Origin of the sequence: Azoarcus sp. L1K30 (assembly GCF_018122735.1) — a bacterium.
Lineage (GTDB): Bacteria > Pseudomonadota > Gammaproteobacteria > Burkholderiales > Rhodocyclaceae > Parazoarcus.
The window spans coordinates 4116665-4173087 of sequence record NZ_JAGRRD010000001.1; the positions used below are offsets into that span (position 1 = coordinate 4116665).

Here is a 56423-nt window from a genome sequence, read left to right on the forward strand (position 1 = left end):
TTCCTCAACTACGTAGAAGGCGGTTTCGGTCATGTGCTGGCGGGGCTCGACCATGTGCTCTTCATCCTGTTGCTGGTCCTCGGGGCATCGAGCGTGGCGCAGTTCGCGCGTACCTCGCTGGCGTTCACGCTGGGCCACTCGATTACGCTGTGTGCGGGGGCCCTGGGTGGGCTCGGCGCGTTCGCATGGTTCGCACCCGGCGTCGAGGTGGCGATCGCGGCATCCATCGTCTACGCCGGCTGGCGGGTATTGAGCGCGCGCGACCAGCCCTTGCTCGCGCCAGCGGTGTTCTGCGTCGGGCTCGTCCACGGCTTCGGGTTTTCGTTTGCGCTGACCGACGCCGCATCGAGCCTGGCCGGCAATCTCGTGGGCCTGGTGGTCGGCTTCAATCTCGGTATCGAACTGGGCCAGATCGCGCTGTCGCTCCTTGCCGCACCCTTGCTCTACCTGCTGCGCCGCTACTGGAGAAGCCCGCGGCTGGCCAATGGCCGGGTGCTGGCGCTGCCATGCACCGCGATCGCCTCGTTCTGGGTGGTCGAACGTGGTATCGCTCTGGCGCAGGCCTTGCCCTGAGCATCAGGGAGCATCAGCGCAGGCCCGGGCTGCCGGGCAGCGCAAGGGCGGCGGCGGGGGGCCGCGAATGTTATAAGATGAAATAGCAACAGCGCGGGCCGCTCGACCGGCCCGACGCATGATCGACGCCAGCGGTCTGTCCGCGAAGGCGCAAGGAGGAGACCCTGATGATGCAACCCGATCAACGCGAACATATTTCGCGTGTGCTGTCCGTGGTTCACGGCGAAGCGAGTCCGGACGACCGTATCCAGCGTTCGTGGCGGCGCTGCATCGAGCACTACGATCTCGATCCTACCCGGCCGACGCCGGCGCACATCATCGAAGGCACGCTGCTGCGCGAGCACCGCGACCAGATCGAGGAATTCCTGCAGGTGGCACGCACCGGCATGGAGCAGCTCTACAAGCGGGTCTGCGACCTGGGCTATGTCCTCTTGCTGACCGATGCCAGTGGGGTGACGGTGGATTTCATCGGCAACGACCGCTGGCAGGGCGAGCTGCGCCGCTCGGGGCTCTACCTCGGTGCCGACTGGAGCGAGGCGCGTGCGGGCACCTGTGCGGTGGGCACCTGCATTGCCGATCTCAGTCCGATCACCTGCCACCAGGTCGATCATTTCGATGCCTCCCACATCGGCCTTACCTGCAACAGTGCGCCGCTGTTCGATCCCACCGGCGAACTGCTCGGCGTGCTCGACGTCTCGGCATTGACCTCGCCCTCGCCGCGCGAGAGCCAGCATCTCGCGTTACAGCTGACGATGATGTACGCGAAGATGGTGGAGGATGCGAATTTCATGCGCTTCTTCCGAGCTGCCTTCGTGCTGCGCCTCGGTGCGGCGTGGCCGATGGTGGATGCCAGCGGTGAAATGATGCTGGCTTTCGACGCCGACGGTATCGTGGTCGGTGCCAACAGTGTGGCGCGGCGCGGGCTGCGCGCCGGTGGCGACAGCGGCCTGTCGAGCGAACTCGTCGGCAGTTCGCTCGATGCCATCTTCCGCGAAGGCAGCGCCGAGGTGTGGCGAATCGGCCGCAGCGCCTTCGGAAACGAGCGCACGGCGCTGACCACATTCGATCATGGTGTCTTCCATGCCCAGGTGATCGCCCCCCGCGTCACGCCGACGCGGACGACGGACGCGGCGCAGAGCGTTGAAGCATTTGTCAGTGCCCCGGCGCTCGATCGCCTGGCCGGCGACGATGCGCAGATGCAGCGCCTGATCCGGCAGGCCAAGCGTCTGGTCGACAAGTCGGTGTGCATCCTGCTGCACGGCGAGACCGGTACCGGCAAGGAGGTCGTGGCCAAGGCCCTGCATGAATCGAGCGAACGCTGCGACAAACCTTTCGTCGCCATCAACTGTGCCGCAATCCCGGAGTCGCTGATCGAGAGCGAGCTGTTCGGCTATACCGCCGGCGCCTTCACGGGTGGGCGCAGCAAGGGCATGAAGGGGCTGATCGCCCAGGCTGACGGCGGCACGCTGTTCCTCGACGAGATCGGCGACATGCCGATCCACCTGCAGACCCGCTTGCTGCGCGTGCTGGCGGAAAAGGAGGTGACGCCGCTGGGCAGCGACAAGGCGCAACCGATCCGCTTGACCGTGGTGGCGGCATCGCACCGCGATCTGCGCAAGCTGATTGCCGAAGGCCTGTTCCGCGAGGATCTCTATTACCGGCTGTGCGGGGCCATTCTGTATCTGCCCGCACTGCGCACGCGCACCGACAAGGACTATCTGATCAGGTTGCTGGCGGCCGAAGAGGCTGCCGAAATGGGCTGTTCGGCCGACATCGACGCGGCGGCGATGGCGCTGCTGTGCAGCCATGCATGGCCGGGCAACGTGCGCCAGTTGCGCAATGTGTTGCGCTTTGCGCTGGCCGTCAGCGATGGCGGTCAGATCCGGGTGGGCGACCTGCCCGATGAACTGATGGAGCCGGCGGGCAGCGTGCCGGCGTTGCGCTCGACGGCCGTCAATGCGCCACCGCCGCAGGCGTCCGGCACGGCACCGCGCTGGAGCGAACGCGAGGGCCAGTGGCTGTTGGAGGCCCTGCAGCGGCACAAATGGTGTGTGACTGCGGCCGCCGCCGAACTCGGGCTGTGCCGGGCCACTGTCTACCGTCGTATGAAGCGCCACGGCATCGTTCCGCCCAACCAGTTGTAGCCGACCACTGATTGCGGCGGTTGTGCGCACGCGAGAAATATCCGCTCTCGCAACGTGCCCTTAACACTGGCGGCCTAGCATCCCCTGTGTTCGCGTCCGAACACAGGGAGTCAAGATGCTCGCAATCGAAGTCAGTGGTCTCAGCAAGACCTTCGGCAGCCGCAAGGCGCTGGACGATGTACACCTCGCACTCGAAGCCGGAGAGATGGTCGCCCTGATCGGCGCCTCCGGGTCCGGTAAATCGACGCTGCTGCGTCATCTGTCCGGCTTCGTGCGCGGCGATGCCGACGGCGGCGAGGTGCATGTAATGGGCGAACTGGTCCAGCGCAATGGCGCCATTGCTGCCGACGTGCGCCGGGTACGGGCGCAGATCGGATTCGTGTTCCAGCAGTTCAACCTGGTCGATCGGCTGACGCTGCTGACCAACGTGCTCACCGGACTGCTGCATCGCGTCCCGACCCATCGCTCGCTGCTCAAGCTGTTTACCCGCGAGGAACGTGCCCTCGGCCTGAAAGCGCTCGCCGAAGTTGGTATAGACGACTATGCCTTTCAGCGCGCATCGACACTCTCGGGCGGGCAGCAGCAACGCGCGGCCATTGCCCGGGCCCTGGTGCAGGGGGCGAAGGTCGTACTGGCCGACGAGCCGATCGCTTCGCTCGATCCGGAATCCTCGCGCAAGGTCATGGACATGCTGGCGCGCGTGAATCGCGACCATGGCTGCGCCGTACTGGTTTCGCTGCATCAGGTCGACATCGCCCTGCAGTACTGCAAACGGGTGGTGGCCATGCGTGACGGGCGGGTTGTCTTCGATGGTCCGGCAACGGAGCTGAGCCCGGCATTCCTGCAGTCGCTCTACGGTGGCGAGGCTTTCGCCGATGCCGTCACGCCGGCATCGGTCCTGCCGCTTCAACCGTCCGCTGCCATCCGTGCAGCGGCCTGATTCATTCCGTCCATCCAGTAAGGAGAGTCATCCCATGCGTAAACTACTCACTGCCGCACTCACTGCCCTCGCGTGCACCACCGCCGTTCAAGCCGCGCAGGAAATCAATTTCGGCATCATCTCCACCGAGTCTGCCGCTCACCTCAAGGCCGACTGGCAACCGGTGCTCGACGACATGGAGAAGAAGACCGGCTACAAGGTCAAGGCTTACTTCGCCAGCGATTACGCCGGCATCATCGAAGGCATGCGCTTCAAGAAGGTCGATGTGGCCTGGATGGGCAACAAGTCCGGCATCGAGGCGGTCGATCGGGCCGGCGGCGAAGTCTTCGCGCAGACCACTTACGCCGACGGTTCGCTCGGTTACTGGTCGCTGCTGATCACCCAGGCCGACAGCCCCTACAAGTCGGTCGACGACGTGCTCAAGAACGGCAAGGACATCAATTTCGGCCTCGGCGACCCCAACTCCACGTCGGGTACCGCGGTGCCGGGCTACTACGTGTTCGCGATGAACAACATCGATCCGCGCACCCACTTCAAGACCGCGCGCCATTCCAATCACGAAGCCAACCTGATGGCAGTCGCCAACGGCCAGGTCGACGTGGCCACCAACAACACCGAGGCACTGGAGAAGTTCACCAACCGCAGCCCCGAGCTGGCGAAGAAGATCCGCGTGATCTGGAAATCGCCCCTGATCCCGGCCGACCCGATGGTATGGCGTTCGGATCTGGACAAGACTGCCAAGGACAAGATCAAGGACTTCTTCCTCTCCTACGGACAGGGCGACAGCGACGCGGCGAAGGCCGAGCTGGCCAACATGAAGAAGCTGACCTTCGGCGTGTTCCGTGACTCTTCCAACGCCCAGCTGATCCCCATCCGTCAGATCGAACTGGCCAAGGCAAAGATCAAGCTCGAAGCGGATGACAAGATGAGCGCCGACGAAAAGAAGGCGAAGATCGCCGAGATCGACAAACAACTCGCCGACCTGCTCACCCAGGTTGCCGCCGCGAAGTAATCTCTTCATGAGAGGGTGCGCCGCGAACCCTTCGCGTCGCACCCGCCCCGAACATGTCCAATACGCCTGCCACCGCGATGCGCGCCCCCGGAGTCGATCCGCTGCCGCGCCGTTCGCTGCATTCACTACTGGTCTGGGGGCTGCTGCTGGCCGCCCTGGCCGCATCCTGGAACGGCGCCGACATGCGCCCGCTGGCGCTATTCGCAGACGCCGGCAACATGGCGGTCTACGCCAGGGAATTCTTCCCGCCCGATTTCACCCATTGGCGCACCCATGTCGCGGAAATGATCGTCACGCTGCAGATCGCGCTGTGGGGCAGCGCGTTGGCGGTACTGTGCGCAATCCCGTGCGGCCTGTTGTGCGCCGCGAACATCACGCCGGCATGGATTCATCAGCCAGTGCGCAGAGTGATGGATGCGGCGCGCGCGATCAACGAGATGGTGTTCGCGATGCTGTTCATCGTGGCCGTCGGTCTCGGCCCCTTTGCCGGCGTGCTGGCACTGTGGGTGCATACCACCGGCGTGCTCGCCAAGCTGTTCTCGGAAGCCGTCGAAGCCATCGATCCCAGTCCGGTCGAGGGTATTCGCGCTACCGGCGCCAATGCGCTGGAGGAGATCGTCTATGGTGTCATTCCACAGGTCATGCCCTTGTGGGTGTCCTATTCGCTCTATCGCTTCGAATCCAACATCCGTTCCGCTTCCGTTGTCGGCATGGTCGGCGCGGGCGGGATCGGCGTCATCCTCTACGAGGTGATCCGCAGCTTCCAGTACGCCGAAACCTGCGCGGTGATGCTGATCATCATCGTCTTCGTCACCCTGCTCGACCTCGTGTCGTCGCAGATCCGCAAGGCGCTACTATGAGTACGCATATCGCCGCAATGAACGCGGGGCCGGCGCTGCGCCTGTCCGAGGCCCCGACGCTGGCGGCGGATGCGGTCATCGTCGATAGCCATTTCGGATGCTATACCGAGGTCGGCGCATCGACCCGCATCGAGCATAGCCGCTTCGGCGACTACAGCTACATCGGCCATCATGGCGACGTGATGGCGGCCGATATCGGCAAGTTCGCCAACATCGCCTCGATGGTGCGCATCAATCCCGGCTTCCACCCCACCGAACGCCCGTGCCAGCATCACCTGCTGTATCGCGCCAGCATGTATGGCATTGGCGATGACGATGCGCAGATGTTCCACTGGCGCCGGTTGCAGCGCGTCCGCATCGGTCACGACGTATGGATCGGCCACGGTGTCGTGATCATGCCGGGCGTGCGCATCGGCAACGGGGCGGTGGTCGGCAGTGGCAGCATCGTCACCCGCGATGTGCCCGCCTACTCGATTGCTGCCGGCAATCCGGCCCGCGTGCTGCGCCCGCGCTTCGCGCGCGCCATTGCCGAGGCGGTGGAGCAGGTGGCGTGGTGGGACTGGGATCATGCGACGCTGGCCGCACGCATCGACGATCTGCGCGACATGCGGCGCTTTCTGGCGAAGTATTCGCCGCTACCTGCGGCTGCGGCGGAAGGCTGAAGACCCGCCGCTCACGTTGGCTGCGCGGCGTCGGATCGCGCTTCGCGCAGCCAGCCGAGCAGCGTTGCAACCGCATCTTCGACCCGGCCATCGTTGCAAATACGCAAGGCGCTGTCAGGCGTGTCGCCCGCAAGCGTGCTGTTGCGCAGCAGGCGGGCCGTGATCTCGTCGTTCGTTTCGCGGCCGCGTGCGCGCATTCGCGCGCGGATGGTGTCGGCGGTGGCGATGATGTCGACCCGTTGCGCATGCGGGTAGCGCGCCCGCACCGTGGGCCAGTATGCGCGCGAGCCATTGATGAGCACGCTCAGCCCACGCGCCAGCCAGACCTCGATTTCGCGTCCGATGCCATAGTGAAAGCCGTGGCTGTGCCAGTTCAGCGCGAAGCAGCCGGCGTTGAGCCGGGTGAGGAATTCGTGTTCGCCGAGGGCAATGTGGTTCTCGCCGCCGGCGGTGGCGGGGCGGGTGATGTAGCGATGCGCGATGGCGATGCGGTCATCCGCATCCAGCGCATTGCGCAGCGCGCCGAGCACGGTGTCCTTGCCCACCCCGGAAGCGCCCACCACGTAGATCAGCCGGCCGGTCATCGCGGCATATCCTCGATTGCGCACACGCTGCCGTCGAAACCGTAGCTGCGCAGGTGGCGAAAGGGCGCGCTCTCCGTCTCCTGCACAAAGAGAGCGAGCGCGTCGAACACAAGGGGACTGCCGCCAAGATCGCCGCATGACTGCGTCAGCGCCTGTCTCAACAACGCTGCTTCGTCGCCTGCCAGACGCTCGCTGAGCGTGATGTGAAAGCGGTATTCCTCGAACACATAAGGGTAGCCCCAGCGCAGCAGCAGCGCGTCCTGCCGCAGGCTCAGTCCGGCCGTGCGGCGGCGCGCCAGCTCGGCGGCCGACGGTGGCTCGCGCAGCACATCCAGATCGGCAACACAGTGGGCCGCCAGGTCGCCAAGTTGCGCGTGATGGTCGGTCGCGCGCCAGGCGAGAAAGCCGTCGAGCGGCGCGACCTCGACGCCGAAGCTGAAGGCCTTGTGCATGCTTGCCAGCGTCCTGAGGCGCGCATCCAGCTGCGCAACATCGGCGCCGGTACGCAAGCGGAAGGGCGGCTTCAGGGTGGCATGCAGGCCGTAGCGTCTTGGCGATGCGGTGAGCTCGGCGAAACGGTCTGGCGCGATGCCGTGGATTCGGGGTTGGGCGAGCATTTCTCCGCTGCGCGCGTTGCGGCCGATCCAGTGCGATCCAAGCGCGTCGTGCGCGCTGCCTGCGGCGGGCGCGAAGAACACTGCGTAACGGGGTGCGTGATCAGCCATGCAGACGCGCTCCATCGGCGAGATAGACGATGCGACCGCCGCAGACCGTGGCGAGCAGACGGGGGCTGGCCGGGTCGCGGGTGTCGACCACCAGCAGGTCGGCGCGGCGGCCCGTTTCCAGCGTGCCGCGGTCGGCAAGGCCCAGGGCCTGCGCCGGATTGTGCGACACCAGCTGCCAGGCGCGGGCCAGCGGCAGGATGTCGTGGTGTGCGAGAGCAAAGGCTGCGTGCAGCGGCGCCGGGTAGTAGTAATCCGACGCCAGGATGTCGCACAGGCCGTCGCGTGCCAGCTCGGCCGCCCCCGGCGCGCCCACATGGCTGCCGCCGCGCAGCACGTTGGGCGACCCGCACACGACGGGCGCGCCCTGGGCCACCGCGTGAGCCGCCACTTCGCGCGTCAGCGGAAATTCCGAAATGGTGCAGCCCATGCGCTGATACGCGTCGCGAACGGCAATGCTGGGATCGTCATGCGAGGCCATCGGGATGCCGAGCGTCCTTGCGCGTGTGGCGAGCCGATCGATCAGCGCCGGCACTTCGTCTGCGCGGCTCGCTGCCGACTCGATACGCGCGATGAAGCCGTCGACATCGGTCCCCGCGCGATCGGCATATTCCTGCAGTTTCTTCGGTTTGCGCCGCATGCCAGGCAGGTGCTCGTTGAACGCTAGCAGGCCGACGCGGCCCGAATTCATCCATCCCAGTACGTCGGCTTCGCCCGCCACGTTGTGGCACTCGAAGCGCAGATGCACGCGGTGGTCGGCGAGCAGGCGGTGGCGCACGTGGTCGAAGGCTGCGAACAGCGCGACCGCCGTTTCGCGCCCGCGCAACCCGCCCTCCCATGAATAGGTGATGCCATGCATGGCCGTGGTGATGCCGTTCGAGGCGAGTTGACGGTCGGTATCGAGCAGCGCCACGTCGAGCGGGAAACGCACCCCGGGGCGTGGCATGATCTGACGCTCGAACGCATCGCCGTGAAAGTCCACGATCCCCGGCAGCACGACGCAGCCACTGGCATCGAGCCACTTGCCGCGCTGCGCGTGCGCGCCGAGCAGTTCACCGCAGAGGTGCAGCGGCGTGTCTTCCCAGTGATTGTCCGGCCGCAGCACGCTGCCGCCATGGATGGCGGCAAGCGCCGTCGTAGTCGAGGAGTTCAGCACGTTTCTACCCTGTACACAAAGAATGACGGTTACTGACCCGGCAATCACCCAGGCGACACCGGGTGGGGCGCGGAGTAACAACCCATCCCCACCCCAGCAGCCAGCGCAGAGACGCGCTGTCGTTCAGGCGGCAGCGAGCGATGCTCGCCGAAACCCCGCCTTTACCCCCTTGAAGGGGAGTGCGCCCGGAGCCCCTCCGAACTCGTCAGCAGGTTCCTTCCCCTTGCATGTTCGCGGAAAGGAACGGAGCCAGCTAAACAAGTCGGGTGGGTAGCCTTTCGCTCCCTCCCCTTCAAGGGGAGGGCTGGGGTAGGGATGGGTTTCGAGGGCTCGCCACCAAACCCATCCCCATCCTGTCCTTCCCCTTGAAGGGGAAGGCACCTGCTAATGAGATTCGGGTGGCTCCGTTTGGCTCCTTCCCCTTGAAGGGGAGGGGGTAGACGGGGTCCCCGAACCTCATTAGCAGGTTGTGCCCCCTTGAAGCGAGGGACAACGTACCAACGCCGACTTCAAGTAGTTGCTTGCCGGGTCATTGAGGTCCTCAATGACCCGGCTATCAGCTTAGAGCATTCATCTTACGTATTTGTGTAGACGACTAGTGGAATTACTGTTCGGGGTCGAAGACCAGTTGCACCCAGTCGCCGGAAAAGCGGGTCACGGCGTACTGGATCGGCTCGCCCCGGAGGTCGATATTGATCGCCTCGACCTCCAGCACCGGGTGGGTTTTCGGTTGCGCCAGCAGGCGGGCGGTTTCGTCGTCGGGCAGGCGCGCGGTCACGCGCGAACTGCCACGGGTGTAGTCGAGGATGCCGAAGGTCTGTAGCGCGCGCGTGATCGATGCGTGCTCGCGCACGCGCTCGGCGATGCCGGGAAAGCGGTCGACGGCGAAGTAGCTCTGGGCCACGTCGACCGGCCGCCCTTCGGCCCGGCCCAGTGTCGTCAATTGCACAACACGCGCGCCGCGCGGCAGATGGAGCGCTTCGGCCACCGCTGCGGGCGCCGGCATCTCGCTGGCACGCAGCACTTCGATCGACGCGCTCAGCCCGGCCTTGCGCATGTTCTCCGAGAAGCGCGTGCGGCGGCCGATCGTGTAGTCGATGGCGTGTTCCTGCACGAAAGTGCCGCGCCCCTGTTCGATGCGGACGATGCCGCCGCGTTCGAGCACGCCCAGCGCGCGGCGCACGGTGTGGCGATTGACGCCGAAGCGCTCGGCCAGTTCGGTTTCGTTCGGCAGGCGCTCGCCCGGCGCAAAATGCTGCTTCCGAATGTCATCGGTCAGCGCGGCCTCGATCTGCCGCCACACGGCAATGCCGTTACCCCTGTCTAGACTCATGTGTTCCTGTTTCCGTACGCACGGGTTCGAAGGATAGGGCCTTTTCACGAAAGCTTCATGTCGGTCGGCCACAATGATACGACGCTGTGGCAGCCGCCATGTCGTGCTATAACGTCTAGACGTCCATACCAATTAAGTCGCCATCGATGCCCATGAACGAAGCTGCTCCCGACGTTTCGCGCCGCCTTGCACTGGGCGTGCTTGCCTGCGCGCCCGCCCCGGACCTGGCGGACTGTGTCCGCGCCCTCGGAGAACTGCCCCGGTTTACCTGGCTGCGCCAGCCCGAGACCGGTCTCGTCATGCTGCGTGCCCGCATCGGCGGCAATGGTGCGCGCTTCAATCTCGGCGAGGCCAGTGTCACCCGGTGCACGCTGCGCCTGGCCGACGGCAGCATCGGTGTCGGCACGGTGCGGGGGCGAAATCCGCGCCACGCCGAGCATGTCGCGATCTGCGATGCGCTGCTGCAGCACCCGGAGTATGCCGGACGTGTCCAGGCGCAGGTGATCGATGTGCTCGTCCGCGCCGAGCAGGCGCGCCACGCCCGGCGCAGTGTGCAAGTGTCGGCGTCCAAAGTGGATTTCTTTACCCTGGTCAGGGGGGAGGACTGATGAATACCGCAACCGAACTCGATCTCGCCCACATGCTGCCCGGGTTCGCCGATCCCGTGCATGATGCCCAGCGCGGATTCAGGTGCGTGCTCGATGCGCTTTCGCGCCCCGGGCGCCTGTTCGACATGACGGTGGATGTCACGCCCCCGCCGGGTCTGGCGCCGGCCCAGTGTGCAGCGCTTCTGACACTGGCCGATTGCGATACGCCGGTGTGGCTCGAACCCGGCCTGCGCGATGCCGCGGCCGGCCATTACCTGCGCTTTCACTGCGGTTGCCCGCTGGCGGCAGACTTCGCCGACGCCCACTTCGTCGTGCTCGCGGGTCTCGGCGCGCTGCCGCAGCGCAGCGCGCTGAAACTGGGCGATCCGTGTTACCCCGACCGGTCCGCGACGGTGCTGGTCGAGGTGCCCGAACTCGAACACGGTGGTCCGATCCGTCTGCGCGGCCCCGGCATTGCCGATGTGCAGGCGATCAGTGTCGGCGGGTGGACGGCGCGTACCACGGCGTTCCTGCACGAGAACCGCGCCGCCTTTCCGCTCGGCGTCGACCTGCTGCTGAGCTGCGGCGGGCGCCTGATGGGGCTGCCCCGAACCACGATCGTGGAGGTCTGAGATGTATGTTGCGGTCAAGGGTGGCGAGCGCGCCATCGCACAGTCGGTCGATCTCGTCGCCAGGGCGCGACGCGGCGATCCCGCGGTACCCGAACTCTCCGTCGAGCAGATTCGCCAGCAGATGCGGCTCGCTGTGGCACGGGTGATGACGGAAGGGTCGCTGTACGACGAGGATCTTGCCGCGCTTGCCATCAAGCAGGCGGCGGGTGATCTGGTCGAGGCGATCTTCCTGCTCCGGGCCTACCGCACGACGCTCAAGCGCCTGGGCGACAGCGTGCCGCTCGACACGGCCAACATGCGCCTGGAGCGCCGCATCTCGTCCGCGTTCAAGGACCTGCCCGGTGGACAGGTGCTCGGGCCGACTTACGACTACACCCAGCGCCTGCTCGATTTCGCGCTGATGGCCGATGCGGCCGTCACCGAGGACCCGGCGGCGGAAGCCAGTGCAGGGCCGATCGTGGCGCCGCGCGTCACCGACCTGCTGGCCGGCGAGGGGCTGCTCGAAACCAGTGCACGTGCCGAGGGTGACCCCGATCCGTCCGACCTGACGCGCGAGCCGCTGCAGTTGCCCGCAGACCGTGCTACGCGACTGCAGAACCTGGCGCGCGGCGACGAGGGCTACCTGCTCGCGCTCGGCTATTCCACCCAGCGCGGCTACGGCACCACGCACCCCTTTGCCGCCGAGATCCGCTTCGGCGCGGTGGCGCTCGAACTGTTCATCGACGAACTCGGCTTCGCGGTGAAGATCGGCGAGGTCGACCTGACCGAATGTCAGCTGATCACCGATTTCGAAGGCAGCGCGGAGGCCGCGCCGCAGTTCACGCGAGGCTACGGTCTGGCTTTCGGCCACAGCGAACGCAAGGCGATGGCGATGGCGCTGGTAGACCGCGCGCTGCGGGCGGGCGAGTTCGGCGAAGACACCGATCTGCCGGCCAACAACGAGGAATTCGTCCTCGCCCACAGCGACAACGTCGAGGCCTCGGGCTTCGTGCAGCATCTGAAGCTGCCGCACTACGTCGATTTCCAGACCAATCTCGAACTGCTGCGTCGCCTGCGCGCGCAGTGGGACGCGAGCAATGCCGGTGCCACCGGCGACGAGGAGCCCGCGGCATGACCCAGGCCGAAGCCCATGACGGCTACAACTTCGCCTATCTCGACGAGCACACCAAGCGCATGATTCGCCGTGCGCTGCTCAAGGCGGTCGCCATTCCCGGTTACCAGGTGCCCTTCGGCAGCCGCGAGATGCCGTTGCCCTATGGCTGGGGCACCGGCGGCATCCAGGTGACGGCGGCGGTGATCGGCCGCGCCGATGTGCTCAAGGTCATCGACCAGGGCGCCGACGACACCACCAACGCCGTCAATATCCGCAGCTTCTTCCGCAAGGTGACGGGCGTTGCCACCACCGAACGCACCCGTGAGGCCACGCTGATCCAGACCCGCCACCGCATCCCGGAGACGCCGCTGAGCGAGGGCCAGATCATGGTCTTCCAGGTGCCGATTCCCGAGCCCTTGCGCTGGCTCGAGCCGCGCGAGACCGAAACCCGCAGCATGCACGCACTGCGCGAGTACGGGGTGATGCACGTCAAGCTCTACGAAGACATCGTGCGTCACGGCCGTATCGCCACCACCTACGATTACCCGGTGATCGTCAACGGCCACTACCTGATGCGGCCGTCGCCGATTCCCAAGTTCGACAATCCCAAGCTGCACCGCAGTCCGGCGCTGATGCTGTTCGGTGCCGGGCGCGAGAAGCGGGTGTACGCGGTGCCGCCAGATACCGACGTGCGTTCGCTCGATTTCGACGACCATCCGTTCGCCATCGAGCGCTGGGACGCACCGTGCGCCCTGTGCGGCGCCACCGACGCCTATCTCGACGAGATCATCATCGACGACAAGGGTGAGCGCATGTACGTGTGCTCCGACACCGAATACTGCAACGACCGGCAGCAGGCCGGTCATCATGGTACGCAAGGGGGGGCGCCACGCGCATGAAACATCCCGCTCCACTGCTCGAGGTGCGCGATCTCGGCAAACGCTATGGCCATCGCATCGGCTGCGAACAGGTCAGCTTCGATCTCTATCCCGGCGAGGTGCTGTGCATCGCCGGTGAATCGGGCTCGGGCAAATCCACGCTGCTCAATACCCTGGCCTTCCAGCTCCGCCCTGACGCCGGCAGCGTGCATTACGCCATGGCCGGGCGCGGTCTCACCGACCTGGCGAGCCTGCCCGAAGCCGCGCTGCGCGAACTGTGGCGCACCGACTGGGGCTTCGTGCGCCAGAACCCGCGCGACGGTTTGCGCATGGGGGTGTCGGCAGGCGCCAACATCGGCGAACGCCTGATGGCCGTCGGCCAGCGCCATTACGGCGAGATCCGTGCAACGGCGGCCGACTGGCTCGCGCGCGTCGAGATCGACGGTGCCCGCCTGGACGATCCCCCGACCGCATTTTCGGGCGGCATGCAGCAGCGTCTGCAGATCGCGCGCAATCTGGTCACCCATCCGCGCCTGGTGTTCATGGACGAACCCACCGCCGGGCTCGATGTCTCGGTGCAGGCACGCTTTCTCGACCTGTTGCGCGGCCTCGCCGCCGATCTTCGCATCGCCGTCATCCTGGTGACGCACGATCTGGCGGTGGCGCGCCTGCTTGCGCATCGCCTAATCGTGATGAAGCAGGGCAGGGTGATCGAAACCGGCCTCACCGACCAGCTCCTCGACGACCCACAGCATCCGTACACGCAGTTGCTCGTGTCTTCGGTGCTGGCTGCCTGACCGGACCGAATCCATGCAAGACATCCATCAGCTCAAGGTCGAACATCTGTCCAAGCACTTCATCCTGCACAATCAGGGCGGCGTGCGCATGGCGGTGATCGACGACATCTCCTTCGATCTCGGCCGCGGCGAATGCCTGGTGCTCGACGGCCCCTCGGGTGCGGGCAAGAGCACGCTGCTGCGTTGCCTGTACGCGAATTACCTCGCATCCTCGGGGGCGATCCGGGTGCGCGCGGCCGGCAGTGGCGAGTGCATCGACATGGTCGGCGCCACGCCGCAGGCCATTATCGAGCTGCGCCGTACCACGCTGTCCTACGTCAGCCAGTTCCTGCGCGTGATCCCGCGCGTGGGTGCGCTCGACGTCATCGCCGAACCGCTGCTCGCGCTGGGCGAGAGCCGTGCCGCCGCGATGGCGCGCGCGGCCGCCTTGCTGACCCGGCTGAACCTGCCCGAGCGTTTGTGGCAGCTGCCGCCGGCCACTTTCTCCGGTGGCGAACAGCAGCGCGTCAATATCGCCCGCGGCTTCATTGCAGAAAAGCCCGTGTTGCTGCTCGACGAACCCACGGCCTCGCTCGATGCCGCCAACCGGCAGGTGGTGATCGCGCTCATCCGCGAGGCCTGCGCGCGCGGCGCGGCCGTCGTCGGCATCTTTCACGACGGCGAAGTGAGCGAGGCCGTGGCCACGCGCCGCTTGCCCGTCCTGCCCCTTACCCCGCTTGCCGCCTGATCCGGAGCACGCCCATGAAACAGTACCTGACCCACGCCCGTGTCGTTCTCGCCAATGAAGTGCTCGAGGACGCCGCCGTTCTCGTCGACGAAGGCTGTATCCGCGCCATCAATCCGGTGCAGGTAAGCGGCGCGCATGAAATCGACCTCGGCGGGCAATGGCTGATGCCCGGCATGATCGACGTGCATTGCGATGCCATTGAGAAGGAGGCCGAGCCGCGCGCGCGCGTGCTGTTTCCGCTCGATTTCGCCTGCCTCAACATCGATCGCCGCAACGCCGCGGCGGGCATCACCACGCCCTACCACGCGATGTCCTTCGCCCATGCCGAATGGGGGGTGCGCAACAACGAGACCGCGGCCGAGCTGGTGCGCGCGGTGCGGCGATTCCAGCGCCATGCCCTGGTCGACAACCGTATCCACGTGCGCTACGAGATCACCGACGAAAGCGCCTTGCCCTTCATCCTCGAATTGTTCGACGAGGGCTGCGTCGATCTGCTGTCGATCATGGACCACACCCCGGGGCAGGGGCAGTTCCGCCATCTCGACACCTACGTCGCCTACATGATGGGCAATCACGGCAGCAGCCGCGAGGCCGCGCTGCAGGTTGCCGAAGACAAGATCCGCGCCCGCGAAACGGCGGACGAACGCGTGCTGGCGCTGATGGCGCGAGCGCGAGCGCTCGGCGTGCCCACTGCCAGCCATGACGACGACGATCCGCAGCGCATCGCCACGATGAAGGAGCTCGGTGCCTCGATGAGCGAGTTCCCCATCGACCTCGCCACTGCGCGCGCGGCGCATGGCGCCGGCTTGGCGACCATCTTCGGCGCGCCCAACGTGATGCGCGGCGGCAGCCAGTCGGGCAACCTGCGCGCTTTCGACGCCATCGATGCCGGTGTGGCCGATTGCCTGTGTGCCGACTATGCGCCGGCGACCATGCTGGCCGCCGTGTCCCTGCTGGCCAGTCGCGACGCGCTGCCGTTGCATGCGGCTGTCCGCCTCGTCACCCTCAACCCCGCCCGCGCGGCAGGGCTGCACGATCGCGGCGAAATCGCCGTCGGCAAGCGCGCCGACCTGATCAGCGTGGCCAATCCGGGAGGGCACGCCGCGGTCACCAACACCTGGCTCGAGGGCAAACAGGTCTTCGCGGCGGCCTATCCGGCTTGAGTCCGGGCGATGGCGTCCGGGCGGATCGCCATCGCATCGTGCTGCCTGGCTGGCAGCCGTTCTATTTCACCACACCGCAGGCCACGCGCGCCCCGCCGCCGCCGAGCGGCGCCGGATGATCGGAGTGATTATCGCCGCCGGCGTGAATCATCAGCGAACGTCCGGCGAGGTCGGCCGCCTTGAGCCGCGGTGCCAGTACCGGCTGCGACGACGTGCCGTCCGCCGCGACGAACAAGGGGGGCAGATCGCCGAGATGGCCATCGCCCCAGGGTTCGCCGTGTCTGTTGCTACCGGCCGGATCGTAATGCCCGCCTGCGGCCAGGCCGGGCACTGGCTTGCCGTCCTTGTCCCGGGGGCCGCAGTCCGGATTCTGATGAACGTGGAAACCGTGCAGACCTGGTGCCAGTCCGTGCAGGGCGGGTGTCAGGACGAGGCCGTAGGTCGTTTCCGATACCGAAATCGACCCCACGTCGGCGGCGGTGCCTTGTGCATCGACCGCGTGCATCTGAATCATGGTGGCGGCGGTGGAGACGGCCGGCAGGAGGGTGAATGCGAGCAGGGTGGCGATCTTCATTTTGGACGCTTCTCTCTGTAGTGGGTTGATGGCGCGGCGCAAAGGCGTGCGCGCCATTCCATTACAGACTGCATCGCCGGACATGACAAGGGATTGTTTTGCGCATGGGCGAATGGACCGGGCCGGTGGCGGCGCCCGTTCAGGCGGGCGGGCGTTCGACCGTCCTGTCCGCCTGATCCGCCGTCTGTGGCGGCGGCCCGGCGTGCTGCATCTGCTCCTGCGCAATCTGCTCGTCCACCCGTGGATCGAGCGCCGCGGCCAGCGGCGAACTGCTGGTGCTGTCCGGCATCGGGATGTGATGCAGCGGCGCGTCTTCGACCTGATGCAGATGGGTTGCGCGCCTGGGCTGCACCCGCCACGCCACGACCAGCGCGCAGGCCATGACGAAGGCGTAGAGCATGTTGGGGCCGATGAAGCGCATCAACACCCCGGCGAGAAGGGGGCCGAGACTGGCGCCGATACCGAAGGTCAGCAGCAGCATCGCGGTCAGCGACACCCGGCGCTCGGCATCGACGTGGTCGTTGGCCAGTGCGACCGCAAGCGGATACAGGCTGAACTGCAGGATGCACACCAGGAAGCCAGCGACGAACAGCAACCAGATGGGGGCCGAAGGCAGCACTGCGAGCGGCAGCGCGACGCCTGCCAGCAACATGCCGCAGCGGCCGATCAGCCAGATCCGGTCGCGCCGGTCGGACAGCCAGCCCAGCGGCCATTGCACGACGAGTCCGGCAAAGATGCAGCTGCCCATGAACAGCCCGACCTCCTCGGTCGGCAGATCCATGCGGGTGGCGTACAGCGGGGCAAGACCGTAGAACGACCCCACCATCATGCCGGCCATGGCGATGGTGATCAGCGACAGCGGGACGCGCTTGATGAAGAAGCGCGGCTCCAGCGGCGCCGGATGCAGTTTGGCCGGGTGCAGCTTGTGGGTGAGCGCGACCGGTACCAGGCACAGTGCATAGCACAGTCCCACCAGCATCAGCAGTTGCAGGTTGAGCTCCGGGTGCAGCACCAGCACCAGCTGACCGAGGATCAGGCCGAGGTAGGAGGCGCCCATGTAACCGGAAAAGACCTGGCCGCGCTGTTCGGCGCTGGATTGTTCGTTGAGCCAGCTCTCGATCACCATGTACTGGCACATCGTGCAGATGCCGATCAGCAGACGCAGCAGCAGCCATGCCGGCAGCCAGTCCACCATGCCGTGGCCGAGCACGGCGGCGGTTACCACGCCGGCGCAGGCGACATAGGCGCGGATGTGACCGACCCGCGAAATCAGGCGATGGCCAAGGTTGCCGCCCAGCACCAGGCCGAGGTAGTTCGCCGTCATCAGCGCACCTACCCACAGACCGTCCGCGGTCGTGGCCACGCGCAGGGCAAGATAGGTGCTCAGCAGGCCAGAGCCCAGCAGCATCAGGGTCGTGGCGAAATAGAGCGAGCGAAAGGAGTTCAGGATGACGAACATGGGCGAAGGCATACGTGGGCGGCGGGCTGACGGAACAGGGGTGTCCGCAGTCACGCTGTCATACTAACCGTGGCAGCCGGATCAGGGTACCCGGACAATCACCAATCTGGTGCGCGAATCTGCCAGACTGTCGACTCAAGTCTTGCGTCGGACTGCCGTAAACACGGATTCCGGCACAGTGCCAATACACGGAGGAGCGCGCCATCATGGACGTCTCATCGATCGCAGCATTTGCCAGTGCCAACGCCGCGGCCCAGGTTCAACAGCAGGCTTCGGTCTCGGTGTTCAAGAAGGCCCTGGACATCCAGGAGCAGACCGCAATGCAGCTGCTCGAGGCATTGCCGCCCGTGCCGGCAGCACCGGCGGGCACAACCGGGGGCGTGGTCGACACCTGGGCCTGATCACCGGCCGGCGGATGCGCTCTCGTGCTGGGCGGATCCCCGGGCGGCTGTTATCGTTCGTCCGCCCCGACCGGAGACCCCCGCATGGCAGACGCACCGCCCCCCGCCGCGCAGCCGAATAACCCTCTGCACGGCAAGACCCTGGAGAAGATTCTCAACGAACTGCTGAGCATCTACTCCTGGGCCGAACTCGGCCAGCAGATCGACATCCGCTGCTTCAATCACGAACCCAGCATTGCCTCCAGCCTGAAATTCCTGCGCCGCACGCCTTGGGCGCGGGAGCAGGTCGAAGCGCTCTACGTCCATTCGGTGCGCAACGGCCTGTACAAGGGCTGAGCGCGTGCCCGGAAACAGAACGATGGATCTTCAGCCCGTACTCGACGATATCGTCGCCACCCTCGAACCGCAGCTCGGCGCCGGTAAGGTCGCGAGCTACATTCCCGCGCTAGCCAGCGTTTCGCCGCGCCGGCTCGGTATCGCCCTGCGCACCCGCGAGGGCGCGGAATACCGTGCGGGCGATGCGAACACGCCGTTCTCCATCCAGAGCGTGTCGAAGCTGTTCACGCTGACGCTGGCCATGCGCCATCTCGGCGACACACTGTGGGAGCGGATCGGCCGGGAGCCGTCGGGCAATCCCTTCAATTCGCTGGTGCAGCTCGAGTCGGAGCAAGGCGTGCCGCGCAACCCCTTCATCAACGCCGGTGCCATTGCAGTGGCCGACCGTCTGGTGAGCTGTTGTGACAGCGCGCGTGCAGACATCCTGGCGCTGCTGTCGAGCCTGAGCGGCGAAACCATTGTTTTTGACGAAGAGGTGGCCGCGTCGGAAGCGTCCTCCGGGTTTCGCAATATCGCACTGGCCAATTTCATGAAGAGCTTCGGCAAGCTCGACAACGATGTGGCGCAGGTGCTCGATTTCTATTTCCACCAGTGCTCGGTGGCGATGAGCTGTGTGCAGCTGGCCCGCGCAGCCGCCTACCTGTGCAGCGACGGCAGGCATCCGCTGACCGGCGAGGCGGTGGTGACCGAGCGCCAGGCGCGGCGAATCAACGCCCTGATGCTGACCTGCGGCACCTATGATGCGGCCGGCGAGTTTGCCTTCCGCATCGGCCTGCCATGCAAGAGCGGGGTCGGCGGCGGCATCGTGGCGGTGCTGCCCGACACGCTCAGCCTGTGCGTATGGTCGCCCGGCCTCGACGAAACCGGCAACTCGCTGCTGGGCATGAAGGCGCTGGAGCTGTTCGTCGCCCGTACCGGGCTGTCGGTGTTCTGAGGCTTGCGATCCTGCCGGGCAGGGTCCGAAAGTCGGGCTCGCCTGGATGGGCTGCCGACGTTTCACGGTGCCGCTCCCGCAGCGCGGGGGCGGCACCGTGCTTGCTCCGGAATCAGTATGGATCGATTCCGATCACGACCGGATCATGGTCCGAGGTGCGTGCCTTGGTGGGCGCATAGAGCTCGGTTTGCTGCATGACGCTCTTGTACTCGACGTTGTAGTCGATCACTGCAGGTTCGTCGGCATTGATCCGATAGCCAGCGGCACCGGTAATCTGATCGACGAAGCTCGGCGATGCCATGGCGTGATCGAGCGCGCCCCACTGGCCGTCGAAAACGTAGGAGTAGGCAGCGGGTCCCTCGAACAAGGTCGCGAGGTCAAGGTAGCCGTGCGACTCCAGAGCCTGGACCGGATCCTCCATCGAATAGGCATTGAAGTCCCCCAGTAGCAGGAAGTCGGGATCGCCGCTCCCGGTCGGGTCGGTGTCGAGCCAGTCGGCAAGCGCCTCAGCGGCCTGCGTACGGCTTGCATTCCAGAAGCCCTGACCATCGCCGCGATCGCAGTCGGCAATGTCGTTGCCCGGATCGCTGTCGGCGCATACGCCTTCGGTAGCCAACCCTGAATCACCCTTCGACTTCAGGTGGTTCACCACGACGGTGAAGCGTGCCCCTGTGCCCCTGTCGTCGAAGGTCTGGGCGAGTGACGGGCGGTTGCGGCTGGTGTCGAAGCGCGGATCGACCGCAGCGTCGATGATCTTGAAGACCCCGGCCGGTGCGAGTCGCGCTGGTTTGTAGATGATGCCGACGCGGATCGCATCGCCTCCGATGACGCCGGTGGCGATGTGGGCGTACTGCGTCGACCCCAGGCGCTGGTTGAGATGGGCCACGATATCGGCAGCGGCATCGACGTTCGGGGTGTTCTCGAGCTCGATCAGTCCCACAAGGTCCGCATCGAGATCCGCAAGCGCCGACACCAGCTTTTCGCGCTGGCGCTCCAGCTCTTCGGCACTGTCGGCACCCCGGCACTCCATGTTGACCAAGGGACCGCAGCGATTGTCGAGGGGGCTGCCCTTGGCCTCGTCGAGCGTGACGAAATAGTTCAGCACATTGAAACTTGCCGCACGCAGCGAACCGCCCGTCGTGGGTACCGCTTCCGGGCGCGCGTTGCTGGCTTCGAAGTTGGGTGCGCTCGCGTTGAGAGCATTGAACGGGCGCAGGCGCCAGGCGTTTCCGCTGGCGCTGTTGCCGGCCCAGGTGTAGGTCATCACGCCTACCATACCGGTGGCGGTATCGCCGCCGCGCAAGGTGTTGTCGGCGCTCAAGGGCAGGCCGCCGCGACCGAGCAGGATCGGGTCGGGGTTCTGGTCATTCCTGGCGTCGTCGACGATGAGCCGGTTCAAGGCATTGTGCTCCGCCAATTGCGCGGCCTCAGCGCCCGGACGAACGACCTGGGTGGGCTGCAACAGGCGGTCGCCGGCCGACACGACGACTTGGCCGAAGCGTCCAAGCTGATAGTGTTCCGTGACCGTGAGTGCCTGAGGGAAGCGTACCAGCATGCCCTCGAAGCGCTCGGGGAAATTCGCGTCCGGGAACGGCAGGGTCACGTCGGTGGGCGTGACCGAGCCGGCGCCACAAGTAACGATATTGCTGGCGCTGATCTGGGTCTGGTCCTGGTATTCGGAGACGTTGCCGGTGACCAGCACCGACTGGCCCAGTGCCACGCTGTCATTGTTGCCGTTGAAAACAAACAGGCCATCCGAGGTTTCGGGATCACCATCGCCCGCCGGGTCCTGGATGTAGAAGCCGCGCAGCGCGGGGCTCGGTCCTTCGTAGTCGCCGATCACCACCCCGCGCGTCGTGACGGTGCCGGTGACGGAGGACGCCATGCCGCGGCCCTGGATGGCGTAGATCGGGGTGAAGGCTTGCGCGCAGCGGTCGGCAATGTTGAACGAGGCCACGAAATCGGAGGCCATCGCGGTCGGCGTGCCGTCGAGATCGTTCACCGCATTGGCGGCAACGGTGAGTGTGCACGAGTCGCCAGCAACGAGATCCGAGACCGGGTCCAGCGTGTATTGGGTGCCGCTTCCGCTGAGCGACACCGGTGTTGCGCCCGAGGTCGAGCATGTCAGGCTGATTCCTGCCGTCGACAACGAAACCGGCTCGGAAAAGGTCAGCGCCAGGCTGGCCTTGGGTTCGAACGCGCCGCCAACGGCATCGAAAGCGCTTACGGACGGGGCAACATCATTGACGCTGCCGTTATCGATGGTGTGACTGCCGAGCCCGGCGATGTCGTTGATTGCGCTGCCGTTCCACTCCGTGGACGGATCGAAGCTGTCGTCGGGAGTGGTGTCGCCGCTTGTCACCGATGACTTGCGTGAAAGGGTGTGGTTCGCCGTGGTCACGGCGCCCGTGCCCCATTCCGACCCGGGGTCGAAACCGGTCTGGCCGATCGCATCCACGACCGCGCCGTCCTTCGTCAGCACCACCGCGTCGTCACCGTTGTACCAGCTTCCACTGTCGGTCTGGTTGGCAAGCGCCAGCATCTCCGCCATGGCTGAGCCGTGCACCAGCGTGTGGGTCGTACCGGGGGCAAGCAGGCCCGAGAGGATGATCGTCCGCCCGGGCGAAGCCGAACCATTGAAATAGAACTTGATCGCGTAGCCTGCGGCGGCGAGGTCGACCGGGGCTGTATCCGGGTTGAAGATTTCGATGGCCTTGTTATTGCTGCTGCCTTCGATGTACTTCGAAACGAACAATTCCGCGTAGGCGGAAGGTGAAAACAGCAGCGACGCAAAGCCGATACTCGCGAGTGCACGAGCGACGGTTTTTGCTTGTGTTGAATGACGTGGCATTGGGTCGTCTCCATCCGGTAACCGACAGGAAAATCGACATGCACTCAATTATTGACCTGGCAATCAGCCGGGCAACACGGGCTGAATTGCCGTGCAGTGACTCGCATCTCCGTGGCGGGCGGGAAAAATCCGCCCGTATTCGGAGTGCCGGGTCGATAAATGAACATGGCGGAACGCTATTAGCCCGGCAATCAACCTGGAGATGCCGACAGGATTGCTGCGCGGCGACCTGCTTCCCTTGAGGAGCAGGGGTCAGGTATCGGCGCCGAACTCATATCCTCAAATGCCGGGATAACAGGCAGAAAATCCTATCGGTCGGATATGTTGACGGTGTTACAGGAATTTCAGTTTTTTCGTTTCGTTCAAGTGCTCATTAAATCAGGATTGGTGAGGAGTCGGTTGAATTGAGGGAGGTTTCAATATTATTTCTCAATTGTTTAAATTCTGATTCCTGAACAAGTGTCGGGTATTTTTACGTCATTTTTTCTTAACATATATAACTTCATGAAATATATGGGCATTTGAATTTGGTGCGTAAATTGCTATTGAGGTCAAGAAAAGATATCGAACTGCTAACCCATAACAGGCCTCAGCCCATGAAAATTATTGCCACTGCCGTTTCACTGGTACTGCTCTCATCGACCGCACACGCCGATCTGATCAAGATGACGTTCGACGGCACGAATACCGGTTCGTCCAGCGCGTCGAATGTGTTCGGTGCCACCGTGTCCACGTTCAAAGGCTATGCAATCTACGAGTCGACGACCACGGGAAGCTCTTTTTCGTCGGTCTCAGGAACCACGAACAATTACGCTGGGGCATTGCGGGCGTTTTCGTTCGATGTCCTCGGTGCGTTCGGTGAAGTGCTCTTCTCGGGAGCCCTCAATGCCGATGCGGGTTTCGGTTCAGCCCAGGTTCGGGACGCAACGAGCGGGATGGATCGCTTCTCGCTCAACCAGATCACGCTGGGAAGTGCTGACGTCACGGGCGCGCCCGCCTTCTTCAAGTCCGCAACCTTCACCTTGGGGCTGACGGCATCGGACGCGGGTGCGATCAGCAATGCCGACCTGCCGGGCGTTTTTGATCCGGCACTGTTTGGCACCCGAAGCATCTCGATGTCGATTGCTCGTCTGCCCGGCGCACCGAGTGCGGGTTCGGTGTTCTTCAACTTTGGCCTTGCCAGCCTGGACGTCGATGCCGCTCAGACGGCGACGGTACCTGAACCCGGCACGCTCGCCCTGATCGGACTCGGTTTGCTCGGGGGGCTCGGGATGAGCCGTCGTCCGCGGCGCAACTCAACCGGCGCTTGAGCGTTCCGTTGTATCGGTCGCGCCTGCCAGCAGGCGCTCCAGCCGCTCGATGCGGTGGCGATGGGGCGTGGTGATGGCGTAGAAATGCTCCTGCAGCTGCGTCGATTGGCCCACGATCACCAGGCTGCCGGCGCGCAGTTCGTCCTGCACCACCACCTCGGGCAGCACCGTCAGCCAGCCGCTGTCGCGCGCGATCAGGCGGAGCATGGCCATGTCGTCGACTTCCGCGCGCAAGCGCGGCGTCACCCCGGCCGAGATGCACATGGCGTCGAACTGCGCGCGCAGCGCATGCCGCGGGCCGGGCAAGGCGAGGTCTTCGCCGTCCAGATCGTCGGGCACGCGCAGGCTGCGCCCCTTCCAGGCGCTTGCCGGGCCGACCAGGGAAATCGCCTGGCTGCCCAGGAATCGGCAGTGCAAGGGGCGGTCCGGGTCGGTCGGCACCGTCTCGTTGGCGAGCACGACGTCGAGCTGATGCTGCACGAGGCGCTCCAGCAGACCCGCCAGCAGACCGGACTCCAGCGTCAGCACCACGGTAGGGTCGGCCAGCAGGGGCCGGATCCAGTTTTCCTGATAGTTGCGCGACAGCGTGGCCACGCTGCCGACGCGCAGCCGGATCACGCCCTCGCTGCGACCCTGCAGGCGGCCGAGCATCTCCTGACTGAGGCCGAAGATGTTCTCCGCGTAGGACAGCATCAGCTGGCCGGTGTCGGTCAGTACCAGGCGTCGCCCCTCGCGTTCGAACAGCGCTTCGCCCAGGCGGTCCTCGAGCTGGCGGATCTGGGCAGAAAGCGCGGACTGCGAGGTATGCAGCTCCTGCGCGGCCCGCGTCAGGTGCCCCGTCCTGGCGACGCGCCAGAAATAGAACAGATGATGGAAGTTGAGCTGCTCGAGGCTGATCATTCTGTTTTCGATAACAATAAGTTCTAGTTAATGTATTTTACGGAATCGTTTGTCGCAAGCACCATGATGGCAATGCAATTCGGGGTCACCCATCATGGAATTTTCGAGTCTTCTGCTGTCGGCCAGCGCCTTGGCGCCCGTCGTCTTGATGTCGATGGCCGCGTGCCTGCCCCTTGGCGGCGGCGCGCGCGAGGCCTTGTTGTGGAAACGCTTCCGCCGCTTTTCGGTCGCGGCCTTGCTGTGCGCGCTGGTGACGCCGGGTGTGCACCAGCTCCTGTCGTCGGCGCCCACGGGCACGGTGTCGATGCAGCCGCTGCCGTGGCTGGGCATCAGCGTGCTCGGGGCCTGGCTGGCGGTGCTGGTGCAAATGCTGGGCACCGTCATCGCGGTGTTCTCGTCGCGCTATCTGCAGGGTGAGACCGGGCAAGGGCGTTATGTCGCCGCGCTCGCCGCCGTGCTCGCGGCGGTCCATCTGCTCCTGCTCGCCAATCACTGGCTGGTGCTGATTGCGGCCTGGGCCATCGTTGGCGTGGCGCTGCAACACCTGTTGTGCTTCTACCCCGACCGTCCGTTCGCCTTGCTGGCTGCCCACAAGAAAAGGATTGCCGACCGGCTGGCCGACGTCATGCTCCTTTGTGCCGCGGCGCTCGCATGGTGGGCGGCGGGTAGCGGCTCGCTGGCCGATCTGCAGCAGCATCTGGACACGTTCGGCGCGTCGATGCCGCTGCAGTTGAGTGCGGTGTGCGTGGTCGTCGCGGTGATCCTGCGCACGGCGCTGTTGCCGGTGCATGGCTGGCTGATCCAGGTCATGGAGGCACCGACGCCGGTGTCGGCGCTGCTGCATGCCGGCGTGGTCAACCTCGGCGGCTTCGTGCTCATCCGCTTCGCCCCGCTGCTGGAGGCGGCGCCGGCCGCACGCTGGCTGCTGGTCGGCTTCGGGCTTGCCACCGCCTTGCTGGCGGGTCTGGTGATGCTGACCCGCATCAGCATCAAGGTCAGGCTGGCGTGGTCCACCGTGGCGCAGATGGGCTTCATGGTGCTCGAGTGCGGTCTCGGCCTGTATACGCTGGCCGCGCTGCACTTGATCGGCCATTCGCTGTACAAGGCGCATGCCTTCCTGTCGGCGTCCGCGGTGGTGAACGACAGCAAGCTGCGGACGATGCGCGGCACCGCCGCATCCTCACCTGCGAGCCTGCTCCTTGCACCGGCGCTGGCGGTCGCGATCCTTGCCCTGATACAGGCGCGGGTCCCCGGCACCGCGTGGCCATGGTGGTGGAGCGGAGTGCTGGCGCTGGCGTGGGCGCCGATGTTGTGGCTGCCCACGCGCCGCGCGGGGGAGGGCGGCCTGCTCTGCTGGCGCGCGCTTGCGGGGCTCGCCATGGTGGCTGGCCTCACCGCGGTGGCACTGGCGGCGCATGCCCTGCCGTTCGGCCTGGATGACGCGCCCCAGCATCGGGCCGGTGTCGTCGCGATGCTCGGCATGGGCGTGATGTACCTGTGTCTCGTCACCCTGCAGGTCCGTCCGCAAGGCCTTGCCGTGTGGCGGCGCTGGAGCTACGCCGGCTTCTACGTGGATGAGCTTTACACCCGGCTGGCGCTGCGGCTGTGGCCGGCGCGCTGGAGTGTCGGCGCATCCGCGAGTCGCGACCATGTCCTGATCGGTGCAGTCGCCGCCACCGCCAACAAGTGAACAGACCCCAGGAGCATCTCATGAACACCATGAACCTTGAATTCGCCGCGTCTGCGCCCGAGTCGGAAGAAGCGTCGCTGCACCGGCGCATCGAGGCCGCCTGCGAGCAGGCCTGCCAGGCGATCGCGCCGGCATGGCCGCTCGATCGCGCCATCGCCGTCAATCCGCACTGGGCGCGGATCGGCAGGCCGGTGCGCGAGGTGGCGGCGCGCATGGCCGTGCTGGGAAACATCCAGGTCTTCCCTTCGCGCAGCTATCTCGCGCAGGCATGGGAGGCGGGACGCATCACCCCCTCTGATCTCGCTCACGCCCTCGTTGCGCTGCCGGCGGCAAGTGCGGCCGCGCTCACCGCGGCGCAATGCATCGATGCCTTGCATGGCACGACCCGCCTGCCCGGCCTGCCCTTGCTGATCGACGTGCTGGACGACGATCCCGCAGGCCATGCCCGCCTGTCGTGGCGGCAGGCGATCACGCATCAGGTGAGCCAGACCTGCGCTGCGTACTTCGACGAGCAGGCGGACTGGCAGCCGGAGCGCGGTGAGGGCTTGTATGCCTTCTGGCGCGAGACCCTGACCCACGACCACGGCATCGGTGTGCTGATGGGCTTGCCCGATCTGGAGCGGTGGCTCGACGCGCTACCCGTCACCCGCGAGGATGCCGAGCGCTGGGTGCTGCAGCGCCTGGGCCTGCCCGAGGCGGTGTGGGCGGACTACCTCGAGGCCATCCTGCTGACGGTCAATGGCTGGGCATCCTGGTGCGCCTACCTGGGCTGGCAGGCCAGGCTCGAAGGCAGGCCGGATTCGCACCTGCGCGACCTGCTCGCCATTCGCCTTGCGTGGGGGGCAATCGTGCTCGAATGCAAGGACGACGTCGTCACCCGTCAGGCCTTTGCCGCGCTGCAGGCGAAATGGATGCATGCGCCTGTGGTGCTGAAGCAGGCCGAGGACATGCTGTTGGTGGACGAGGTCTGGCAACTCGCGCTCGAGGCCGGCTACCAGCGCGAGTTGGCGCACAAGCTCGTCCGCGACGGCCTGAGCGCAAAGCCGGCGCCGGCTGCGGCGATCGAGGTTCAGGCGGCGTTTTGCATCGACGTGCGCAGCGAGCCCTTGCGGCGCGCCCTCGAGGCGGTCAGCCCCACGATGCAGACCATCGGCTTTGCCGGTTTCTTCGGCTTGCCCGTGGCCTATACGCCGCTGGCGACAGCTGCGCGGCGCCCGCAGCTGCCCGGTTTGCTCGCGCCCGCGCTCGAGGTGACGGACCACATCGCCACCGCTGGCGCCGACAGGGATGACGCCGACCTGAACGCCGCCGACCTGACCGCCGCGGCGCGTCGGGCGCGGCTGCGCCGTTTTGCCTGGTCCGAACAGTGGCGCGCCGCCAGCCGTTGGCCCAGCGCGGCGTTTTCTTTCGTCGAGGTGGCGGGGGCGGGCTATCTCGGCAAGCTGTCGAACTGGCTGCGGCCGTCGGCCCGCGCACGCGTGCGCGACGATCTTGCGGGCCTGCCCGCGCGTTACCGGCCCCTGTGCCGTCCGACCCTCGCCGGCCTGGATACCGACGCCAAGGTCGCCCTGTCGGCGCGCGTGCTGCACGCCATGGGGCTGGATCACCAGCTCGCGCCGCTGGTGCTGCTGGTCGGGCATGGCAGCCAGAGCGCCAACAACGCCCACGCTGCGGCGCTGGACTGTGGCGCCTGCTGCGGGCAGACCGGCGAGGTCAATACGCGCGTGCTGGCACAGATGCTCAATGAACCGGCCGTGCGCGCCGGTCTGGCGGCGGGCGGGATCACCGTGCCGGCGCAGACCGTGTTCGTCGCCGCCCTGCACAACACCACGACCGACGAAATCGAGGGCTTTGACCTCGACCTGCTGCCGCCCGACGGGCGCACGCGCTGGTTGCGGCTGCAGGAAACCGTCTTTGCCCCGGCGTGCGATCAGGTCCGCCGCGAGCGTGCCGCACGGCTCGGTCTCGATCCGCGTGCGGGGGAGGAACAGCTTCTGACCCAACTGCGGCGTCGTGCCAACGACGGTGCCCAGACCCGGCCCGAGTGGGGGCTGGCGGGCAATGCCGCGTTCATCATCGCGCCGCGCCACCGCAGCCGGGGCCTGGTGCTGGACGGACGCAGCTTCCTGCACGACTACGATGCGGAGAACGACGCCGACGGCAGCGTGCTGGAACTGCTGATGACCGCGCCGATGCTGGTGACGCACTGGATCAACTGGCAATACCATGCCTCGACCTGCGACCCCGCGCGCCTCGGGAGCGGCAACAAGGTGCTGCACAACGTGGTGGGGGGGCACATCGGGGTGTTCGAGGGTAACGGTGGCGACCTGCGCATCGGCCTGTCACGGCAGTCACTGCATGATGGCGAACGCTGGGCGCACGAGCCGCTGCGACTGACCGTGGTCATCGATGCCCCGCGCCGGTCGATCGAGCGCGTGATCGCGCAGCACGAGGTGGTGCGCCAGCTGCTCGACAACGGCTGGCTCCACCTGTGGCGCTTCGACGGGGCGCAATTGCGCCGTTACGTCGGTGGCGGCTGGCAGGCGCTCGGTTTGGAGATGCGCTGATGCCGGTCCGGCTGGCTTGAAGCGCCGGCCTGCCTGGGGGCATCCCCAGGCAGGCCGGGTACTCAGCGCTTGCGGATCATGCCCACCACGATCAGCAGCACGATGGCGCCAATCACCGAGCCGATGAAGCCCGCACCCTGGCCAGCGTGGTACAGACCCAGCGCCTGCCCGCCGTAGGTTGCCACCATGGAACCGCCGATACCGAGCAGGATGGTCATGACCCAGCCCATCTGGTCGTTGCCGGGTTTGAGTACGCGTGCGATGAGGCCGATGATCAGGCCGATGAAGATGGTGGCAATGATGCCCATGTTGAACCTCCGCGAGCGTTGGTGAGGATGTCCGGCACAGGATGCCATGCCGCAAGTCGTCGTTGCAGGGTCATTCTAGGTCCGCAACGTGATCTTGCGGTGACGAGTTGTGACGATTCGCTTGCCATGCACGGCCGCCGGACGCTAAGGTCCTGTTCCCGCAGGCACGCGGGTTTCAACAACAGGTAAGGGCAGAACCGATGCTGGCAATGGTGCAGCGCGTATCCGAAGCGCATGTCGAGGTGGACGGGCAGACCACGGGGCGAATCGGTCGCGGTTTGTTGGTGCTGCTATGCGCGGAGCGTGGCGACAGCGAAGCCGAAGGTGAGCGCCTGCTTGCGAAGCTGCTCAAGCTGCGGGTGTTCTCCGACGAGGGTGGCAAGATGAACCGCTCGGTGCAGGATGTGGGCGGCGGCCTGCTCATCGTCAGCCAGTTTACCCTGGCGGCGGACACCAGCGGCGGCAACCGCCCCAGCTTTGGCGCAGCTGCGGCGCCGGACGACGGTCGCCGTCTGTACGACGCATTCGTGCAGCGCGCGCGAGAGAGCCACCCTGAGGTGCACACCGGCGAGTTCGCCGCGATGATGCAGGTTCACCTGGTCAACGACGGGCCGGTGACCATCCCGATGCGCATCGCGCCCGCAGCCACATGAAACGCCAGCCCTATGCCGAGGTGCAGGCCTACCGCACCAAGGACGGCTCGGAAATCCGCGAGTTGATGCACCCGGTCATCCACGGCAACAGGGCCCAGTCCCTGGCCGAGGCGACGGTGCCGGGCGGCAAGCGGACGCTGCTGCACATGCACAAGGAGACCGAAGAGCTCTACCACGTCACCGCCGGCGAAGGCCGCATGACGCTTGGCGCGGAGACCTTCGCCGTCAGTGTGGGCGACACCGTATGCATCCCGCCCGGCACCCCGCATTGCATCGAGGCCGTCGGCCCGCAGGCGTTGCGCCTGCTGTGCTGCTGCGCGCCGGCCTACAGCCATGCGGACACCCGCCTGCTGGAAGACAATCCGGACGCCTCGCCGTCGTGACCTTCCGTGCGTACGTCACACGGGCGACGCCCAGCTGTGGCGGCGGGGCGTCGTCGGCAAGCCTCAGGGCAACCAGCGCTTGAACACGGCGTCAAGCGTGCCGTTCTCGCTCACCAGGTGTACCCATTGGTCGACGTAGTGCTTGAAGATCTCGTCACCCCGCGGTAGCAGGAAGGCCTTTTCCGAGAACGTGAAGGGCTTGTCCGGATGCACCGCGCACAGGCCGGGGCGCAGCTTCTGCTGGAGCAGGGTTTCCTCGGCATCGGTCATCATGAGATCGGCCTTGCCGTCCGCGATCTGGTCGAAGATGGTGACGTTGTCCTGGTACACCTCAATCGTGGCTTGCTTCAGATTGGCGCGGGCGAACTTCTCATTGGTGCCGCCGGGATTGACGATCGCCTTGACGCCGGGCTTGTCGATCTGCTCGAGCGTCTGGAACTTGTCCACATCCTCGCAGCGCGTGATCGGCGTCTTGCCCGAGCGCGCCGTCGGCAGCGAGAAATAGGCCTGGCGCGAACGCTCGAGCGTCACCGAGATGCCGCCGACGGCGATGTCGCACGCGCCGCTGGCATAGTCCGCCATCAGCTTGGGCCAACTCGTCTGCACGAACTTCACCTCTGCGCCCAGGCTCTTGCCGAGATCCTTGGCGAGGTCGATGTCGATGCCCTCGAAAGCCTTCGTTCCGGGGTTGAGATAGGTGTAGGGCTTGTAGTCGCCGGTGGTGCATACGGTGAGCGTCTTGGCGGCGCTGATCGCATCGAGCCGACTCGGCTGCGGCATCGGCCCTTCCGCATGGGCGAGGGTGCAGGCCAGCATCAGCGTTGCGGCAACCGGGAAAACTTTGTTATGCATGTGTCTCACTCCTGGGGGGGGCATTGAATTGAACGGTACGCCGGCTTGAAAGAAGCCCACCGTCCTGTCGTCCGGTATCGACCGGAATGCGCCTGACGACCCCAGTGTGGTGTACCGCGGGCGAAATTTCCAGCGCCCGCCCGTGAGGCGTCGCGGCTGGGTTTCGAGGGCTGCCACGAAACCCATCCCCACCCCAGCCCGGTAGCCAGCGTGGCGGCGCTATCCCGAGACTTGCTGAAGAGAGGGCTTGTCGCCCGGGCATCGCGTCCGAGAAGCGCCGCAGCGCTTATCATGTGAGAATCAATATGACATTTCGCGCAAATACCATTGGTATTAATCTAAAATGACGCCGCGCTGCGCATCCCGCTCCGTCATCGCCAACAGGACAGGGTGCATGGCTTAGGCTACAGGGAAGGCGTCATCGCATGGCGGCCCTTTCGCTCATTCACGATATGAACCGCAAGGAAGACAATGGCGTTCACTGACGATGCGATCGATATTACCGTCGCAATAGGACGGGGCATCTACTCCGTTGGCGAGGACATCGTCCTCGGGCTCGAGCGTACCGGCGAAGGCCTTGGCCTTGGTCAGGACGGCAGAATGGCCAGCATTGGTCACGAAAACAACGCGATGATCGGGCTGATCGAAAACATGATCAAACTCGGGGTGGATGACAGGCGAAGTCCGCTGTACCGGAGCATCGCCCACGTGCTGGAGCACTATTATTCCTACTTTCCGGACAGCGCCATCGAGTACCTCGCGAAGCAGGCGGGCATTGGCGCGGGCTATACCGCGGGCAGAATGCTGATCGGCAAGAAACTGGCAGAGGCAGTTGCAGCGAGGATCGCCGTGGTGGTCGCGACCAGCGCGCTGTTCAAGCAGATCGCCACGCGCATCGGCCTGTCCGCGGGCACGTCCGCCACCGGTATTGGTGCGCCGATCGGCCTGCTCATGATGCAGGGACTCTTGCAGCGGTCGTCACACGCCGCAATGCGCCTGGCGGAGAAGAGCCCCGCGCTGTACAAGACGCTCGAGCGCAATGGCGACCTGCAATTGCTGTACTTTCTGATCGAAAAGCCCATGAGCAAGTATATCGACGCCATCGCCGCTGCCGAGCGCGCGCCGCAGCTGTTCAACGGGGCCATCGAGCGGGTCTATCGCGGAACGGCCGTGCAAGCCAGATGAACAGGAAATCCTGGATCTACCTGCTTGCCCGGATGACGCTGATCGATGAGATCGCGGGTTTCATCTACTGGGCCGCGGTCATCTACGGCATCTATCTGCTCGCCGGCTGGCTGAACAGCCCGCTGTTGCTGGCGGGTGTGCTGGCGGCGTACATCGTGGTGGCCGTGATCGTCTACATGACGGTCGTGAAGAAGGTGAAATCGCTACTCAAACCCGATCCGGACGAGTAGGCCTGCGGCCGCCAGTGTGCTCACTCGGCGTGCATATGCTTCGAGCAACAATGTGATCTCTCCGTCTTTCTTCATTCGGCCTTCCTCGGGCGGCCGCATGGTAGGCCGGAGCCGGTGGCGTTTTCTCTGCCGGCTCTTCAACCGCAAAATCCGATTGTCGCCAGACGTGGGGGTTTTGTAGAGAGGGTGCGACACTCAGGCAGCTATCGACCCCAAGCCGCCATCCAGGCTTCCCTGAAGCGGCCATTCGCCCACGCGAACCTTCAGCAAGTTTCGCTGCTCCGAAGCTGCCGTTCGTGATCTCACATATCCGGCCAAGAACTGACTGTCTTCTGTTCCGCACAGCTTACCTTCGTCGGGCCACTCCGCTGAGGAAGCTGACTTCGCCCCTTGAGTGGGTATTCCCTTCCCTAGCGATTTCCTGGGCCTAACTGCTTCTTTGCTTGCTGATACCTGGCGTCCTTTAGCCAACTGTATCGATCCGAATCTTCCGCGAGCAGAAAGCGCTGCATGGCTTCGCGGTCGGCACCGTCCAGTTGTTGGAAGATGCTTCGAAGTTCGGAGTCGATGCCTTGTTCGGGCGCACCTCGTTTTCGGGCCTTTTCGTACCATTCATGGCCTTTCCCAAAGTCGCGCAGTTCCATATGCACCGCCCCAAGCAGCGTACATGGGCGATAGTCTTGAGGCATCAGCGTATGCGCTGTCTCGCCCATGTGAATCGCTTCTTTGTGCCGGCCGAGATCGCGCATCGCCCCGCCACGAGTAGTGAGAACAGCAGATCGAACCTTGGGCTGTTTGAGCCGAGCAGGTACAACGCTGTCGATCAGTTCGAGAGCCGTATCAGACTGATTGCACTTACGGTAATGCCCGCTGGCGTTAACGGCGTTCCATGGATCCTGGGTGCGCCGATATTGATCGGCATGAAAGTCCGCTTCGAGGCGGTGATACGCATTTCGGAGATGCTCTGAGAAATGCTTTTTCGCGCAAGTAACGAGCCACGTTAGCTCTTCTTTCGGTAGCCGGTTACCCCCATCGATTTCTTGGAGGAGCTTCGTCATCCGTGGAATCAATGACTCATCAGTCAGGGATACATCGTATTTTCTGTACAGGGCTTGCCTCTGCATCATCGCGATGTACGCAGGGTCATTCTCGCGAGCAATGCGGGCTGCCTCGGCAGCCTCCTCTCTTGCTTTACGCTCCAATGCAGCGGTTTCGGTTGCCGTTGCAGCCTGTATGTACATGTCGAGGGTCAATTGGCCGAAGGCGAGTCGATACAGATCGTCTGGGGCACTTTGCCTCAGGTAAGTGAGTTCTTCTCCGGTTAGTGGGCGTCCCCGGAAGAGCGCCTCCAGAAGACCTCTCATCGGAGGGAAAACGGCAGCGGTAACGTGTTCCAGATGGAAGTAACGAGCAAGGTCGACCGCGGTCGGCTCCGCGTAACCCGGCGTGTTTGCTCGAGAGAGGTAAGCTGCAGCGGCCAGTTCGCAATTTCGTTCACGCTGCGCTTTCCATTCGGCCTGTCGAGCCCTTTGTGCCGTAAGGACTGCTTCCGTGGCTTCCCGCTCTCGCTTGCGGCGGAGGCTGCGCTCGGCCTCCCAATCCCGCTTTTCGGCCGTTTTGCGGACCGGGTGAGTGGTTTTCCGAGAGACGTAGTGTGCAGCAAGGCGCTGCCGCTCAGCTTCCTTCGCTTGATTCGCGGCCTTCGCCGCCTGATATCTATTCAAATAGGTTGGATCGAGCCCCGCTACGTAAGCATCATGAGTGATCTCTCCGCAGGCAAGCCGATATAGGCCCGGAAGATTCTGGCGCTGCAGGAAATCCAACGAATTCTTCGTCAGCTGCCGTCCCTGGTACATCCCTACGAGGATGCCGTTTAGGCGCGAATTGGGAATGGTTGCAGCAGGGATATGGCTGACGCAGTAGTAATCTGCGACGAGATTTGTGGAGCTACCCATGACGAACCCATTGCGCCTTGTTTGGTTATGAACGCTGATTATGACCCACTCGCTGCGGAGATAGCATGAATGGATTGCTCCATGGCAGCTTCAAGAGTGTTTTCAGCGAGGCTGCTTTGGGGCCATCTTGCCGATCAGGGTCGGGTTGCGACCGACAACTCCCCGGATTCATCGCCCGAAAGCCGACGTTGAAGGTTCTCTTCCCGAAAGCTGCCGCTGGCTGGTGAGTCGTTTCGACCGGTGGCCGCCGGTCGTCTCAAGCGGCCGTCGGGCCGCAATCGCCTCTAGGCTGACGTTTAACGCTCAAGCTGTGGGGCGCGTGACGCGCAGCGGCACAGCGTCCCACACGAGCGCATTGTTAGCAGTTCTTCTATTCCCATACTTTAAAATCACACAGGATTTCATCACGCAACCGCTCGGATATTGGATTTACTTTTTCAGTGATTAAATCCGAGTTGGCATCGTTATCCATAACATTGTTCATTATGCTTTCCATAACGTTTTCTAACTCAATAAGACTACTTCTCACTCTTTTTGAGTAATAGGGCATATTTTCAATGACGGCATAAAGTTCAGCAGCGCAACCATTTAGAAATGCCAAATCTTTTGCTTGTGTTCTATCTTTTAATGACATTCTAAGCGTCGATGAAAATTTGTATGCCAACTTGTAAGCATTGATTCTTTGGTTGTCATGTAGCTTGATTCGTTCAAGTTTTTCAGCCCTACGAGAATATAGCCAGTCCTTCAAAAGGGGAATCGAAGCGCCAACCAAGACGCCAATAATACTCTCCATGATTTATGATTCCCCCTAGATGTGATATTGACTGCTAACGTAGAAATGAGCGGCCTGCGCGGCTTTTCGCGCAAGTCCGCTCGACTGCCGGGTTGGGCCTATGTAGCGAGACCACTGATGTCCTCCACGGTAATGTGTTTCTCTTCGCCTTTCCCTGCGACGATTAGCTCCAAGAGGACGGCCGCTTTGTTGGCAACAGGCACAGGGCATTCGACCACCGCAAACAATCCGGTTGTGTTTGGCGAGAAATACTTAACGATAATTGCAGGCGGCAAGTACGCGCCTGACGCGACTGTGATTGGCGATGCAACCGCGCTCATGAAATCGGCTTCGAGTGCAGCCGCGAGCGGACGATCACAGGCGAGGGCGTAACCGAAGCGACTAGCAAGACCTGCGTAGTCGTGGCGCACCAGTAAGGAGCGAGCCTCTTCACCAAAGGCAATGAGTGAGCTCTCATCGGTCTGCGCGGGGAGGAGTCTCATTCAGAGGCCGAACGTCTGAATTCACCGGCCTGCGCGGCTTTTCGCGCAGGTCCGGTGGAGTGATTGGTTGGCGCCATAGATCAGCGACGAAACTTGAGCAAACACTAGCGAGAACCAGACGAAGAGAAATGACGCAAAGATCAATGCGGTGTGGGCAGAACTGGCGGGGCCGGTGACAGAATCGCGGGCCGCGATTAATACCGCAAAAGATACGGCACCGACCAAGCCAATGGCAAAGGAGAACAAGCGAACACGACGGGGACAATCACCATATAGCTGTTTGAACGAGAGCCAAAGGTTAAAGATGCCAAACCTCCGCCAGAGCACTACGTTATGCACGGCGCCACCCAGCAGCGCAAGAACAACCCCCGCTCTTTCAATCCACAGGCAAAGGGTGCTCATTGATGTAGCGCCGAAGAACGGGCCGACCGCGGCCAGCGTGAGAAGCAGCGCAGCAAACAAGCCAACGCAGGATGCCAGAAGGTCAACTCGTTCAATGGTGCCCAGCGACTTCATGTTATGGCGCTAACTTGTTGCAGACCGCAAAATTGTGGGCGTAACCAAGTGGCTGCGGTATAACCTGCCGAACCCCGCAGGCTTGAACCCCTGATGGCACTTGAGATTGGGCGGCGTGGCGCGTTTATTTTCAGTCATAACCAAATCAACAAACCCCGCAGTCGTGACAAGGAGAACTCGTACCCATCGAATACGACGAGCATACGACTGGGATGACGTCATGTCTATCGGATGTGTCCGGGTGCTTTACGCCAAGGTCCGCTTCAGGTTGGTTGCTGACGCCGGGCAAGAGTAGCTGAACTACCGCTTCTGGCCGGATTCTGTCGTTCATGACTTGGACCCCAACCAGCCGCACCGGCCGACAAGCCGCCAAATTGAATATCTCCAACCCGCCCCCTCAAACCCCCAACCCGGCTGTCGGCCGCCCCCTTGGATATGCGTGCTGGCATGGACACGCTGCTGGCGCGGGTGGTGCGCGTGTTCGGTGAGGCCCAGCCGCATCACGCCTACCTCTTCAGCAACCGGCGTGGCACCCGCTTGAAGGTGCTGGTCCATGACGGCTTCGGCGTGTGGCTCACGTGCCGGCGACTGAGCCAGGGCCGGTTTCACTGGACCGAAGGCCAGGGTGGTGTCGCACTCACCCGAGCGCAGTTCGACGCGCTGGTGCTCGGGCTGCCGTGGCAGCGCCTGGGCGACGGCGGCGTGATCCGAACAATCTGAGCGGACGCCATCGGCGAATCCCCCGATAGTGCGACAGGGCACGCATCGGGCATGATCGGCCCATGCCGTTGCCCGCCGACCTCGACCGCCTGGATGCTGAGACGCTACGTCGCCTGCTCATCGAGCAGGAGCGCGAACTCGTGTGGCGCCAGACCAAGATCGAGCGACTCACGCATGAGCTGGCGCTGCACAAGCGTCATCGCTTCGGCGTGCGTGCCGAGCGCCTGTCGGCCGAGCAGGTGCAGCTCTTTGAGGAAACCGCCGAGACCGATCTGGCGGCGATGAGCGAAGAGCTCGAGCAACTGCAACCGGACACCGGCAAGAGCCAGGCGCCCAAGGGCCAGGCCCGGCGCAAGCCGCTGCCGCCCGAGCTACCGCGCACCGAGATCCGTCACGAACCCGATTCGACCACCTGCGCCTGTGGCTGCCAGATGCGCCGCATCGGCGAGGATGTGGCCGAGAAGCTCGACTACACCCCGGGCCACTTCACCGTCGAGCGCCACATCCGCGGCAAGTGGGCCTGCAGCGCGTGCGAGACCCTGGTGCAGGCATCGGTGCCTGCGCACATCATCGACAAGGGCATTCCCACCGCCGGCCTGCTCGCCCAGGTGCTGGTGGCCAAATACCAGGACCATCTGCCGCTGTACCGCCAGGAAGGCATCTTTGGACGGGCCGGGCTGGCGATCCCGCAATCGACGCTGGCCCAGTGGGTCGGACAGAGCGGTGTGCATCTGCAGCCGCTGGTCGATGCGCTCAAGGCCGATGTGCTGGCGCACCCCGTGCTGCACGCGGACGAGACGCCGGTGGCGATGCTCGACCCGGGTGCGGGCAAGACGCATCGCGCCTACCTGTGGTCCTACAGCGTCGGCGCGTTCGATCCGATCAAGGCGGTGGTTTATGACTTCGCCGAGAGTCGCGCGGGGCGGCACGCCCAGGCGTTCCTGGGCCAGTGGCGCGGCACGCTGATCTGCGACGACTACGCCGGCTACAAGGCGCTGATCGCCATGGGTGTGCGTGAGGCCGGCTGCATGGCGCACGCGCGGCGCAAGTTCTTCGATCTCACCGCCCAGGGCCAGAGCCAGATCGCCAGCGAGGCGCTCGAGGCCATTGGCCAACTCTACGGAGTCGAACGCGAAGCGGCCGAACTCGACATCGATGCCCGGCAGCGCTTACGGGAAGCGAAGGCCCGCCCCATCCTCGAACGCCTGCACGCGTGGCTCCTGCAGCGGCGCACCCAGGTCCCCAACGGCTCGGGCATCTCCCGCGCCATCGACTACAGCCTCAAGCGCTGGGCCGCGCTCACGCGCTACGTCGACGACGGGCGCGTGCCCATCGACAACAACTGGATCGAGAACCAGATCCGGCCAATTGCGATCGGGCGCAAGAACTGGTTGTTCGCGGGTAGCCTGCGGGCGGGCCAGCGTGCCGCTGCAATCATGAGCCTGATTCAGTCTGCGCGGCTAAACGGCCACGAGCCCTTTGCGTATCTGAAGGATGTGCTCGAACGGCTGCCGACGCAGCCCTACAGCCGGATCGGGGAGCTGCTGCCGCATCGATGGCAGCCGAGCCACTGCGCCTGAGCGAAACGGCAAGACGGGTTCGCCGGGCGCTTACGAGGTACTGAGCGCCAGTCTCAGGGAAACCATGGAGCTCGCACGTTTCGCGGTGGATGCACTGGGACGCGCGGAGCAGGCGGAAGGCGCGCTCGAACTTACCAGCTATGACCTTGCGATCGTGGATATCGGCCTGCCGGGCATGGATGGCCTGACGTTGATCCAGCGACTGCGGCGTCGCGGTTTCGATCTGCCGGTATTGATTCTTACCGCCCGCGACAGCCTGCAGGACAGGGTCGTCGGGCTCGACACCGGCGCTGATGACTACCTCGTCAAGCCTTTCGAACTCCCCGAACTGCTTGCACGCGTTCGGGCCCTGATCCGGCGCAGCCGGGCGGCGGCGAGTTCGGTGATTGTTTTCGGGCCGCTGACCCTCGATCTTGCCGCGCATGGCGCCCGTCTCGGCGACGATACGCTGGAGCTGACCGGGCGCGAATGGAGTGTGCTGGAGCAGCTGATGCTGATGGCTCCGAAAGTGGTCACCAAGGCCAAGCTCGCGGTGAGCCTCAGCCAGTGGGACCGGGAGATTACGCCCAATGCGGTAGAGATCTATGTTTCCCGCCTGCGCGCCAAGCTTGCCGGTTGCGGCGTGCATATCCGCACCGTGCGTGGTATCGGCTACCGCCTCGAAGAGGGGGCTGACGGTGGCTGAGCCGCGCGCTCGTAACAGCTTGCGTGGACGTCTGCTCATCCTCCTCGCATTTCCGCTTCTCGGCTTGCTCGCGCTCAGCGTGGTGGCGGACTACCGGACCGCGCTGCGGCTGGCGAACGAATCTTACGATCGGGGGCTGACGCAGGCCGCCGTGGCGCTCGCATCCCGCCTCGAACGCGACAAGGACGACGAGAAGATCGAGATCGACCTCCCGCCTGCAGCCGAGGCCATCCTTCGCAGCGATCTCGAGGATAACATCCTCTATGTCGTGCTCGATGCCGGTGGCGATTTCGTTACCGGAGACCGGAAACTGCTTGGGCTGTCATGGCCAACGGGCAGCAAAGGGCCATCGTTCGCGGATGCACAACTCGACGGCGCAGCGCTGCGCCTGGTGCGTTTTCCCTATGCGAGCGAGGTTCTGAAGGCGACCGTCATTGTCGCCGAGACCACGCACAAGAGAGATCGGACGGCTTCCGGCATTCTCTCCGCGGTGATCTGGCCCAACGTCGTTCTGATTGTCGCCACGCTGCTGCTGGTATTGCTCGTCGTGCGCTTGTCGCTGCGTCCGCTCGATGCTCTGGGTGACAAGATCGCTGCACGCGCACCCGACGACCTGAGCCCGATTCCCGACACCGATATCCCGGACGAGGCGCGTCCGCTGGTCAGTGCGCTCAACCGATTGATGGGCCATCTGGTCGAGGCTGCCCGGGCACAACAGGCCTTTCTGTCGAACGCGGCGCATCAGCTTCGGACGCCACTTGCAGGGCTGCTCGCCCAGCTCGATCTGGCTGCGCGTACCTTGCCCGAGGATGCACGTCCCCGCGTCGAGCGCATTCAGGCGGTAACGCGACGACTTTCTCACCTGACGCACCAGATGTTGTCCCTTGCGCGCTCGTCACCAGAGGCCGGATCGGCGCTGGACAAGGATTTCTGCGCCGTCGACCTGGCTGTTCTGCTGGAGGATAGTGCCTCGGAATTTCTCGATGCCGCGGTGGACAAGGCAATCGATCTCGGCTTCGAGACAGCGCCGACGATGATCGAAGGGTCCGACTGGCTGTTGCGCGAACTGATCGCCAACCTGATCGACAACGCGATCACCTACACACAGCGTGGTGGGCACGTGACGGCCCGCTGCGGGATCGACGCCGACGGCAGCGGTTGGCTCGAGCTTGAGGACGACGGACCAGGCATCCCGGTGTCCGAGCGAGCGCAGGTTTTCGAGCGCTTCTACAGGCTTGGTGGTGGCAGTGCCGACGGCGCCGGGCTGGGGCTGTCCATTGTGCGTGAGGTTGCGCTGCGGCACCACGCAAGGGTGGGGGTCAGCGAAGGCGAAGGCGGGCGCGGCCTGCGCATCCGAGTGACATTTCCTCGGACACCGTTTGCATAGCACGTTCGCGCTGTCAGGGAATTGAAGGGAAACCCGCCTTAGGGTGAGCGCACTTCTTCACAGTGAGTCGCTTGCCATGCACCCGTCCGCACAAAGTCATCGCGTGTTGCACACGCCGGTCGAGCGCCACCACCGCGCAACAATTGCACTGCATTGGGCGACGGCGAGCCTGATTCTGGGCGCCGTTGCGCTGATCCTTGTCCGCGACCTCGTCGATACGAAGGCCCTGCGCGCCTTGCTGCTGGAAGGTCATCGCGGCTTCGGTGTGCTGGTTCTGATCGCGGCGACTGCACGCCTTGTGCAGCGGGCGCGCCGTCTGCCGCGTCCGTCCGAGGCGGACATGCCGGCCCTGTTTCGGCGCGCGGCGAGCGCGACACATGCGATGCTCTATGGCTTGCTGCTTGCCGTTCCGGTATTGGGCTGGGCGCTCTCCTGCGCACGAGGCCAGGCAGTGTACGTTTTCGGTCTTGGTCCACTGCCCACGCTGCTGGCACGTAGCGCTGACCTCGCCGACACGCTGGCCGATTGCCACGGCTGGGCGGCCTGGTCCCTGCTTGCCCTCGTCGGCATTCATGCGTTTGCCGCCATGTGGCACCACTTCGTGCGCCGCGATCCGGTGCTGCTGAGGATGCTGCCCTCACTATTTGCCACCCGCCTGCAGGCGCGCCGCGATGCTGACGCGGCGATCTGATTTTCCCGCTTCCTGACTTGCCCGAAAAGGTTCCTCATGACGTCTCGACTCAAACCGCTGTTTTCATTGCCGCGCGCAACGTTCCGCGCTGGTGCATTCCTTGTCGCCACGCTCACCGCCTTCGGCGCCGGCATGCAGTCTGCCTATGCGCTACCGAGCTTTGCGCGCCAGACCGGGCAGGATTGCGCGGCCTGCCATGTGGGCGCCTATGGCCCCCAGCTGACGCCCTACGGCGTGCGCTTCAAGATTGGCGGGTACACTGACACCGACGGAAAACCGGACAAACTGGCCGTGTCGGCGATGATGGTTGCCGCGGTGACCCATACCGGCAAGGAGCAGGCGGACCCGCCGACGGCGCATACACATCGCAACAACAACGTTACCATCGATGAGGCCTCGCTGTTCTTGGCAGGGCGCCTCGCGGACAACGTGGGGGCATTCGTGCAGGCCACCTACGATGGCGTCGAGCAGAGCAGCGCCCTCGACCATGCCGACGTGCGCGTCGTGCATTCGATGGAGGTGGCGGGTAAGGACACCGTGTTCGGCATCTCGGCCAACAACAACCCCGGCGTGCAGGATCCCTTCAATACCATGCCGGTATGGGGCTTCCCCTATACCGGGCCTGCGGTGGGCTTCGGTGGCGGTGATGCAACCACCTTGATCAACGGCGGACTCGAGCATCGGGTCATGGGTGCATCGGCCTACGCGTTCTGGGATAACTCGCTGTACGCGGAGCTCGGCACCTACCGTTCGTTGTCGCCATCCGTGCAGAGCCGGACCGGGCAGGGTCGGGCCGATGACATGGGGCGCCTTGGTGGCGGCACCTCGTATTGGCGTCTGGCGTGGATGCAAGACTGGAAAAAGCAGGCTTTCACTGCCGGCCTCTTTGGTCTGAGTGCGAGCATCCAGCCGGACCGCCTGAGCAGCGGCCCGACGAACAAGTATCGCGATGTCGGTGTCGATGCCTCATATCAGTTCCTCGGGACGCGCAAGCATATCGGCACGATCTACACCAGTTACATTCGCGAGCGTCAGACCCGTGGCGATCTGTTTGCAAACGGCGACGCCGACAAGCTCAAAGGCAATCTGAACGAGTTCCGCATCAACGCTTCGTACTACTACGATCAGACCTGGGGCGTGAGCATGGGCCGCTTTGCGACGCGCGGTAACCGCGACGCCACGCTCTATGGTGACGGCTACGCAAACGGGTCGCCGGATACTTCGGGCACGGTACTGCAGGCGGACTGGACGCCGCTGGGCAAGGAAGACTCGTGGGGTGCGCCGTGGGCGAACCTGCGCCTGGGCCTGCAATACACGATGTTCGACAAATTCAACGGCGCGCGCCGCAACTACGACGGCAGTGGTCGTGACGCGAAGGACAACAACACCCTGTTCCTGTTTGCCTGGACTTCGTTCTGAACCGGATGCCGCACATGAAGACGACCCGACTCAAGATCATCGCCGCCGTCGGCTGGATCTGCATCCTGAGCCTGACCTGCGGCGCGCTGCCCGCGCGGGCAGGCGGAAAGGTGCAGAACGGAGAGGACGTATTCGCGCAGGAGTGCGCCGAATGCCACAGCGTCAGGGAAGGGAAGAACAAGAAGGGGCCCTCCCTGTTCGCCGTGCTCAACCGCAAGGCGGCCAGCATCAAGGACTTTTCCTACTCCGACAGCCTGGCGCAGTCCGGGCTGGTCTGGAGCGAAGCTGCGCTCGACGCTTACATCGCCAATCCACGCAAGTCCGTGCCGGGAGGCAAGATGAAATACGACGGGCTGTCGGATGCAAGCGGACGAGCGGACCTGATCGCCTACCTTGCGAGCTTGAAGTGAAGTGTGAAGCGCGCATGCGCCATCGTGTCCCCGCTGATCGCTTTCATAAGCGGTCCTGGATTTCTGGCGACACCTGATCCTTTCCGAGTGCGCGTGCCCCCGCTCGGGCGATCGTGTCCGTCCTGAACGCTGACCGTCATGCACCCAATCGGCGTTCGTTACCCTTGACCTGGCCCCCTGCCCCCCTGTTGCGCCGGATGGAGGGTCTGGGCCGAATTTGGCAGGACCACGGTGTTCGCGAGTGAGCGAGGGGGCTTCGTTGCCTTGCGCTTCCCTCTCTCGGCACAGATCCACATTTCATGCGGATTCGTCGAAAGGCAGGTACGTGTCCGACATCGCACACACGTTCGCAAGCGTGAGTTGAAACGCATATAATGCGCGCTACAAACCTAGAGCACGATTGAGCGGGCGCCCACTCTGACGCGGCAAGCGTCGTACTTTCAGTGACATAAGATATCGAAGCGGTAGCGTACATGCGCCTGCTGTCTGGAGTGGCGTGCCCGCTTCGCGTTCGAGCCCACTTCCTATATTTCACGCGCTCTTCAGATGACAGCTTGGCGACCGTGGCTCATCCTTCTGACTGTCTGCACGCTCGGTGTTTTTCTGCGCTTTCAGCAGATTTCAATTCAATGGCTAATTGATGACGAGTGGCACGCCGTTCACAAGGTGATTGCAAGTGACGGCTATCTCTCCATCCTGACCAGCTTTGGTCATACCGACTACAGCATCCCGCTGACACTGTATGACAGGCTGCTGGCTGACACGATCGGTCTGTCTGAACTTCGAATGCGCATGCCGATGTTGCTGGCAGGCAGTCTGTTTCTCGTCCTGTCGATTCTTTGGGTGAAGGCTAGGTTCGGTCATTCAATCGCCATCTGCTTTGGCTTCCTGGTCGCCACCTCCCCAATGCTGGTCAATTTCAGTCGCAACGCCCGACCTTACATGATCACCTTGCTGCTGGGGGCGATCGCAATCTGGGCTCTGGCCCGGTGGACACGCGACAGTCGGCGATGGCCGTGTGCCTTGATCTATCTGTTATGCGCCTGGATGGCCTCGTATCTCCATCTGATAATGGCGCCATTCGTTCTGACCCCTTTGCTTCTGTCTGCACTGACATCAAGCACCAAAGGCGCCGGACCCTCAATTGGCCGTGTCGCGGCAGTCTGCGGCGTGATTGGTGTCTGTATGGCGCTGACCATCCTCCCTCCGTTGTTGTTCGATTGGTCGTCGATGGCTGACAAGACGGGCGCAGATCTTCCGAACATGGCGACACTGATTGGCGTCTGGTATGGATGGCTCGGCAGTGGGTCGAGCATCACGGTCGGTATCTGTATCGTATTGGCCGCAATCGGATATCAGCCACTGAAAAGTAACGCTGCACTGGAGTTTGCAATGTGGTTGAGTGGTCTGGCCGGAATCGTGCTGGTCGTTCTGGTCATGCGTCCCGCCTGGGTTCAAACACCGCTCACCTTCGGCCGATATTTGCTTCCCGTCCTGCCTTTGCTTCTGTTGTTGGTCGCGGCAGGTGCGAGCCGGATTGGAGAGCGACTTCCTCCGCTGGGGAAAACCGCCTTTCTTGCAGCCCTTGCAGTCTCAATTTTTCCAGGGACGCTCTATCGCGGCCTGCTCGACAGGCCAAACAATTTCACCCTGCATTCCTACTATCAGTTCGACTACCGGGAACATCTGAATCCTGTTCGCGGCATGTTTGCGCCATTCGCGACCCCTTCTGCATTCTGGAGTCGCTTTCGTGATGCAGATGCGGAAAAATATATCATTGCAATTGGTGGAATCGCTGGGTTTGAGTCCTTTTATAATCTTCAATTGCTATACCAGCCCGTCCACAAGCAGCGTCTTCTGAATCTTCAGACCTCGGGCGCATGTGGCGAGCAGCGCTTGGGGGAAGCGTTTCCGAGTCAGGGTGTTTACCTGCGGAATGCCGTATCACTTGCGGTCGATGGCGATCTCGATGCAAAGAACGTCGATTGGGTCGTGATCGATGTGCGCCAGGGAAGTGCAGCGCACCTTGTCGGTCTCCAGCAATCTTCTTGGCGCGAGCCACAATGCGTCAGCTATCTAAGGAAACGATTTGGTGCTCCCGAGTATGCAGATGACGAATTGATCGCTTTTCGTATTTCAGACAGGTGAAATTGGGGAGTTCAGCGGATGATCAATGGTAGGACCGTGATGGTTGTCATGCCTGCTTACCGGGCAGGGCGGACGCTGCTCGCAACCTGGAACGCCATCCCACACGACGTCGTTGATCATGTATTGCTGGTGGACGACGCCAGCGACGATGATACCGTGTCGACAGCGCTGGAATTGGGCATTCGAGTCAAGCTGCACACCCGAAACATCGGCTACGGTGGTAACCAGAAGACCTGCTATCGCGATGCGCTGGAGCAGGGGGCAGATATCATCGTGATGTTGCATCCGGACTATCAATATGAGCCTCGCCTGATCTCTGCGATGGCCGGCATGATTTCCTCCGGCGTGTATGACATGGTGCTTGGCTCTCGTGTCCTCGGCGGGGGCGCTCTGAAGGGCGGGATGCCCCTGTGGAAATACATTGCCAACCGGTGTCTTACCGCCTTTGAGAACATCCTGCTTGGCGCAAAATTGTCTGAATATCATACCGGGTACCGAGCCTACTCGCGGCAGTTGCTTGCCGAAATTGACTGGGAAAATAACTCGAATGACTTTCAGTTTGATAATGAGCTGTTGGCTCAGGTCATTCTTGGCGGATATCGCTTGGGGGAGATCTCCGTGCCAACGAAGTATTTCAAGGACGCGAGCTCAATCAATTTCATTCGATCGGTTCGCTATGGCATCGCCGTTCTCGGTGTGTCTGTTCTTGGTCTGGCCTTTCGCTCGGGATTGTATCGGCACAGGCTGTTCTGTCGCGTGAAGTGATTGGCAGGCCCTGTTGTTTGGATTGAAATGGCAATCAGGAGTAGAGAAAAATTCAACCCGTCTCAGCAACGATAGCGGATTGGGCTCGCAGCTTTACGCTTCATGCCGTAACGGGAGTTGTGGCCGTGATGGCTCACTATCTGGTGATGTGGATCATGCTGCAGATTTTCGCCATGCCGTTGTTGGCGAGTGCTGTGGGGTTCTCAGTCGGTGCGGCAACGCGATACTGGATGTCCTACTTCAAGATTTTTTCACCGGAAGGGGGCGTGTCCGCAACCTTGATAAAGTTCATCGTGGCGATTGGCCTGCAGTTGCTGGCGAATATCGCGTTGCTCGACATTCTCATGCAGGCCGGGATTGAGTTGTGGATCGCACAGGTGATTGCAACCGTGTCGCTCACCATTCTGAACTATCTTGCCTACCGGCTCTGGGTGTTCCGGTAGATGGTTTGCGAGCGAACGGTGGGGCCGGCATGGCGGACTGCCGATCGGGCCAACATGACTACTATCGTGCTCAGCGGCGTTTCAAACGCTGCAAATACTGCCTTCATCTGCCCGTTGTGTTGTAGCCGTCCCGGACTAGTCGAGGGGTACCTGTGAGTCCAGTCAGTCCGTTTCCGGCCATGCTATCGGTGGTTGTGGCAAGCCTCACGGCACACGTTCTGGCGCGGCGTTTTGGCAGGCCGGTTGCTCGCGGCCATCTTGCCGCTATCGACGGGCTTCGAGGCTATCTGGCGCTTTTCGTATTTCTTCATCATTCGGCGGTCTGGTATTTCTATGTGCGGACGGGACGGTGGGCTGTCCCGCCGTCCAATCTCTATACCCATTTCGGGCAAGGCAGTGTTGCGGTCTTTTTCATGATTACGGGTTTTCTCTTTTTTACGAAACTCCTCGATGGACGAGAAAGGGGGATCGACTGGAGACGGCTGCTGATCTCGAGAGTCTTGCGATTGACGCCAGCCTACGTCTTGTCGATGCTGTTGCTCTTCGGCGTGGTTGCCTATCGATCTGGCGGGACTGTAAACAGCTCTCTTGCTCTGCTTGCCGGTGGAATGTTGCAATGGCTCGGGTTCACAATTCTGGGTGCGCCCGACCTGAATGGGGTCGCAGGGACGTCGATTATTGTCGCCGGTGTCACCTGGTCCCTGATTTATGAGTGGTTTTTCTATTTCTCACTTCCCTTGCTCGCAATCATGGCTGGGGTGACCGTGCCCCGCATGTATCTTGCCATTGGCTCTCTTGTCGTGGCCTTCTTTTGCGCACGGTTTAATCTTGATGTGCCGATTCTGTTGCCGTTTCTTGGAGGCATGATCACCTCGCTGCTTGTCAGGTCACGGAGGTTTTGCGGATTTGCGGCAAGCACGCTGGCGTCAGTGTTGGCGGTTGCGCTACTGATCGTGTGTGTCGTGAATTACCGGTCATCGTATGAGTATGCGTCCATTGCCATGTTGTCTCTGGTTTTCGCTTTGATCGCAGGTGGAAATTCGTTGTTTGGACTCCTGGTTACGCCTGCAGCCCGGACTCTCGGGGATATGTCGTATGGAATCTATTTGCTTCACGGCATCTTTCTGTACTTGCTGCTAGGCGGTGTTTTCGGCGGGGGCCAAGCTGCAGAATTCTCACCGGTCACTCACTGGCTGGCGATCGTGGGCATCTCTCCGCTACTGGTCTTATGCTGCTTTCTGGTGTTTCATTTTATTGAGTCACCAGCCATGGCAAGAACGGATGGGCTGAGTTCGCGGTTTCGGTCCATCCGTTCCAAAGGATCACCGTCCTAGTTCAGGGAGATCTCGAACGGGAAGTGGTGTGTTGGATCGTGCGGGTTGGCCAGTGGGCATCCAGCCCGTGAAGGTGGGAAATGTCCGCTGGCGTGATCGGATCGCTCAGCTATCGATCTTGTCCTGGGTCATTGTCTGGAAATCGCTGGCCGCGTGGCGTTCGCGCAATTGGCTCGACGGATCGCCCCAGCTGCGGTTGACCATTCGCCCCCGCTGCACCGCAGGGCGCTCGCCAATTTCGTCTGCCCAGCGCTGTACGTTGCCATAGCTCTGGACCTGCAGGAACTCGCCGGCGTTATAGAGCAGTCCCTTGGCGAGCGCGCCGTACCAGGGCCAGATCGCGATGTCGGCGATGGTGTAGTCCTCGCCAGCGACATATCGACTCCCGGACAGGCGACGGTCGAGCACATCCAGTTGGCGCTTGGCCTCCATCGCGAAGCGGTCGATCGCATATTCGATTTTCACCGGCGCATAGGCGTAGAAGTGACCGAAGCCACCGCCAAGATAGGGTGCGCTTCCCATCTGCCAGAACAGCCAGGACATGCATTCGGCGCGAGCGGCAACGTCCGTCGGCAGCAGAGCGCCGAACTTTTCCGCCAGATACATCAGGATCGCACCCGATTCGAACACCCGGACGGGTTGCGGACCACTGCGATCCATCAGCGCCGGAATCTTGGAGTTCGGGTTCACGTCGACGAAGCCGCTGCCGAACTGATCGCCATCGCTGATGCGAATCATCCAGGCGTCGTACTCTGCCCCGGTGTGTCCCATCGCCAGGAGTTCTTCGAGCATGATCGTGACCTTGACGCCGTTCGGCGTCGCCATCGAGTAGAGCTGCAGGGGGTGCCGACCCACCGGCAGTTCCTTTTCGTGGGTAGGTCCAGCAACCGGACGGTTGATGCTGGCGAACTGGCCACCGTTGGCCTTGTTCCAGGTCCAGATAGCGGGGGGCGTGTATGCCGAATCGTTGGGTGAGTCGCTCATGGGCAGTGGCTCCGAATGGGGGTGTGCTGTGAGGTGTGCTGCAATGGACGAAACGGGGCAGATCACCTGCTGGCGTAGTGTGACTATCGCACATCGATGCAGTTCGCAAGCCAGAGGCAAAAAAGACAAGGCCCTCTGTGCAAGAGGGCCTCGGTGATGTGAGCAAGCGCCTGCGCGGGGTGCAGGCCCGTGCTCGTCAGCTCAGACGTTGAACCCGTACCCCAGAGCAGTCACCTATGGACATGAATGTAAGTGACTGTTGTGATGGAGGCTTTTGGGTTGACTGGATGTCCATAGATCATCGGCGAGTTCGCTCAGTCCTACCGCATTGATGTCCATACCCTCGGGCTACTTGCGAAGTGGCGTAGGCGGCGGGAGCAACGCTTCGATGCGTGCCTTCAGAATCGCGTTCTCCTGCAGCAACTCAAGGACCGCACGGTGTGCGCTCGACAGCTGAGACTGCGCGTGATCGCGTTGCTCTTGGAGCCTCCTGACGGTCGCCTGCAGATCCTCTCTGCGCTGCCTCTGCCTTGAGCGGCGTTCCTTCTGGATCGTTCTCTCGCGGTCAGCGATCTCCACATACGCCTGTATCTCGAGAATAAGAGCCGGATACCGCTGCTTCCTTAATGCGGTAGGATCAGTTCCGGCCTCCTTCGCAACGTTGTTCTGACTCACCGGAGTGCCGCGCTGAAGAACCTGAGGCTGGTTAGCTTTCAAGCGTTCAAACGCTGCTCGGAATCGCTGTTCTGCCGATTCAGATTCGGATCGCATCGAGGTAGTTCCTCAGTCCTTGTCCTTCAGCTTGCAGCGCACGTCGGCGAGGACTGTCTGGTATCGCCGCTTGTTGCAGATGCTCAATGCTCTGGAGTTGCCGCTCGATGGATCGCTGCTTTAACTTATCAAATACCGCCTCGCGACACGGGGTGCCTCCGTCGCCGCCTGCACATCGCGCGACTGATTCAATCCCGCCGTATTCGCAATGGCCGACCTTGGTGCAGCCCCCGAGCCGGGTTTCACGAAATGAGATCTCACCTCGTCTTCCAGCATTGACAAGGGCATTAAAGTCGTTGGTGCCAATAATATTGATCACCATTTCTTCTTTCTGTTTTTCCCCTGCAGGTGATGCATACCGATCTGTTACGAGCGATTGAATTTGACGAGCCATTACTTCGTATTTGGTCTCTGATAGGACACCGCTTACGTCTTCGTTAAAGCGCAACCGGGTATGGTTGCGTCCATAGTAAGCAGTTTGAAGCAGTGTACGGTGTTTCAGGATTGCTTGAATTGAACTGTCGCAAAGCAACCCGCTAGCAAACATGTTGACTGCCGAAGTGCGTCGTAGCTGATGATAAGCAAATGGCCAACTTTCTCCTGCTTTGAATTTTCCTCCTTTACTCAAATTGGGAGTAAGCATGCGTGACTGTTTCAGATCGTCTTCTGTGATGGCGATCTGTTGCCCTTCGAACAGAAGCGGAAATCGTCGTATTATTTGACTGTATGTCGCCAGAAGTGGCTTTTTTGAGTAGTCGGACTGTACTACGGGACTCCACGGCTCAAATGCTCGGTGGAGAAGTGCCGGGTTCTCTTGATCGTAGTTGCTGCAGTTAACTAGCGGATTAGCGGCTGCGCAGCGCATGCGTAGTCTGGCTACTGCGCTCATGGCTTCGACTGCAATGCTGACGCTGGGGCTGGTTGGCCATCGAGCGTCGCTATCATCATCCGTCTTTGTCGTTTCCCCGCAAATGATCGGAATGCGCCCTACGGTGGGGTCTTCCTCCCAGATAAGACAGTCGGCTCGTAGTGCGGCAGCTTCCTCGATTCGTTGCAGGGTGAAGTTGGCGATATAGGTTAGAGCTGCATACTGGATAAGAGTCAAGTATCCAGAAAAGGATTTGATGCTAGCTTTTTTAATGTCGGGGGCTATCCACTTCGTAAGAGGGCCCTCTATGCCAAATCGTGCTGCGGTGATCGAGAAGTGTCCATGAAACTGCCGCCCTGTGCGCGCTCCGGATCGTTTATGCCGCTGTTCAGTAAAAGGAAGTAACTTGCTTGTTGGTCCTTTTGACAGTAGTGCTGCCTCAAGAGAGCCGAAGTTGTGAGCGTAAGCGTTTATGCAGAAGTTGAAGCAGTCTTCGATCTGATGTTTGTATGTCAAAAAGTCTTCGAGACACTCCTTAAGTCGAAAAACCTGGTACTTCCAGATTCGTGTAGGGATGTAGGCCGTTTGCTCCGGATCTTTTTCGCCACGTCTTTTGATTGCGGTAGCCAGCTTACTAATGCCCGGTTCGTCAAATAATGTGAATCCAATCTGATCTTTAGCATATCGAAGCCGATCAAGCTCGACGAGGAGCTTCTGCTGCTCCCGCGGGTGGGCGCACAACTCTGCTACCCCCTCGAGCAGTTTGGGGTACCGCATTAAGTCACTCGCCAGTATTCCTTTCTGGTCACAAAAAACCATGACACGGCGCAATCGACCAAATCGACTCTTTAGCGTGCGCCAAGCCTTGTCGCCTCTCGGCCCCCATATAAACCAAGTCGTGATCAGCCTCAGCAGCAGCTGGTTCTGATCCCTGAGAGGTGGCGTAGAGTTCCCATTGCGCCCGCCTGCGAAGTCTAGCTTAAAGCTCTTGCCTGCCCATGACGAAAAGTCCCACACGCTATCTATCCAACGGGAAAGTGGGTTTCCCTGTGAGTCCTCGCTAACAACCCAGTCATATGGGGGCGGCCAACTCGGCGGTCGATAACAGTCGTGAGCAGAAGTGATAGGGGATTTTTTGATCTTTAGGCTTAACTGAGGGATTGCCGCGTTCATCAGTTGCTTTCCTGTGCCTCGATTAGATCATTCCAATCAGGGTGAAAATCACCCTCATCTACGCGCGCATACGCTTCAACGGCCCATTCTCGACGCCGTTCGTTTGAGTTTTCAAACCAGCGCAACTTCTCTGTTATTCGGGTCACTGCACGATGCGCTGGTGAATAAGCTTCATCTTGATTTGGTGAGATGGTCTTACTAAGCTCGATCATTTTTAGATATCTAAAGCTGGTCAGAGCCCAGACATAATTCTGTGAGTCGACGTCCCGGTGGTCATCGCACCAAAGGCATCCCGATGCTCTGGAACAGTCGGCGTGAAATGCTTTGTAGGGTTTCTCCGGCAGACTGTCCGGCTGGCCCGTGCAGTCACCTGGCGCAACAGCTATGGTTCTTCTTGAATAGGGGTCGGTTTGTGCCCAGAATCGAGTAGCCTCGATCATCGCGCGTTGTAGACTAGGCCTTTCATACACACCAAGTAACGTCGCCTTGGTATGTTGAGCGGCCTCGGCAGTTAAATCCGGATCAGCAGAATTTCGTAAGAGCCAATTGATACGAGTGTTTCGAAGGGTTTTTGGGCCCACGAACTGGATTCTCAATTCGTGGCAGATAGCTCTTAGTCGAAACGCTCGGAAGCGCGATTCGCTCCTAGATCCTCCGGGGTGAATGAAAGGAAAAGCGCGTGTACTGTTTGGAAAGAGTTTTTTTCGCCATTCAAGATAGCGATCAAAGTGTTGGCGGTAGGTCTTGAAGATTTCAAACAAAACGGCGCCGCCGCGACGACTCTTATAAGCTCTTACTTGAAAGCCATCTGAGTGGCTCGCGTACGAGAACTGCCTCAGCTCCAGGTTTTGTGCTTGAGTGAGGTTCATCCCTGTTTGAGCGATGAATATCATTAGTTCCGCCTCGATCCGTAGGTTTGCCAACGGATAGCGCTTTCCTAGGTCTGCCGTATGTTCTACGGTTGGATGAGTTGTCGTTCCTCCTGCGCGATTAAGAACCTGACCGGTCCTCAGTTTGACTTGAATAGGAAGCGGTGCTTCGAGAACGGTCTGTAGGTTCAAATTGTCACAAATATCTTGAAGTAGATTTCCAAAATCGAACGTTCGCTCTAGGCTCTGTTTTTCACTTTGTGCGCCTACGGCATTTTTGCGTCGTTTAGGGCTTTGGAGTCCGGTTAGTTCAATGACATTTGTCTGTCGCTCCAGTGCTCGATCCAGTAGCGTTCCAACGGTGGCACAGTAGATATATGCAGATGTCGCTGATATCGGCTGGTGATCTTTGTTTTTACTTGTGTTTGCGTAAAGTTTTCTCTTGATGCGGGATCGGTAGGCCAAGGAGTCAGCCCAGGCGCAGTATGTTTCGACAATAGATTCCAGATTGAGCGCTTTGCCTGCGCGATCTGCCCAGCCGAAGAATATGCGCAGGTGTGCGATCCGTGAGAGTGTTGTTTCTCGGCTTCCTCCGATGGTGAGGTCTGCTTGAATTTCTTCATGCAGTTTGCGCACTAAATCTACTCGGTCGGGCTGCAGGTCGCCGAGTTGCCCTTGCAAGATCGCCTTGGCGACTTTGTTGCTGTGCGCGGCTGCGCCGCCTTTATAAAGGAGGATGCTTAGGTCCCATCGTGCTTCTCGCGCTCCGTATTCAAGCGAAGGGAATGTTAAGTCTGGAATATTTAAATCGTTAAGCATCGAGTTGACGCTCGCTTCTGCTGCAAAGGCCTGTGAAAGCGTTGTTGAATGCCGCTGCCAGTTCCTCTTTGGTTCGTGAGGTCTCAATGAACTGAATATAGGTCAATGTGGTTCTTTCTTCTTTGTGAAGCATTGCGTCCCTAATGAACCGGATTACGTCAGAAGTGCGGAGCCCCGTGTCTAATAGGAGTTGCGCGAGCCAGGTTCCGAACGTCGCGCGCGACTGATGAAAATGAAAGCGTTGCAAGAAGTACAGTCCGCGGCCAACTGCTCGCTGACGCATTTCGAGAATAAGCCGACTCACCAAATCCGGGGTGTATGGCTTACTTCTCCGAGTGAGGAAAAGACAATCCTTGTGATCTCGATGCGCTTTCGCTTGACGCAGAAGCCGAGGCGTTGATGATGCATATCGTTTTAGGTCGTCGAGCACTTCCCTGGGCACGATCAGAGACCCTTTGACAGAAAACTTGGTGTCGATACCTGTTCCTGGTCCTACGGGGAGTAGGAACAGGCCAGGAGTGAAAGGGTCCTCTCGCGCTGTTTCCAGACTGGAAACGGTCAGTGTTGTGACGGTGCCCACTCGCGCGCCTGTGAAGAAGCCGAATGAGAGCATCAGATGAAGCTCTGCGGTCTCATTTGCCGCCGTATATGCCAGCAGCTGACTCATATGCTCCGCCCGAAGGGGGAGGAGCCCGTCTTCTAGCCTGAGTCCCAGTCTTGCCCTGTTCGGGATCTTCAGATCAGTCGTGAGACGCACCATGCTTCTCTTGAAGCCTGCTGCATCAAAGTAGGGGATTACGGCGAGCCGATCTCTCCACATCGGGGCGTGGGCCATAACTAGATCGTGGGAGTCGGCGAATCGGTAGAACTGGATGACGGCGTTCATGCAGTTCGATGCCGTACTGGGCGCAAGCAGGCCGCTCGCCATATCGTCTATTAGGTGCTTCCTGAACATTCTTAGCACCTGATCCTCCCTGCGGATCGGGAAGTGCCTCCAGTCTGTCTTCCTGCTCTCCAAGTAGTCCGCGTACCGCTTCAGGTGCTTCATTACCCCTTTCACGGTCTCGGGGGCGTCGACGCGTGTCGCACGACGTTGCAGGGCCCATAAATTTGCCTCGTTCCACCCGCTGCCGTCCTCCCAGAAGATTTGCGGTAGATCTTTGAGGGGGCTGTAGTGCTGTTTCTCCCAAGACAGTCCTCCTTCTGCATTCAGGTATGCACCGAAGAACTCGTGCTGAATGAACTCAAGGCGGGCCATGTCTCGTACGCCCTTACCTAATGCCGGCAGTGGAGACCTCGGGCGTCCGGGATCGCTCGTTCCCGAGCGCCACGTAGTCGGTGGCGACTCGGGTCTCTGCGGCTAAGGTTCTGAGGCTTGGCGTGCTAGCCCACGACTGCTTGTATGGCAAAGACATGGGCTCCCCCTAAGCCTGTAGGATTAAGACCGCTTCCGTTTGCGGCCAAATCGACGCGGCTCAGTCGGGTCGTGGCTGCCAGAAAACTATAGCACTGCGTATCAAAATGATCTACAGTGCGAATATTTATGCAAAGTAACGGTTTTATTTTTCGTGGTGTATGCTCTACATCATTGATCTGACGGCAGAGACTTAATGTCCAAACAGCAGTTGCGTGAGATGACTCAGGTGCAACGGGATCGTCTGACGTTCATTGATTTGCGGCTGCAGTACCTCGGCTCGGTAGGTCGTCAGGATCTCGTTTCCCGTTTTGGTATCCAGTCGGCCGCGGCGTCTCGGGATCTTGCGATCTACAAGGACCTCGCCCCCGCGAATCTCGCCTACGACCCCAAGGGCAAGATCTACGTGCGCGCTTCATCGTTTCGGCCGCAGTCGTGCGTATCTGCAGAGCGCGTTCTCCACTGGCTTTCCCAGGGCTTCGGTGATGGTGAGCCGTTGGGTTGGAAGAGCGGGATAGCGTGTGAAGCTACGCGGCTGGCTGGACGGCTGGATCTGGAGTCGCTGTCAGTGCTGACGCGCGCGATACATCGAGGTGGCGCAGTTGAAGTCGCTTATCGCGCGCTATCCAGCGGACTAACGACGCGCGAAATCGTGCCGTTTGCGCTGGCGGATAGCGGCTTGCGATGGCACGTCCGTGCTTTCGACCGACGCAGCGGTGAGTTCCGCGATTTCGTGCTGGGGCGCTTAGACACTGTCCGGCCAGTCTCTGGAGATGTAGCGGACCACGAGAAGTCCGATCAGGACATCCAGTGGAACAGGATTGCGGAACTCGAACTGGTACCGCATCCCGCAAACGTGCAGCACCCAGACACCATTGAAGCCGAGTACGCAATGGATGGAGGCGTGCTCAATGTTCGAGTCCGTGCAGCAATGGCTGGCTATCTGTTGCGCCGCTGGAATGTCGACTGCACCGAAGATCACAGCCTAAGGGGGCAGGAGTATCACCTCTGGCTGCGCAATCGCCTTGCGCTCTACGGTGTGACCAACCTCGTGCTCGCTCCCGGTTACGGTGCCGCGGACGCGGAGGACTGAACGTGCTCAAACTCGAAGACATCAAGAAGAACGCCGCAGTTGCCGGCCTGGAGCCCGGGCAGGTAGTCCGCATCGTTACCACCGAACCGGTCGGGGACAACGCGCTCACGGTTTACTACAAGACGCCGGATGGTGAGGTCCGCGAGCGCATGCTCTTCCGCTCCGACGAGGCCAACTTGTCGCTGGCCGAAGCCGGTCGGCCTTGGGCGTTCGATGCGCCCGGTGAAGACTTCAAGCTCGCGGCGGAGGCCTGGCGGATCGATCTCGCGCACCTGTTCGACCCGATGATGGCGGTGCACACCTCCAACGTCGAACCGCTGCCGCACCAGATCACCGCGGTCTACGAGTCCATGCTGCCGCGGCAGCCGCTGCGCTACGTGCTGGCCGACGACCCCGGCGCGGGCAAGACCATCATGGCGGGTCTCTTCATCCGCGAGTTGCTGATGCGCGCCGACGCCAAGCGGGTGTTGATCGTTGCGCCCGGTAGCCTGGTCGAGCAGTGGCAGGACGAAATGTTCGAGAAGTTCGGCCTGTCGTTCTCGCTGTTCTCGCGCGAGCAGGTTGAGCAGTCGCGTAGCGGCAACCCCTTTGACGACATCGATCTGCTG

55 protein-coding genes (1 of these 55 cut by a window edge) are annotated in these 56423 nt (G+C 62.4%); 36 read left to right on the forward strand and 19 right to left on the reverse strand.

Annotated elements, in window-relative coordinates; genetic code table 11:
• The 6 genes from J5J83_RS18900 to J5J83_RS18925 form a co-directional block, all read left to right on the forward strand.
• Positions 1-573: HupE/UreJ family protein (locus J5J83_RS18900; RefSeq protein WP_212351480.1), on the forward strand; the 573-nt coding region annotated here is incomplete at its 5' end.
• A 167-nt stretch (positions 574-740) separates the two neighbouring features.
• On the forward strand, positions 741-2717 hold the full coding sequence (locus tag J5J83_RS18905; RefSeq protein ID WP_212351481.1) for a sigma-54-dependent Fis family transcriptional regulator: 1977 nt from the start codon (positions 741-743) through the stop codon (positions 2715-2717).
• Positions 2718-2832: 115 nt separating this feature from the next.
• Positions 2833-3657 carry a phosphonate ABC transporter ATP-binding protein gene (phnC, locus tag J5J83_RS18910; protein ID WP_212351482.1) on the forward strand — a complete coding sequence of 275 codons (825 nt, stop codon included), beginning with the start codon at positions 2833-2835 and terminating at the stop codon, positions 3655-3657.
• Positions 3658-3691: 34 nt separating this feature from the next.
• Positions 3692-4669, forward strand: coding sequence for a phosphonate ABC transporter substrate-binding protein (gene phnD, locus J5J83_RS18915; protein ID WP_212351483.1), 978 nt, complete (start codon positions 3692-3694; stop codon positions 4667-4669).
• A 53-nt stretch (positions 4670-4722) separates the two neighbouring features.
• Entirely contained in the window at positions 4723-5529 is an 807-nt protein-coding gene (phnE, locus tag J5J83_RS18920) for a phosphonate ABC transporter, permease protein PhnE (protein WP_212351484.1), read from the forward strand.
• Entirely contained in the window at positions 5526-6191 is a 666-nt protein-coding gene (locus J5J83_RS18925) for a DapH/DapD/GlmU-related protein (protein ID WP_212351485.1), read from the forward strand. Before phnE ends, J5J83_RS18925 begins: the two co-directional genes overlap by 4 nt.
• An 11-nt stretch (positions 6192-6202) precedes the next feature.
• On the opposite strand, the gene phnN is transcribed toward J5J83_RS18925, so the two are convergent.
• From phnN to phnF, 4 genes are all read right to left on the reverse strand, one after another.
• Positions 6203-6775, reverse strand: coding sequence for a phosphonate metabolism protein/1,5-bisphosphokinase (PRPP-forming) PhnN (gene phnN, locus J5J83_RS18930; RefSeq protein WP_212351486.1), 573 nt, complete (start codon positions 6773-6775; stop codon positions 6203-6205).
• Entirely contained in the window at positions 6772-7500 is a 729-nt protein-coding gene (locus J5J83_RS18935; RefSeq protein WP_212351487.1) for a DUF1045 domain-containing protein, read from the reverse strand. Before J5J83_RS18935 ends, phnN begins: the two co-directional genes overlap by 4 nt.
• Positions 7493-8653 carry an alpha-D-ribose 1-methylphosphonate 5-triphosphate diphosphatase gene (locus tag J5J83_RS18940; RefSeq protein ID WP_212351488.1) on the reverse strand — a complete coding sequence of 387 codons (1161 nt, stop codon included), beginning with the start codon at positions 8651-8653 and terminating at the stop codon, positions 7493-7495. Before J5J83_RS18940 ends, J5J83_RS18935 begins: the two co-directional genes overlap by 8 nt.
• 604 nt (positions 8654-9257) lie before the next feature.
• Positions 9258-9986: a phosphonate metabolism transcriptional regulator PhnF gene (gene phnF / locus J5J83_RS18945; protein ID WP_212351489.1), complete on the reverse strand. Its 729-nt coding sequence runs from the start codon at positions 9984-9986 to the stop codon at positions 9258-9260.
• Between the two features lie 152 nt (positions 9987-10138).
• Between phnF and phnG the strand changes: the two genes are divergently transcribed.
• From phnG to J5J83_RS18980, 7 genes are read left to right on the forward strand one after another with little or no spacing between them, the layout of a single operon-like run.
• Positions 10139-10594, forward strand: coding sequence for a phosphonate C-P lyase system protein PhnG (phnG, locus tag J5J83_RS18950; RefSeq protein ID WP_212351490.1), 456 nt, complete (start codon positions 10139-10141; stop codon positions 10592-10594).
• Entirely contained in the window at positions 10594-11205 is a 612-nt protein-coding gene (gene phnH / locus J5J83_RS18955) for a phosphonate C-P lyase system protein PhnH (protein ID WP_212351491.1), read from the forward strand. The genes phnG and phnH overlap by 1 nt, the downstream gene beginning before the upstream one ends.
• 1 nt (position 11206) lies before the next feature.
• Complete coding sequence (locus J5J83_RS18960; protein ID WP_212351492.1) at positions 11207-12319, forward strand: carbon-phosphorus lyase complex subunit PhnI; 1113 nt, start codon at positions 11207-11209, stop codon at positions 12317-12319.
• Entirely contained in the window at positions 12316-13197 is an 882-nt protein-coding gene (locus J5J83_RS18965) for an alpha-D-ribose 1-methylphosphonate 5-phosphate C-P-lyase PhnJ (RefSeq protein ID WP_212351493.1), read from the forward strand. The genes J5J83_RS18960 and J5J83_RS18965 overlap by 4 nt, the downstream gene beginning before the upstream one ends.
• Positions 13194-13973 (forward strand): phosphonate C-P lyase system protein PhnK, encoded by a 780-nt coding sequence (phnK, locus tag J5J83_RS18970; protein WP_212351494.1) that lies wholly within the window; start codon positions 13194-13196, stop codon positions 13971-13973. Before J5J83_RS18965 ends, phnK begins: the two co-directional genes overlap by 4 nt.
• 13 nt (positions 13974-13986) lie before the next feature.
• On the forward strand, positions 13987-14700 hold the full coding sequence (phnL, locus tag J5J83_RS18975; RefSeq protein ID WP_212351495.1) for a phosphonate C-P lyase system protein PhnL: 714 nt from the start codon (positions 13987-13989) through the stop codon (positions 14698-14700).
• Positions 14701-14714: 14 nt separating this feature from the next.
• Positions 14715-15863, forward strand: coding sequence for an alpha-D-ribose 1-methylphosphonate 5-triphosphate diphosphatase (locus tag J5J83_RS18980; protein WP_212351496.1), 1149 nt, complete (start codon positions 14715-14717; stop codon positions 15861-15863).
• Positions 15864-15924: 61 nt separating this feature from the next.
• Here the strand turns inward: J5J83_RS18980 and sodC are convergent, their stop codons facing one another.
• Both sodC and J5J83_RS18990 read right to left on the reverse strand, forming a co-directional pair.
• Entirely contained in the window at positions 15925-16437 is a 513-nt protein-coding gene (sodC, locus tag J5J83_RS18985) for a superoxide dismutase family protein (protein ID WP_212351497.1), read from the reverse strand.
• Positions 16438-16576: 139 nt separating this feature from the next.
• Positions 16577-17896 carry an MFS transporter gene (locus J5J83_RS18990; RefSeq protein ID WP_212351498.1) on the reverse strand — a complete coding sequence of 440 codons (1320 nt, stop codon included), beginning with the start codon at positions 17894-17896 and terminating at the stop codon, positions 16577-16579.
• Between the two features lie 206 nt (positions 17897-18102).
• On the opposite strand from J5J83_RS18990, the gene J5J83_RS18995 reads away from it, so the two are divergent.
• The 3 genes from J5J83_RS18995 (at position 18103) to J5J83_RS19005 (ending at position 19567) form a co-directional block, all read left to right on the forward strand.
• The gene (locus J5J83_RS18995) at positions 18103-18297 is read left to right on the forward strand and encodes a putative motility protein (RefSeq protein WP_212351499.1); all 195 of its coding nucleotides are present in this window, start codon (positions 18103-18105) and stop codon (positions 18295-18297) included.
• Positions 18298-18381: 84 nt separating this feature from the next.
• Positions 18382-18633 (forward strand): VF530 family protein, encoded by a 252-nt coding sequence (locus J5J83_RS19000; RefSeq protein WP_212351500.1) that lies wholly within the window; start codon positions 18382-18384, stop codon positions 18631-18633.
• A gap of 22 nt (positions 18634-18655) precedes the next feature.
• A complete protein-coding gene (locus J5J83_RS19005; protein ID WP_212351501.1) occupies positions 18656-19567 on the forward strand; it encodes a glutaminase in 912 nt (303 codons plus the stop codon).
• A gap of 112 nt (positions 19568-19679) precedes the next feature.
• Here J5J83_RS19005 and J5J83_RS19010 read toward each other — a convergent pair whose 3' ends face one another.
• Positions 19680-22418 (reverse strand): ExeM/NucH family extracellular endonuclease, encoded by a 2739-nt coding sequence (locus J5J83_RS19010; RefSeq protein ID WP_212351502.1) that lies wholly within the window; start codon positions 22416-22418, stop codon positions 19680-19682.
• Positions 22419-22948: 530 nt separating this feature from the next.
• Here J5J83_RS19010 and J5J83_RS19015 point away from each other — a divergent pair.
• Positions 22949-23728, forward strand: coding sequence for a PEP-CTERM sorting domain-containing protein (locus tag J5J83_RS19015; protein WP_349251956.1), 780 nt, complete (start codon positions 22949-22951; stop codon positions 23726-23728).
• Here the strand turns inward: J5J83_RS19015 and J5J83_RS19020 are convergent.
• Positions 23714-24628: a LysR substrate-binding domain-containing protein gene (locus tag J5J83_RS19020; RefSeq protein WP_249115786.1), complete on the reverse strand. Its 915-nt coding sequence runs from the start codon at positions 24626-24628 to the stop codon at positions 23714-23716. The two genes, J5J83_RS19015 and J5J83_RS19020, sit on opposite strands and share 15 nt — an antisense overlap.
• Before the next feature lie 94 nt (positions 24629-24722).
• On the opposite strand from J5J83_RS19020, the gene J5J83_RS19025 reads away from it, so the two are divergent.
• Together J5J83_RS19025 and J5J83_RS19030 are read left to right on the forward strand one after the other, a co-directional pair.
• Positions 24723-26318, forward strand: a complete 1596-nt coding sequence (locus tag J5J83_RS19025) for an NADH-quinone oxidoreductase subunit L (protein WP_212351504.1) — start codon at positions 24723-24725, stop codon at positions 26316-26318.
• 20 nt (positions 26319-26338) lie between these two features.
• On the forward strand, positions 26339-28885 hold the full coding sequence (locus J5J83_RS19030; RefSeq protein ID WP_212351505.1) for a DUF2309 domain-containing protein: 2547 nt from the start codon (positions 26339-26341) through the stop codon (positions 28883-28885).
• A 62-nt stretch (positions 28886-28947) separates the two neighbouring features.
• Here J5J83_RS19030 and J5J83_RS19035 read toward each other — a convergent pair whose 3' ends face one another.
• Positions 28948-29193 carry a GlsB/YeaQ/YmgE family stress response membrane protein gene (locus J5J83_RS19035; RefSeq protein ID WP_212351506.1) on the reverse strand — a complete coding sequence of 82 codons (246 nt, stop codon included), beginning with the start codon at positions 29191-29193 and terminating at the stop codon, positions 28948-28950.
• A gap of 200 nt (positions 29194-29393) precedes the next feature.
• On the opposite strand from J5J83_RS19035, the gene dtd reads away from it, so the two are divergent.
• Both dtd and J5J83_RS19045 read left to right on the forward strand, forming a co-directional pair.
• Positions 29394-29846, forward strand: coding sequence for a D-aminoacyl-tRNA deacylase (gene dtd / locus J5J83_RS19040; RefSeq protein ID WP_212351507.1), 453 nt, complete (start codon positions 29394-29396; stop codon positions 29844-29846).
• Entirely contained in the window at positions 29843-30229 is a 387-nt protein-coding gene (locus tag J5J83_RS19045) for a cupin domain-containing protein (RefSeq protein ID WP_212351508.1), read from the forward strand. The genes dtd and J5J83_RS19045 overlap by 4 nt, the downstream gene beginning before the upstream one ends.
• A 63-nt stretch (positions 30230-30292) precedes the next feature.
• On the opposite strand, the gene J5J83_RS19050 is transcribed toward J5J83_RS19045, so the two are convergent.
• The gene (locus tag J5J83_RS19050) at positions 30293-31081 is read right to left on the reverse strand and encodes a transporter substrate-binding domain-containing protein (protein ID WP_282959136.1); all 789 of its coding nucleotides are present in this window, start codon (positions 31079-31081) and stop codon (positions 30293-30295) included.
• 471 nt (positions 31082-31552) lie between these two features.
• On the opposite strand from J5J83_RS19050, the gene J5J83_RS19055 reads away from it, so the two are divergent.
• Both J5J83_RS19055 and J5J83_RS19060 read left to right on the forward strand, forming a co-directional pair.
• A complete protein-coding gene (locus J5J83_RS19055; protein ID WP_212351510.1) occupies positions 31553-32266 on the forward strand; it encodes a hypothetical protein in 714 nt (237 codons plus the stop codon).
• On the forward strand, positions 32263-32496 hold the full coding sequence (locus tag J5J83_RS19060) for a hypothetical protein (RefSeq protein WP_212351511.1): 234 nt from the start codon (positions 32263-32265) through the stop codon (positions 32494-32496). The genes J5J83_RS19055 and J5J83_RS19060 overlap by 4 nt, the downstream gene beginning before the upstream one ends.
• Before the next feature lie 410 nt (positions 32497-32906).
• Here the strand turns inward: J5J83_RS19060 and J5J83_RS19065 are convergent, their stop codons facing one another.
• The 4 genes from J5J83_RS19065 to J5J83_RS19080 form a co-directional block, all read right to left on the reverse strand.
• Positions 32907-34451 (reverse strand): hypothetical protein, encoded by a 1545-nt coding sequence (locus J5J83_RS19065; protein ID WP_212351512.1) that lies wholly within the window; start codon positions 34449-34451, stop codon positions 32907-32909.
• Positions 34452-34821: 370 nt separating this feature from the next.
• Positions 34822-35244, reverse strand: coding sequence for a hypothetical protein (locus tag J5J83_RS19070; RefSeq protein ID WP_212351513.1), 423 nt, complete (start codon positions 35242-35244; stop codon positions 34822-34824).
• A 98-nt stretch (positions 35245-35342) separates the two neighbouring features.
• Complete coding sequence (locus J5J83_RS19075) at positions 35343-35726, reverse strand: hypothetical protein (RefSeq protein ID WP_212351514.1); 384 nt, start codon at positions 35724-35726, stop codon at positions 35343-35345.
• 21 nt (positions 35727-35747) lie between these two features.
• Positions 35748-36242: a hypothetical protein gene (locus J5J83_RS19080; protein ID WP_212351515.1), complete on the reverse strand. Its 495-nt coding sequence runs from the start codon at positions 36240-36242 to the stop codon at positions 35748-35750.
• Between the two features lie 414 nt (positions 36243-36656).
• On the opposite strand from J5J83_RS19080, the gene tnpB reads away from it, so the two are divergent.
• The 11 genes from tnpB (at position 36657) to J5J83_RS19135 (ending at position 47824) form a co-directional block, all read left to right on the forward strand.
• Positions 36657-36962, forward strand: coding sequence for an IS66 family insertion sequence element accessory protein TnpB (tnpB, locus tag J5J83_RS19085; RefSeq protein ID WP_282959181.1), 306 nt, complete (start codon positions 36657-36659; stop codon positions 36960-36962).
• A 62-nt stretch (positions 36963-37024) separates the two neighbouring features.
• The gene (locus J5J83_RS19090; protein ID WP_212351517.1) at positions 37025-38542 is read left to right on the forward strand and encodes an IS66 family transposase; all 1518 of its coding nucleotides are present in this window, start codon (positions 37025-37027) and stop codon (positions 38540-38542) included.
• 40 nt (positions 38543-38582) lie between these two features.
• Positions 38583-39227, forward strand: coding sequence for a response regulator (locus J5J83_RS19095; RefSeq protein ID WP_282959182.1), 645 nt, complete (start codon positions 38583-38585; stop codon positions 39225-39227).
• Complete coding sequence (locus J5J83_RS19100) at positions 39220-40614, forward strand: sensor histidine kinase (protein WP_212351519.1); 1395 nt, start codon at positions 39220-39222, stop codon at positions 40612-40614. The genes J5J83_RS19095 and J5J83_RS19100 overlap by 8 nt, the downstream gene beginning before the upstream one ends.
• Before the next feature lie 43 nt (positions 40615-40657).
• The gene (locus J5J83_RS19105) at positions 40658-41305 is read left to right on the forward strand and encodes a cytochrome b (RefSeq protein ID WP_212351520.1); all 648 of its coding nucleotides are present in this window, start codon (positions 40658-40660) and stop codon (positions 41303-41305) included.
• Positions 41306-41341: 36 nt separating this feature from the next.
• Entirely contained in the window at positions 41342-42724 is a 1383-nt protein-coding gene (locus J5J83_RS19110) for a cytochrome C (RefSeq protein WP_212351521.1), read from the forward strand.
• A 14-nt stretch (positions 42725-42738) separates the two neighbouring features.
• Positions 42739-43134 (forward strand): c-type cytochrome, encoded by a 396-nt coding sequence (locus J5J83_RS19115; RefSeq protein ID WP_212351522.1) that lies wholly within the window; start codon positions 42739-42741, stop codon positions 43132-43134.
• 546 nt (positions 43135-43680) lie between these two features.
• The gene (locus J5J83_RS19120) at positions 43681-45282 is read left to right on the forward strand and encodes a glycosyltransferase family 39 protein (RefSeq protein WP_212351523.1); all 1602 of its coding nucleotides are present in this window, start codon (positions 43681-43683) and stop codon (positions 45280-45282) included.
• A gap of 18 nt (positions 45283-45300) precedes the next feature.
• Positions 45301-46047, forward strand: coding sequence for a glycosyltransferase family 2 protein (locus J5J83_RS19125; RefSeq protein WP_212351524.1), 747 nt, complete (start codon positions 45301-45303; stop codon positions 46045-46047).
• A gap of 71 nt (positions 46048-46118) precedes the next feature.
• Entirely contained in the window at positions 46119-46490 is a 372-nt protein-coding gene (locus J5J83_RS19130) for a GtrA family protein (RefSeq protein WP_349251957.1), read from the forward strand.
• Positions 46491-46669: 179 nt separating this feature from the next.
• Positions 46670-47824 carry an acyltransferase gene (locus tag J5J83_RS19135; protein ID WP_212351526.1) on the forward strand — a complete coding sequence of 385 codons (1155 nt, stop codon included), beginning with the start codon at positions 46670-46672 and terminating at the stop codon, positions 47822-47824.
• A 105-nt stretch (positions 47825-47929) separates the two neighbouring features.
• Here the strand turns inward: J5J83_RS19135 and yghU are convergent, their stop codons facing one another.
• The 5 genes from yghU to J5J83_RS19160 all read right to left on the reverse strand — a co-directional run bounded on the left by yghU (position 47930) and on the right by J5J83_RS19160 (position 54566).
• The gene (yghU, locus tag J5J83_RS19140; protein ID WP_212351527.1) at positions 47930-48808 is read right to left on the reverse strand and encodes a glutathione-dependent disulfide-bond oxidoreductase; all 879 of its coding nucleotides are present in this window, start codon (positions 48806-48808) and stop codon (positions 47930-47932) included.
• A 348-nt stretch (positions 48809-49156) separates the two neighbouring features.
• A complete protein-coding gene (locus J5J83_RS19145) occupies positions 49157-49579 on the reverse strand; it encodes a hypothetical protein (RefSeq protein WP_212351528.1) in 423 nt (140 codons plus the stop codon).
• Positions 49563-51464: a hypothetical protein gene (locus J5J83_RS19150; protein ID WP_212351529.1), complete on the reverse strand. Its 1902-nt coding sequence runs from the start codon at positions 51462-51464 to the stop codon at positions 49563-49565. The genes J5J83_RS19145 and J5J83_RS19150 overlap by 17 nt, the downstream gene beginning before the upstream one ends.
• Before the next feature lie 155 nt (positions 51465-51619).
• Positions 51620-53308, reverse strand: coding sequence for a site-specific integrase (locus J5J83_RS19155; protein ID WP_212351530.1), 1689 nt, complete (start codon positions 53306-53308; stop codon positions 51620-51622).
• The gene (locus tag J5J83_RS19160) at positions 53301-54566 is read right to left on the reverse strand and encodes a site-specific integrase (protein WP_212351531.1); all 1266 of its coding nucleotides are present in this window, start codon (positions 54564-54566) and stop codon (positions 53301-53303) included. The genes J5J83_RS19155 and J5J83_RS19160 overlap by 8 nt, the downstream gene beginning before the upstream one ends.
• 352 nt (positions 54567-54918) lie before the next feature.
• On the opposite strand from J5J83_RS19160, the gene J5J83_RS19165 reads away from it, so the two are divergent.
• Together J5J83_RS19165 and J5J83_RS19170 are read left to right on the forward strand one after the other, a co-directional pair.
• A complete protein-coding gene (locus tag J5J83_RS19165) occupies positions 54919-55815 on the forward strand; it encodes a WYL domain-containing protein (protein ID WP_212351532.1) in 897 nt (298 codons plus the stop codon).
• A gap of 2 nt (positions 55816-55817) precedes the next feature.
• Positions 55818-56423 carry the 5' portion of a helicase-related protein gene (locus J5J83_RS19170; protein ID WP_212351533.1) on the forward strand. It continues 2931 nt past the right edge of the window, so the window shows 606 of its 3537 coding nt (coding positions 1-606); it begins with the start codon at positions 55818-55820; its stop codon lies off the right edge, out of view.

What these genes read in the sequence shown, in the direction of transcription:
- J5J83_RS19160 (WP_212351531.1), bottom strand. Translation starts at nt 54,566, where the DNA reads ATGGCCCGCCTTGAGTTCATTCAGCACGAGTTCTTCGGTGCATACCTG.
- J5J83_RS19035 (WP_212351506.1), bottom strand. Translation starts at nt 29,193, where the DNA reads ATGGGCATCATTGCCACCATCTTCATCGGCCTGATCATCGGCCTCATC.
- J5J83_RS18925 (WP_212351485.1), top strand. Translation starts at nt 5,526, where the DNA reads ATGAGTACGCATATCGCCGCAATGAACGCGGGGCCGGCGCTGCGCCTG.
- J5J83_RS19125 (WP_212351524.1), top strand. Translation starts at nt 45,301, where the DNA reads ATGATCAATGGTAGGACCGTGATGGTTGTCATGCCTGCTTACCGGGCA.
- J5J83_RS19055 (WP_212351510.1), top strand. Translation starts at nt 31,553, where the DNA reads ATGGCGTTCACTGACGATGCGATCGATATTACCGTCGCAATAGGACGG.
- J5J83_RS19060 (WP_212351511.1), top strand. Translation starts at nt 32,263, where the DNA reads ATGAACAGGAAATCCTGGATCTACCTGCTTGCCCGGATGACGCTGATC.
- J5J83_RS18905 (WP_212351481.1), top strand. Translation starts at nt 741, where the DNA reads ATGATGCAACCCGATCAACGCGAACATATTTCGCGTGTGCTGTCCGTG.
- J5J83_RS19025 (WP_212351504.1), top strand. Translation starts at nt 24,723, where the DNA reads ATGGAATTTTCGAGTCTTCTGCTGTCGGCCAGCGCCTTGGCGCCCGTC.
- J5J83_RS19020 (WP_249115786.1), bottom strand. Translation starts at nt 24,628, where the DNA reads ATGATCAGCCTCGAGCAGCTCAACTTCCATCATCTGTTCTATTTCTGG.
- J5J83_RS18990 (WP_212351498.1), bottom strand. Translation starts at nt 17,896, where the DNA reads ATGTTCGTCATCCTGAACTCCTTTCGCTCGCTCTATTTCGCCACGACC.
- J5J83_RS18965 (WP_212351493.1), top strand. Translation starts at nt 12,316, where the DNA reads ATGACCCAGGCCGAAGCCCATGACGGCTACAACTTCGCCTATCTCGAC.
- J5J83_RS19165 (WP_212351532.1), top strand. Translation starts at nt 54,919, where the DNA reads ATGTCCAAACAGCAGTTGCGTGAGATGACTCAGGTGCAACGGGATCGT.
- J5J83_RS19145 (WP_212351528.1), bottom strand. Translation starts at nt 49,579, where the DNA reads ATGCGATCCGAATCTGAATCGGCAGAACAGCGATTCCGAGCAGCGTTT.
- J5J83_RS19070 (WP_212351513.1), bottom strand. Translation starts at nt 35,244, where the DNA reads ATGGAGAGTATTATTGGCGTCTTGGTTGGCGCTTCGATTCCCCTTTTG.
- J5J83_RS19030 (WP_212351505.1), top strand. Translation starts at nt 26,339, where the DNA reads ATGAACACCATGAACCTTGAATTCGCCGCGTCTGCGCCCGAGTCGGAA.
- J5J83_RS19115 (WP_212351522.1), top strand. Translation starts at nt 42,739, where the DNA reads ATGAAGACGACCCGACTCAAGATCATCGCCGCCGTCGGCTGGATCTGC.
- dtd (WP_212351507.1), top strand. Translation starts at nt 29,394, where the DNA reads ATGCTGGCAATGGTGCAGCGCGTATCCGAAGCGCATGTCGAGGTGGAC.
- phnL (WP_212351495.1), top strand. Translation starts at nt 13,987, where the DNA reads ATGCAAGACATCCATCAGCTCAAGGTCGAACATCTGTCCAAGCACTTC.
- J5J83_RS18980 (WP_212351496.1), top strand. Translation starts at nt 14,715, where the DNA reads ATGAAACAGTACCTGACCCACGCCCGTGTCGTTCTCGCCAATGAAGTG.
- J5J83_RS18960 (WP_212351492.1), top strand. Translation starts at nt 11,207, where the DNA reads ATGTATGTTGCGGTCAAGGGTGGCGAGCGCGCCATCGCACAGTCGGTC.
- sodC (WP_212351497.1), bottom strand. Translation starts at nt 16,437, where the DNA reads ATGAAGATCGCCACCCTGCTCGCATTCACCCTCCTGCCGGCCGTCTCC.
- phnG (WP_212351490.1), top strand. Translation starts at nt 10,139, where the DNA reads ATGAACGAAGCTGCTCCCGACGTTTCGCGCCGCCTTGCACTGGGCGTG.
- J5J83_RS19065 (WP_212351512.1), bottom strand. Translation starts at nt 34,451, where the DNA reads ATGGGTAGCTCCACAAATCTCGTCGCAGATTACTACTGCGTCAGCCAT.
- phnC (WP_212351482.1), top strand. Translation starts at nt 2,833, where the DNA reads ATGCTCGCAATCGAAGTCAGTGGTCTCAGCAAGACCTTCGGCAGCCGC.
- J5J83_RS19000 (WP_212351500.1), top strand. Translation starts at nt 18,382, where the DNA reads ATGGCAGACGCACCGCCCCCCGCCGCGCAGCCGAATAACCCTCTGCAC.
- phnF (WP_212351489.1), bottom strand. Translation starts at nt 9,986, where the DNA reads ATGAGTCTAGACAGGGGTAACGGCATTGCCGTGTGGCGGCAGATCGAG.
- phnE (WP_212351484.1), top strand. Translation starts at nt 4,723, where the DNA reads ATGTCCAATACGCCTGCCACCGCGATGCGCGCCCCCGGAGTCGATCCG.
- J5J83_RS19010 (WP_212351502.1), bottom strand. Translation starts at nt 22,418, where the DNA reads ATGCCACGTCATTCAACACAAGCAAAAACCGTCGCTCGTGCACTCGCG.
- J5J83_RS19005 (WP_212351501.1), top strand. Translation starts at nt 18,656, where the DNA reads ATGGATCTTCAGCCCGTACTCGACGATATCGTCGCCACCCTCGAACCG.
- phnD (WP_212351483.1), top strand. Translation starts at nt 3,692, where the DNA reads ATGCGTAAACTACTCACTGCCGCACTCACTGCCCTCGCGTGCACCACC.
- J5J83_RS18995 (WP_212351499.1), top strand. Translation starts at nt 18,103, where the DNA reads ATGGACGTCTCATCGATCGCAGCATTTGCCAGTGCCAACGCCGCGGCC.
- yghU (WP_212351527.1), bottom strand. Translation starts at nt 48,808, where the DNA reads ATGAGCGACTCACCCAACGATTCGGCATACACGCCCCCCGCTATCTGG.
- J5J83_RS19135 (WP_212351526.1), top strand. Translation starts at nt 46,670, where the DNA reads ATGCTATCGGTGGTTGTGGCAAGCCTCACGGCACACGTTCTGGCGCGG.
- J5J83_RS19110 (WP_212351521.1), top strand. Translation starts at nt 41,342, where the DNA reads ATGACGTCTCGACTCAAACCGCTGTTTTCATTGCCGCGCGCAACGTTC.
- J5J83_RS19120 (WP_212351523.1), top strand. Translation starts at nt 43,681, where the DNA reads ATGACAGCTTGGCGACCGTGGCTCATCCTTCTGACTGTCTGCACGCTC.
- J5J83_RS19090 (WP_212351517.1), top strand. Translation starts at nt 37,025, where the DNA reads ATGCCGTTGCCCGCCGACCTCGACCGCCTGGATGCTGAGACGCTACGT.
- J5J83_RS19050 (WP_282959136.1), bottom strand. Translation starts at nt 31,081, where the DNA reads ATGCATAACAAAGTTTTCCCGGTTGCCGCAACGCTGATGCTGGCCTGC.
- phnH (WP_212351491.1), top strand. Translation starts at nt 10,594, where the DNA reads ATGAATACCGCAACCGAACTCGATCTCGCCCACATGCTGCCCGGGTTC.
- J5J83_RS18935 (WP_212351487.1), bottom strand. Translation starts at nt 7,500, where the DNA reads ATGGCTGATCACGCACCCCGTTACGCAGTGTTCTTCGCGCCCGCCGCA.
- phnK (WP_212351494.1), top strand. Translation starts at nt 13,194, where the DNA reads ATGAAACATCCCGCTCCACTGCTCGAGGTGCGCGATCTCGGCAAACGC.
- phnN (WP_212351486.1), bottom strand. Translation starts at nt 6,775, where the DNA reads ATGACCGGCCGGCTGATCTACGTGGTGGGCGCTTCCGGGGTGGGCAAG.
- J5J83_RS19080 (WP_212351515.1), bottom strand. Translation starts at nt 36,242, where the DNA reads ATGAAGTCGCTGGGCACCATTGAACGAGTTGACCTTCTGGCATCCTGC.
- J5J83_RS19045 (WP_212351508.1), top strand. Translation starts at nt 29,843, where the DNA reads ATGAAACGCCAGCCCTATGCCGAGGTGCAGGCCTACCGCACCAAGGAC.
- J5J83_RS19155 (WP_212351530.1), bottom strand. Translation starts at nt 53,308, where the DNA reads ATGCTTAACGATTTAAATATTCCAGACTTAACATTCCCTTCGCTTGAA.
- J5J83_RS19075 (WP_212351514.1), bottom strand. Translation starts at nt 35,726, where the DNA reads ATGAGACTCCTCCCCGCGCAGACCGATGAGAGCTCACTCATTGCCTTT.